The organism is Streptomyces sp. NPDC005728, assembly GCF_040630895.1.
In the GTDB taxonomy this organism is placed as follows: domain Bacteria; phylum Actinomycetota; class Actinomycetes; order Streptomycetales; family Streptomycetaceae; genus Streptomyces.
Genome location: NZ_JBEXYL010000007.1, coordinates 114,432 through 171,745, shown reverse-complemented (window position 1 = coordinate 171,745; position 57,314 = coordinate 114,432). Strand labels below are relative to the sequence as shown.

The 57,314-nt window shown below is 71.6% G+C and carries 50 protein-coding genes (1 of these 50 only partly in view); 32 read left to right on the top strand and 18 right to left on the bottom strand.

What is annotated here, in order from left to right; genetic code table 11:
* The 3 genes in view from ABZ471_RS08020 to ABZ471_RS08010 are tightly spaced (at most 44 nt apart) and all read left to right on the top strand, a layout consistent with a single transcriptional unit that may run on beyond the window.
* On the top strand, positions 1-1,185 hold the 3' portion of the coding sequence (locus ABZ471_RS08020; RefSeq protein ID WP_359063664.1) for an oligosaccharide flippase family protein. The gene continues 357 nt to the left of window position 1, outside the view; only the last 1,185 of its 1,542 coding nucleotides appear in the window; its start codon lies off the left edge, out of view; it ends in the stop codon at positions 1,183-1,185.
* A 44-nt stretch (positions 1,186-1,229) separates the two neighbouring features.
* Positions 1,230-2,783 (top strand): fibronectin type III domain-containing protein, encoded by a 1,554-nt coding sequence (locus ABZ471_RS08015; RefSeq protein ID WP_359063662.1) that lies wholly within the window; start codon positions 1,230-1,232, stop codon positions 2,781-2,783.
* Positions 2,784-2,786: 3 nt separating this feature from the next.
* The gene (locus tag ABZ471_RS08010) at positions 2,787-3,263 is read left to right on the top strand and encodes an adenylyltransferase/cytidyltransferase family protein (RefSeq protein ID WP_359063660.1); all 477 of its coding nucleotides are present in this window, start codon (positions 2,787-2,789) and stop codon (positions 3,261-3,263) included.
* Here the strand turns inward: ABZ471_RS08010 and ABZ471_RS08005 are convergent.
* On the bottom strand, positions 3,177-3,899 hold the full coding sequence (locus ABZ471_RS08005; RefSeq protein ID WP_359063658.1) for a CDP-alcohol phosphatidyltransferase family protein: 723 nt from the start codon (positions 3,897-3,899) through the stop codon (positions 3,177-3,179). The two genes, ABZ471_RS08010 and ABZ471_RS08005, sit on opposite strands and share 87 nt — an antisense overlap.
* A gap of 42 nt (positions 3,900-3,941) precedes the next feature.
* On the opposite strand from ABZ471_RS08005, the gene ABZ471_RS08000 reads away from it, so the two are divergent.
* The gene (locus tag ABZ471_RS08000; RefSeq protein ID WP_359063656.1) at positions 3,942-5,303 is read left to right on the top strand and encodes a glycosyl hydrolase family 28-related protein; all 1,362 of its coding nucleotides are present in this window, start codon (positions 3,942-3,944) and stop codon (positions 5,301-5,303) included.
* Between the two features lie 116 nt (positions 5,304-5,419).
* Here ABZ471_RS08000 and ABZ471_RS07995 read toward each other — a convergent pair whose 3' ends face one another.
* Positions 5,420-5,722 (bottom strand): hypothetical protein, encoded by a 303-nt coding sequence (locus ABZ471_RS07995; RefSeq protein WP_359063654.1) that lies wholly within the window; start codon positions 5,720-5,722, stop codon positions 5,420-5,422.
* Between the two features lie 625 nt (positions 5,723-6,347).
* Here ABZ471_RS07995 and ABZ471_RS07990 point away from each other — a divergent pair.
* On the top strand, positions 6,348-7,865 hold the full coding sequence (locus tag ABZ471_RS07990) for a fibronectin type III domain-containing protein (RefSeq protein ID WP_359063652.1): 1,518 nt from the start codon (positions 6,348-6,350) through the stop codon (positions 7,863-7,865).
* Between the two features lie 45 nt (positions 7,866-7,910).
* Here ABZ471_RS07990 and ABZ471_RS07985 read toward each other — a convergent pair whose 3' ends face one another.
* On the bottom strand, positions 7,911-9,092 hold the full coding sequence (locus ABZ471_RS07985; protein WP_359063650.1) for a glycosyltransferase: 1,182 nt from the start codon (positions 9,090-9,092) through the stop codon (positions 7,911-7,913).
* 349 nt (positions 9,093-9,441) lie between these two features.
* On the opposite strand from ABZ471_RS07985, the gene ABZ471_RS07980 reads away from it, so the two are divergent.
* Complete coding sequence (locus ABZ471_RS07980) at positions 9,442-9,735, top strand: hypothetical protein (protein ID WP_359063648.1); 294 nt, start codon at positions 9,442-9,444, stop codon at positions 9,733-9,735.
* A 153-nt stretch (positions 9,736-9,888) separates the two neighbouring features.
* Here ABZ471_RS07980 and ABZ471_RS07975 read toward each other — a convergent pair whose 3' ends face one another.
* The 12 genes from ABZ471_RS07975 to iolC form a co-directional block, all read right to left on the bottom strand.
* Positions 9,889-10,203 carry a hypothetical protein gene (locus ABZ471_RS07975; protein ID WP_359063646.1) on the bottom strand — a complete coding sequence of 105 codons (315 nt, stop codon included), beginning with the start codon at positions 10,201-10,203 and terminating at the stop codon, positions 9,889-9,891.
* A gap of 68 nt (positions 10,204-10,271) precedes the next feature.
* A complete protein-coding gene (locus ABZ471_RS07970; RefSeq protein WP_359063644.1) occupies positions 10,272-10,586 on the bottom strand; it encodes a hypothetical protein in 315 nt (104 codons plus the stop codon).
* 64 nt (positions 10,587-10,650) lie between these two features.
* A complete protein-coding gene (locus ABZ471_RS07965; RefSeq protein ID WP_359063642.1) occupies positions 10,651-10,968 on the bottom strand; it encodes a hypothetical protein in 318 nt (105 codons plus the stop codon).
* Positions 10,969-11,292: 324 nt separating this feature from the next.
* The gene (locus tag ABZ471_RS07960) at positions 11,293-11,703 is read right to left on the bottom strand and encodes a hypothetical protein (RefSeq protein ID WP_359063640.1); all 411 of its coding nucleotides are present in this window, start codon (positions 11,701-11,703) and stop codon (positions 11,293-11,295) included.
* A gap of 219 nt (positions 11,704-11,922) precedes the next feature.
* On the bottom strand, positions 11,923-12,786 hold the full coding sequence (locus ABZ471_RS07955; RefSeq protein ID WP_359063638.1) for an ABC transporter permease: 864 nt from the start codon (positions 12,784-12,786) through the stop codon (positions 11,923-11,925).
* The gene (locus tag ABZ471_RS07950) at positions 12,783-15,434 is read right to left on the bottom strand and encodes a CocE/NonD family hydrolase (RefSeq protein ID WP_359063636.1); all 2,652 of its coding nucleotides are present in this window, start codon (positions 15,432-15,434) and stop codon (positions 12,783-12,785) included. The genes ABZ471_RS07955 and ABZ471_RS07950 overlap by 4 nt, the downstream gene beginning before the upstream one ends.
* A 171-nt stretch (positions 15,435-15,605) precedes the next feature.
* Positions 15,606-17,006 (bottom strand): APC family permease, encoded by a 1,401-nt coding sequence (locus ABZ471_RS07945; RefSeq protein ID WP_359063634.1) that lies wholly within the window; start codon positions 17,004-17,006, stop codon positions 15,606-15,608.
* Between the two features lie 390 nt (positions 17,007-17,396).
* Positions 17,397-18,899: a CoA-acylating methylmalonate-semialdehyde dehydrogenase gene (mmsA, locus tag ABZ471_RS07940; RefSeq protein WP_359063632.1), complete on the bottom strand. Its 1,503-nt coding sequence runs from the start codon at positions 18,897-18,899 to the stop codon at positions 17,397-17,399.
* A gap of 15 nt (positions 18,900-18,914) precedes the next feature.
* The gene (gene iolD / locus ABZ471_RS07935) at positions 18,915-20,801 is read right to left on the bottom strand and encodes a 3D-(3,5/4)-trihydroxycyclohexane-1,2-dione acylhydrolase (decyclizing) (RefSeq protein WP_359063630.1); all 1,887 of its coding nucleotides are present in this window, start codon (positions 20,799-20,801) and stop codon (positions 18,915-18,917) included.
* Entirely contained in the window at positions 20,798-21,622 is an 825-nt protein-coding gene (gene iolB / locus ABZ471_RS07930) for a 5-deoxy-glucuronate isomerase (protein ID WP_359063628.1), read from the bottom strand. The genes iolD and iolB overlap by 4 nt, the downstream gene beginning before the upstream one ends.
* A 7-nt stretch (positions 21,623-21,629) precedes the next feature.
* Positions 21,630-22,577 carry a deoxyribose-phosphate aldolase gene (locus tag ABZ471_RS07925; protein ID WP_359063626.1) on the bottom strand — a complete coding sequence of 316 codons (948 nt, stop codon included), beginning with the start codon at positions 22,575-22,577 and terminating at the stop codon, positions 21,630-21,632.
* Positions 22,574-23,524, bottom strand: a complete 951-nt coding sequence (gene iolC / locus ABZ471_RS07920; protein WP_359063624.1) for a 5-dehydro-2-deoxygluconokinase — start codon at positions 23,522-23,524, stop codon at positions 22,574-22,576. Before iolC ends, ABZ471_RS07925 begins: the two co-directional genes overlap by 4 nt.
* A gap of 266 nt (positions 23,525-23,790) precedes the next feature.
* Between iolC and ABZ471_RS07915 the strand changes: the two genes are divergently transcribed.
* The 18 genes from ABZ471_RS07915 to ABZ471_RS07830 all read left to right on the top strand — a co-directional run bounded on the left by ABZ471_RS07915 (position 23,791) and on the right by ABZ471_RS07830 (position 44,714).
* Positions 23,791-24,753: an ABC transporter ATP-binding protein gene (locus ABZ471_RS07915; RefSeq protein ID WP_359063622.1), complete on the top strand. Its 963-nt coding sequence runs from the start codon at positions 23,791-23,793 to the stop codon at positions 24,751-24,753.
* On the top strand, positions 24,750-25,550 hold the full coding sequence (locus ABZ471_RS07910) for an ABC transporter permease (RefSeq protein ID WP_359063620.1): 801 nt from the start codon (positions 24,750-24,752) through the stop codon (positions 25,548-25,550). Before ABZ471_RS07915 ends, ABZ471_RS07910 begins: the two co-directional genes overlap by 4 nt.
* Positions 25,551-25,702: 152 nt before the next feature.
* Positions 25,703-26,656 (top strand): ACP S-malonyltransferase, encoded by a 954-nt coding sequence (locus tag ABZ471_RS07905; protein ID WP_359063618.1) that lies wholly within the window; start codon positions 25,703-25,705, stop codon positions 26,654-26,656.
* Positions 26,643-28,196, top strand: coding sequence for a class I adenylate-forming enzyme family protein (locus ABZ471_RS07900; protein WP_359063616.1), 1,554 nt, complete (start codon positions 26,643-26,645; stop codon positions 28,194-28,196). Before ABZ471_RS07905 ends, ABZ471_RS07900 begins: the two co-directional genes overlap by 14 nt.
* Entirely contained in the window at positions 28,177-28,455 is a 279-nt protein-coding gene (locus ABZ471_RS07895; protein ID WP_359063614.1) for an acyl carrier protein, read from the top strand. The genes ABZ471_RS07900 and ABZ471_RS07895 overlap by 20 nt, the downstream gene beginning before the upstream one ends.
* A 5-nt stretch (positions 28,456-28,460) precedes the next feature.
* Positions 28,461-29,657, top strand: a complete 1,197-nt coding sequence (locus ABZ471_RS07890) for a PLP-dependent aminotransferase family protein (protein WP_359063612.1) — start codon at positions 28,461-28,463, stop codon at positions 29,655-29,657.
* Positions 29,654-32,014, top strand: a complete 2,361-nt coding sequence (locus tag ABZ471_RS07885; RefSeq protein ID WP_359063610.1) for a lantibiotic dehydratase — start codon at positions 29,654-29,656, stop codon at positions 32,012-32,014. Before ABZ471_RS07890 ends, ABZ471_RS07885 begins: the two co-directional genes overlap by 4 nt.
* Positions 32,011-33,093, top strand: a complete 1,083-nt coding sequence (sbnA, locus tag ABZ471_RS07880) for a 2,3-diaminopropionate biosynthesis protein SbnA (RefSeq protein WP_359063608.1) — start codon at positions 32,011-32,013, stop codon at positions 33,091-33,093. Before ABZ471_RS07885 ends, sbnA begins: the two co-directional genes overlap by 4 nt.
* A complete protein-coding gene (sbnB, locus tag ABZ471_RS07875) occupies positions 33,090-34,118 on the top strand; it encodes a 2,3-diaminopropionate biosynthesis protein SbnB (RefSeq protein ID WP_359063606.1) in 1,029 nt (342 codons plus the stop codon). Before sbnA ends, sbnB begins: the two co-directional genes overlap by 4 nt.
* A complete protein-coding gene (fabG, locus tag ABZ471_RS07870; RefSeq protein ID WP_359063604.1) occupies positions 34,115-34,876 on the top strand; it encodes a 3-oxoacyl-ACP reductase FabG in 762 nt (253 codons plus the stop codon). Before sbnB ends, fabG begins: the two co-directional genes overlap by 4 nt.
* A 62-nt stretch (positions 34,877-34,938) precedes the next feature.
* Entirely contained in the window at positions 34,939-35,229 is a 291-nt protein-coding gene (locus tag ABZ471_RS07865) for a phosphopantetheine-binding protein (RefSeq protein WP_355899725.1), read from the top strand.
* A 2-nt stretch (positions 35,230-35,231) separates the two neighbouring features.
* Positions 35,232-35,753, top strand: a complete 522-nt coding sequence (fabZ, locus tag ABZ471_RS07860) for a 3-hydroxyacyl-ACP dehydratase FabZ (RefSeq protein WP_359063601.1) — start codon at positions 35,232-35,234, stop codon at positions 35,751-35,753.
* A gap of 45 nt (positions 35,754-35,798) precedes the next feature.
* Positions 35,799-37,814: a GNAT family N-acetyltransferase gene (locus tag ABZ471_RS07855; protein ID WP_359063599.1), complete on the top strand. Its 2,016-nt coding sequence runs from the start codon at positions 35,799-35,801 to the stop codon at positions 37,812-37,814.
* Between the two features lie 59 nt (positions 37,815-37,873).
* Positions 37,874-38,908, top strand: coding sequence for an aminomethyl transferase family protein (locus ABZ471_RS07850; RefSeq protein WP_359063597.1), 1,035 nt, complete (start codon positions 37,874-37,876; stop codon positions 38,906-38,908).
* A complete protein-coding gene (locus tag ABZ471_RS07845; protein ID WP_359063595.1) occupies positions 38,908-41,223 on the top strand; it encodes a beta-ketoacyl-[acyl-carrier-protein] synthase family protein in 2,316 nt (771 codons plus the stop codon). Before ABZ471_RS07850 ends, ABZ471_RS07845 begins: the two co-directional genes overlap by 1 nt.
* Before the next feature lie 11 nt (positions 41,224-41,234).
* Positions 41,235-41,951: a hypothetical protein gene (locus ABZ471_RS07840; RefSeq protein WP_359063593.1), complete on the top strand. Its 717-nt coding sequence runs from the start codon at positions 41,235-41,237 to the stop codon at positions 41,949-41,951.
* Positions 41,948-43,105, top strand: a complete 1,158-nt coding sequence (locus ABZ471_RS07835; RefSeq protein WP_359063591.1) for a hypothetical protein — start codon at positions 41,948-41,950, stop codon at positions 43,103-43,105. The genes ABZ471_RS07840 and ABZ471_RS07835 overlap by 4 nt, the downstream gene beginning before the upstream one ends.
* 40 nt (positions 43,106-43,145) lie before the next feature.
* Positions 43,146-44,714, top strand: a complete 1,569-nt coding sequence (locus tag ABZ471_RS07830) for a DHA2 family efflux MFS transporter permease subunit (protein WP_359063589.1) — start codon at positions 43,146-43,148, stop codon at positions 44,712-44,714.
* A gap of 33 nt (positions 44,715-44,747) precedes the next feature.
* Here the strand turns inward: ABZ471_RS07830 and ABZ471_RS07825 are convergent, their stop codons facing one another.
* Positions 44,748-45,743, bottom strand: a complete 996-nt coding sequence (locus tag ABZ471_RS07825; protein ID WP_359063587.1) for a LuxR C-terminal-related transcriptional regulator — start codon at positions 45,741-45,743, stop codon at positions 44,748-44,750.
* A gap of 390 nt (positions 45,744-46,133) precedes the next feature.
* Here ABZ471_RS07825 and ABZ471_RS07820 point away from each other — a divergent pair, with 390 nt between their 5' ends.
* The 4 genes from ABZ471_RS07820 to ABZ471_RS07805 all read left to right on the top strand — a co-directional run bounded on the left by ABZ471_RS07820 (position 46,134) and on the right by ABZ471_RS07805 (position 49,140).
* Positions 46,134-46,433 (top strand): hypothetical protein, encoded by a 300-nt coding sequence (locus ABZ471_RS07820; protein WP_359063585.1) that lies wholly within the window; start codon positions 46,134-46,136, stop codon positions 46,431-46,433.
* A gap of 181 nt (positions 46,434-46,614) precedes the next feature.
* Entirely contained in the window at positions 46,615-46,788 is a 174-nt protein-coding gene (locus tag ABZ471_RS07815; RefSeq protein WP_359063583.1) for a hypothetical protein, read from the top strand.
* Between the two features lie 51 nt (positions 46,789-46,839).
* On the top strand, positions 46,840-48,654 hold the full coding sequence (locus ABZ471_RS07810) for a BTAD domain-containing putative transcriptional regulator (protein WP_359063581.1): 1,815 nt from the start codon (positions 46,840-46,842) through the stop codon (positions 48,652-48,654).
* A 285-nt stretch (positions 48,655-48,939) separates the two neighbouring features.
* Positions 48,940-49,140, top strand: a complete 201-nt coding sequence (locus tag ABZ471_RS07805) for a MerR family transcriptional regulator (RefSeq protein ID WP_359063579.1) — start codon at positions 48,940-48,942, stop codon at positions 49,138-49,140.
* Between the two features lie 55 nt (positions 49,141-49,195).
* Here ABZ471_RS07805 and ABZ471_RS07800 read toward each other — a convergent pair whose 3' ends face one another.
* Together ABZ471_RS07800 and ABZ471_RS07795 are read right to left on the bottom strand one after the other, a co-directional pair.
* Positions 49,196-50,239, bottom strand: a complete 1,044-nt coding sequence (locus ABZ471_RS07800; RefSeq protein ID WP_359063577.1) for a zinc-dependent alcohol dehydrogenase family protein — start codon at positions 50,237-50,239, stop codon at positions 49,196-49,198.
* A gap of 31 nt (positions 50,240-50,270) precedes the next feature.
* Entirely contained in the window at positions 50,271-52,505 is a 2,235-nt protein-coding gene (locus ABZ471_RS07795) for an MMPL family transporter (RefSeq protein WP_359063575.1), read from the bottom strand.
* Between the two features lie 160 nt (positions 52,506-52,665).
* Here ABZ471_RS07795 and ABZ471_RS07790 point away from each other — a divergent pair, with 160 nt between their 5' ends.
* From ABZ471_RS07790 to ABZ471_RS07775, 4 genes are all read left to right on the top strand, one after another.
* On the top strand, positions 52,666-53,349 hold the full coding sequence (locus ABZ471_RS07790) for a TetR family transcriptional regulator (RefSeq protein WP_359063573.1): 684 nt from the start codon (positions 52,666-52,668) through the stop codon (positions 53,347-53,349).
* Positions 53,350-53,434: 85 nt separating this feature from the next.
* Entirely contained in the window at positions 53,435-54,373 is a 939-nt protein-coding gene (locus ABZ471_RS07785) for a PrsW family intramembrane metalloprotease (protein WP_359063571.1), read from the top strand.
* A 93-nt stretch (positions 54,374-54,466) separates the two neighbouring features.
* On the top strand, positions 54,467-54,706 hold the full coding sequence (locus ABZ471_RS07780; protein ID WP_359063569.1) for a heavy-metal-associated domain-containing protein: 240 nt from the start codon (positions 54,467-54,469) through the stop codon (positions 54,704-54,706).
* 123 nt (positions 54,707-54,829) lie between these two features.
* Positions 54,830-57,079, top strand: coding sequence for a heavy metal translocating P-type ATPase (locus tag ABZ471_RS07775; protein WP_359063567.1), 2,250 nt, complete (start codon positions 54,830-54,832; stop codon positions 57,077-57,079).
* Positions 57,080-57,314 lie beyond the last annotated feature (235 nt).

The window sequence follows — 57,314 nt, the reverse complement described above, 5'->3', positions numbered from 1 at the left end:
CTGCTGCTGTGCCCCTCGGTGGCCACAACACTCCTGCCCGACCTGTCCCCCGCCGACGCGGTCGCCCTGATCCGGCTCTTCGCCCTGTGCCTGCCGGCCGCCACCGTCAGCCTGGTCCTGCTCGCCGCCACCCAGGGATACAGCACCGTGGTGCCGTTGGTCTTCGTGGAGCAGATCGGCAAGCCCGTGCTCCGCGTGCTGATCGCCGTGCCCATGGCGTTCTGGGCTTCCGGGATGCTGTCGCTGGCTGCGGCCTGGCTGCTGCCTGCGCCGGCCGGCCTCGCCGCCGCATGGCTGGGCCTGCGCCGCTGCCGCGCCCGACACGCCGCGGCGCCCCCTGCGGGCCGAGCGTCCATTTCCTGGCGGGCCTTCTGGGTCTTCTCCGCACCCCGCGCGATCTCCGCCGTCTTCGACATCAGCGCGGTCTGGGTCGGGGTCATCCTGCTGTCGGCGCTGGCCACCGACGCCGAGGCAGGCATCTACACGGCCATCGGCCGCATCGTCACCGCGGGCACACTCATCCAGCTCGCCGTCCGCCTGGCCGTCTCCCCCCAGCTCAGCCGTCTCCTCGCGGTCAACGAGGTCGCCGAAGCCCACCACTTGCATCGCATCTCGACCTGCTGGATCGTCCTCTTCTCCTGGCCGGTGTTCGTACTCATCGCCGGCTTCCCTCGCACTGTCCTTGCCGTCTTCGGACCGGATTTCACCCAGGGGGCGCCCTCCCTGGTCGTGCTGTGTGCCGCCGCCGTCGTCAATGTCGCGGTCGGCAACGCGCAGACCGTGCTTCTCATGGCCGGCAAGAGCTCCTGGCACCTGGCCTGCACCGCCCTGGCGTTCGCGGTGCAGCTCACCGTGGGCGTGCTCGCCGTGCCCCGGTGGGGCATCTTGGGCGCGGCCGTTTCCTGGGGTGCGGCCGTCATCGTGGAAAACCTCTCGGCCGCCCTGCTGGTCCGGCTCCGCCTCGGCTTCACGACCGTGGCCGCCGGTTACACACGTGCTCTCGGTATCGCGGTGGCTGTTTCGGTGGTGCCGGCAGGAGTGCGCATCCTGTTGGGTGACACTCCGTCAGGACTCGTCCTCAGCCTGACTGTAGGAATGTCTGCATTTGGTACTTTTTTGTGGCGATACCGTACGCCTCTGGGAGTAAGCGAGCTGGGCCAGGTGCTGCGCCGTCGCACTGTATGAGGCATTGCCTCAACCTGCCCGCCCCCTCTCCTTCGAGGTGTCCCTTGCGCCACAGCAAGCTCCGTAAGAAGGCGGTCACGGGTCCGGCTGCCGCAGCCCTCATGTGCGCAGGCGCCCTGCTCTGCTCTCCCGCCGCCGCAGGCACGCGGCACGATCCGGCCACGCTCACCGCCGATCCGCTGGCCGCCTGGCAGACGGACGGCATCGTCTGGACCCTGGCCTACGCCCGCGGTGTCGTCTACGCCGCGGGCTCCTTCAACGCGGTCCGCCCGCCCGGCGCCGCCGCCGGCACCAAGCAGGTTGCGCGACACAACTTCGCCGCCTTCGACGCCGCAACCGGCGCACTGCTGCCCTGTGCCCCGTCCTTCCGCGACGGTACCGGCCCGTACAGCGCCGGCACGGTACGGGCCCTGAGGACCTCACCCGACGGACAGGTGCTGTACGTGGGCGGCTCCTTCGGCCACGCCGGGTCCAAGGGGGTGGCCAACGCCGTGGCCCTCAACACCGCCGACTGCACCCTGCGCAAGGACTTCCGGCCCACGGTGAACGCAACCGTCCGGGCCATCGAGACCACCGGCCAAGGGGTGTATCTGGGCGGCGACTTCGACCAGGTCTACGGCCAGAGCAGGCGCCACGTCGCCGCCTTCACCCCCGCAGGCTCCCTCCTGCCCTTCAAGGCGGACGTGGACCTTCCCGTCCGCGCCCTGTCGGCCGTGCCCTCGCAACGCGAGGTCCTGGCCGGAGGGAACTTCGATTGGGTCAACGGCCAGCAGGTGCACGCCCTGGCCGCGCTGAACCTCACCACCGGAGCGACGGTCCGCACCTACCCGGGCTGGCTGCCGCCCGGTTCGACGGTCAAGTCGATCGCGCAGGACGGCTCCCGCTTCTACATCGGTGCGGAAGGGGCGTGGGGCGCCTTCGACGGACGCATCGCGGGTCGGCTCCGCGACGGCTCCTTGGTGTGGAAGGACACCTGCCAAGGCGCCACCCAGGCCGTGCTGCCCCACAACGGCGTGCTCTACAGCGCCTCCCACGCGCACGACTGCTCCCAGACACCCGGCGGGTTCCCCGAACGGGGCATCCGGCACACCCTCCTCGCCCAGTCGCTCACCGACAGCAGGATCCTGCACTGGTTCCCCGACACCGATGGTGGACTCGGGGAGAAAGTGGGCCCCCGCACCCTGACCATGGCCGGGGGCATCCTGTGGGTCGGAGGTGAGTTCACCAAGGTCAACGGCCGGCCCCAGCAGGGACTCACCCGCTTCGGCGCCGCAGCCCCCAAGAGCGTGCCCCCGCCTCCCGCTCTCACGCTCCTGGCGGCACGCCCGGGAAGAGTCACCATCGGGTGGCAGGCCGCCTGGGACCGCAACACCGCCGTCCTGACGTACCGGCTCTACCGGGACGGCAAGCTCGTCTCCCGGCAGACCACCTCCTCCACGTCCTGGGACCTTCCGGCCATGCGCTACACCGACTCCGTGCCCGCCGGTTCCCGCCACCGGTACACGCTCGAGGTGAAGAACGGCACCCGCACCTCGCCCAGATCTGCCTCGCTGTCCGTGACGGTGCCCGCGCGCAGTGGCCGGACGAGCGGAGCGTGAGCCGTGGAACCGACACGCATCGGGTATGCGCCCGGCGTCTGGGACCTGTTCCACATCGGGCACCTCAGCATCCTGAATGAGGCGCGCCGGCACTGCGACCGGCTCGTGGCAGGGGTGGCGTCCGACGAGCTGACCAGCCGCCTCAAGGGCAGGACGCCGGTGATCCCGCTGACCGAGCGCCTGGAGATCGTGCGCAGTGTGCGACACGTCGACGACGTGGTCGTGGAGACGCACGGGGACAAACTGCAGATCTGGAAGCAGGTCGGCTTCCATGTCGTGTTCAAGGGGGACGACTGGAAGGGCACCCCTAAATGGGAGATTCTCGAACGCCGATTCGCGAAGGTCGGTGTCGAAGTCGTCTACTTCCCCTACACCGTCCACACGTCCAGCACGCTACTGCGCAGGGCGCTGGAGCTCATGCAGCTCACGGAACCACTTCGCCAAGAAGGCCACCATGAACAGGACATGAGCCACCAGTAGCCCGCAGTACAGGACAAGGAAGCGGTCCGGACTGCCCAGAAATAGAAAGCAGACGCAGGTCGTGCCGTAGTCGACCGGCAGAAGCAGGACGGACCCCCACGCCGAGGCAGGACCACCGCCCCTTCCCGCAGTCACCCGCCCCTTGAGCTGCTGCGTGAGAATGCCGGCGAAAAAGATCACCACGGCTGCGAGCTGGAACACCATCGGGGCCAGCAGAAAGAGCGGACTGGGAAGGACGAAGAATCGGTAGAACGCCACCAGCACCACCAGGTGCAGCAGGACGACCCTGACGCAGTCCAGCACATGGTCCAGCCATTCCCCCGACAGACTCGCGGAGCGCTGGCTGCGCGCGAGCTGACCGTCTGCGGCGTCCAGCGCGAAACCCACGGCGAGGGCCACGCCGACACACACCGACATCACGGGCCCGGGCCGCAGCAGGGCCACCGCCGCCAAAGCCGGGAAAGTGAACAGGGCGCCGAGTAGCGTCAGCTGATTGGGGGTCGCACCGATCCGGGCGGCCAGTGCTGCCATCACCCGCCCGGCCGGGCGATTGACGAACCGACTGTAAGCCGACACCCCCTTCGCCGGTTTCTGTGCCGCCGACAGTTGCCTCAGCACTTCCGCGAACTCGGCCATAACCCTCCTTGGTGACACCACACGCGAGAAAGGAAGGAAACCATGCCAGAACAGGGTGGCGAGATCGCCCCCAACCGTCGGCAGGTTCTGCGTGGCGGAACATCACTGCTGGTCGCGGCAGCCCTGCCCGCCGACAGGGCGTCCGCCAAAAGTGCGTCCCCCAGGAGCGCGGCCGTCGGGCCGATGTCCTCCGTCAACGTCACCGACCTCGGCGCCGTGGGCGACGGACACACCGACGACACACAGGCATTCGAAACCGCGTACGCGCTCGTCGCCGCCCACGTCCGCGACGGGGTGGGCCGGTTGGTGGTCGAGATTCCCGCCGGAGACTTTCTCATCACGCGTCCACACGCCCTGCTGAACGGCGTCGCTTCGCCACGACCGGCGAACGGTCTGCGCTTTGTCGGAGCGGGAAAGAACATGACCACTCTCGTCTTCCGCCCGGGCACCGGCCCGGGCTCCTATCTGTGCCGCAATGAGGACATCTGGTCGAACCTCTCCTTCGAACGGATGCAGTTCCGCTCCGCCACGCCGGGCGCATCCTTCTTCAGTTCATACTCCACCGGACAGGTCCAGGACTACCGGTTCTCGGAATGCCAGTGGCTCGGGGAATGGGAGTTCGGGCTGGCCCTCGACGGGACGAACTGCAACTCGGAAATGCTCTGGGAAGCCTGCACAGTTGCCGGAAGCTACCGGAAGGCGTTCCTGTACTCCGGGCTCACAGGGGGCAAACAAACCAGTCCCAACGACCAGGACCAGTTCCTGAACTACTGGTTCAACGACATGAAGGTCGAATACGAGTGGGGCAACTTCCTGGAGTTCCCCTACGGCGGATCGATCACCTGCAGCGGCGGCTCCTACATCATCACCGGCAAACGTCCCGAGAGCACCGCGGAGTACGGCACCACCAGCACCTTCTTCCGTTTCCCGGTCAGCTTCCACCACGACTCGGTGCAGCGCTTCCACGCCCAGGACCTCAGATTCGAGGTCCGCAACCCGGATGTCAGGGTCATCGACTGCGTGTGGAGCAGCGGAACGGTCCACTTCGCCGACTGCGACGACACCGCGAACGCCTTCAAGGACTTCTCCGCCGAAGTCCGCCCGCACCGGTACACCGTGGGCCCACGAGGGCCCATGATCCGCTACGACTCCTGTCAGCTCGTAGGCCGTCACCAGTACCGGACGACCTACCGGCAGGAGAGCCTGCCGGCTGTCGTCCGGTACGACATGTGCCTGCTCCGGAGCCAGCCACAGACCGAGTTCGCGGTCACCGACGACAAAGGCCCGCCCCGCTTCGTGCACTTCACGGACTGCATCGACACCAACCCCACCGGCGACACGTCCCCGCCGACGACGCCCACCACCCCGGCCGTGTCCCCCATCCAGATCCCTCCCACGGCCTGAGCCTCAACGGTCACACCACCGCGTTCAGCCTGTGGGGGCCCGGGATGTCCCGGGCCCCCACATCTTGTGTGCGGCGTGGTCGTGCGGCTTCGTCGGGCGATGCCGGGGCCGCTGCGTCAGACGTACTTGGTGGGCTTGACGCAGAAGTCGATGCGGGTGATGTCCGAGTAGTTCCCGCTCGAGTCGGCCGGGTCGTGGAGTCCCGCGTCGGCCGCCTTGCCGTCGGGGAAGCCCGTCGAGCTGTCGTACTTGTAGACCAGGGCGCCGGTGCTGCCCGTGGCCGTGACCTGGACAACGGTGCGGTGAGCGGACGCGGGGACGTCGAAGGCGAACGTCTTTCCCTGGCTGCTGTTGCTGACGGTGAGCTGGAGGTTTCCGTCACCGGGGATCGCGACCGGGCCGGTCATCGGATTGGTCACGCTGAACGCCGTCGCGCCCGCCGGGCACATCGGAGGGGGCGGGGGCGGGGTCGACTGGCACGGCTTGCACCCGGACGTGGGGGGCTTGGACGGGCACGACGACGTGCACCCTGATGAGCCGTTCGACGGGCACGACTTGCACGCCAGCGTCACGCGGGGAACCGCGTGGGCCGACACGGGGCCGGCGGCGATGCCGAACGCCACGGTCGCGGTCAGCCCGGCGCCGACGAGCCCCGCTCCCCAACCCCACCGTCGTGACTGCGTCTTTGTTCGGGCAGCTACTCGCATTACGAGCACTCCTCCTCAATGCTTGGGTACCGGACCTCGGGTACCTGATCTCGCCCTGGCGAACTCTCACGCCATTTCCATTGGCAGTTCGAGCTTGACCAAGTGTCCGCCGCCGGGCGTCTCCACACTGGCACGAGTGGACTGCCGTTATGGATTACGACTCCTTTTCCTAGGCCATTCGAGATTCAGCAAGGGCCTGAAGGACGGAGCGCGGACGCGCACGGTGCCAATCGGATGGATCTCGCGGCAAGCCCGCTTGTCGAATCTGGGGACGCAGGGCCTGGTGTCTACTTTCGGAAAGCTTCTCGCCACCCGTCTCTCTCGACCCGGGATGATCATGCGTCTAAGGAAAAGCACTTCCAGGACCGCCACCACGGCCTCCGCCGCGGTTCTGCTTGCCGCCGCTTCACTCACCACCGCTTTCGGTGCGCAGCCGCGCGAGGAAAAGACCCTGACCGCCGCACCGTTGGCGACATGGCAGACGGACGGAATCGTCTGGTCCGTCGAGTACGCGCGCGGCGTCGTGTACGTCGGCGGCACCTTCGACAGCGTCCGCCCGCCCGGCGCGAAGCCCGGTGAGAGGGAGGTCGCCCGGAAGAACTTCGCGGCGTTCGACGCCGTGACCGGCAAACTGCTGCCTTGTGCGCACTCCTTCACCGGCGGCGTCGGCACGGTACGGGCCCTGAAAGCCTCGCCCGATGGCAAAGTGCTGTACGTCGGCGGGTCGTTCGGCAAGGTCGACCACACCGGCGTGACCAGTGCGGTCGCGATCGACACGGCCGGCTGCACGCTGCGGAAGGACTTCCGCCCCGCGATGGGTGCGATCGTGCGGACCATCGAGACCACCGGCAAGACGGTGTACCTGGGCGGGGAATTCGTCGTCGCCGACGGCCGGACCAGGAACCGCATCGCGGCGTTCACCCGGAGCGGCTCGCTGCTGCCGTTCAGTGCGGACATCGACGAGCCGGTCCGCGCCGTCCTGGCAGCGCCCGACCGCGGACAGCTGCTCGTCGGCGGCGCCTTCCACAACGTCAACGGCCGTCCGGAGCAGGCGCTCGTCTCCCTGAATCCCACGACCGGTGCGACCGTGAAGTCCTTTCCCGACTGGCTTCCGGAGCGATCCGCGGTGTCGTCACTGGCACGCAACGGCGACCGCTTCTATCTGGGAGCCGAGGGCACGGGGACGGGGATCTTCGACGGCCGCATCGCCGGCCGGCTGTCCGACGGCGCGATGGTCTGGAAGGACACCTGCCTGGGTGCCACCCAGGATGTCCTCGTGCACAAGGGCGTTCTGTACAGCGCTTCGCACGCCCACTTCTGCGGGCTGACACCGGGGGGCTTCCCCGACGGACCCCGTCGGCACTTCCTCGCACAGGCGGTCGGTGACAAGCGCATCCTGCACTGGTTCCCCGACACCGATGACGGCATCGGTGAGGGGGCCGGCCCTCGAACGCTCACGATGGCGGGCGAAATCCTCTGGGCAGGAGGAGAGTTCACCATGGTCAACGGCAAACCCCAGCAGGGCTTGACACGCTTCGGGGCCGGCCCCCGCAACACGGCTCCGCAGGAGGCGCCCCGGCTCACGAGCGTCAGCCCTCCCACCGGAAAGGTCACGCTCACCTGGCGCGCCGCATGGGACAGGGACGACGCGGAGCTGACCTATCGGATCTACCGCGACGGTCTGCTCGTGGCCACGCGGAAACAGCGGTCGACCGAATGGGACCGCCCGGAGATGACGTACACGGATCCGGTCCACCCCGGCTCTCGCCACCGCTACACGATCGCCGTCACCGACGGAAAGAACACAACGCCCCGATCGGCGCCGCTCGACGTGACCGCGTCCGCCGCCAAGTGACCGTCCGGGACACGGGGATGTGACGACGCCGAAGGGGCAGCACCCTCACGTGGTGATGGACTCCCTGCTCTGGCTGGGCACGAACGGCGTGGTGGCCACGCCGAGCAGTTCGCGGTACACCTCGGTCACCGCGTCCCTGGTCCGCCGTACGTCGTGGGCGGCGAGCACGTGGGCTCGGCCCTGGGCGCCCAGCGCCGCGCGCAGCGGCGCGCGGCGCAGCAGGGCCGTCAGCGCCCGTGCCAGCGTGTCCGGGTCCTCCGGCGGCACCAGGCAGTGCGGCAGGTGTCCGGGCGGCAGGCTCTCACGCGCTCCGTCCACGTCCGTGACGAGGACCGGCCGGGCGCACGCCATGGCCTCCATGGGCCCGGGCGCCATGCCCTCCCAGCGGGACGGCAGGACGACGACATCGGCGGCCCGGTACCAGGGGGCGGCGTCGGCTGCCGGGCCGGCGAACTCCACCGACGCGGGTGCGGCGGCGCGCAGTCGGTCCGCGTCCGGTCCGTCGCCGACCAGCACCAGCCGGGCGGCGGGCAGCTGCCGCACGACGGCGGGCCAGGCCCGCAGGAGCACGTCCTGGCCCTGCTGGCGGCACAGCCGTCCCACGCACACGACGAGTGGACCCGCTGCGGACCGGGCGACGCTCCCCTCCGGCCGGAACCTGCGCGTGTCGACGCCGCCCGGGACCACGTGCCACCGGGCGGTGATGCCACGCTGCTCCCCGGCCCGCCGTTCCGCCTCGCTCACGCAGAGGACACGCGCTGCCCACCGCGCCCCGAACTGCTCCCACCGCAGAGCCGCGTGGGCCATGACGCCGTCCATGGTCTCGAACGACCACGCATGCGGCTGGAAGACGGTGGGGAGCCGGCCGCGCACCGCGAGCCGCGCTGCGAGCCCCGCCTTCGCGCTGTGCGCATGCACCAGGTCGGGCCGCACCTCGCGCAGGAGCCGCGCCAACCGGGCCACCTCCCCGGGGAGTCGGGGTCCCGGTGAGCCGGTCGCGTCCCAGGGAAGCACCCTGCAGCCCTCCGCACGCAGTGCGTTCGTCAGCGTGCCGCCTCGCGGGCAGGCCACGGTGACGCGCAGGCCCGCGGCGAGCTGTGCCGCCGCCAGGTCCGTCACGAACCGTGCGACACCCCCCTCGACCGGCTGAATCACATGGAGGATGTGCGGCTCGCGTGCAGCGGACGACTTCGCACGGTGCGGGACGGGACCGAGGGGAATGCGCATGACCGAGGCTTCCCTTCCGATGAAACGCGTCGGATTCGAAAGGAACACTAGCTGCTTTTTCGGCGAATCCGTCAACCGTGTCGGAATGACAATCCTCCCAAGGGGTCTATTTCCCACATGAATTCACCCGCTTGGAGCCGCGGCACACCGATGAGAGCCAACACGGATAATCAGATGAGAATGCCTTCGGGTTCATTCAGGATGTATGAGTTCCGGGAACTTGTCGTCAGCGGAGTTTCCCGCGACGCCCCTCTCTCGTTAGCCCAGGGGAAGCGAGACCCCAGGCACTCGCGACGCCTTGAGGGGGGAGTTCCCTCCGGTGATCCGAGCTGCGGATGAAAGGAACACGATGAAGAGTCTGAAGGCTGCCGCCCTCGTTGTCGGCACCCTGGCCATCGCCGGTGCTGCAGCGCCGGCTGTTGCGGCGGACATGCCGGCGCAGGGCCTCTTCGACAACGGGAAGACGGTCACCCGCACTCTCCCCAATGCAGCTGAGCTTCCGACGGGCGGCCTGGCCAGCGACGTCAAGTACACGGCGGACGGCGTGAAGAAGTCGGGTGTCGTCAAGACCCCCGTTCTCGGCGGCGCCCTGCCGAACCCTCTCAACGGCAAGCCGCCTGCGGCGCTTCCGGTCCTCAAGTAAAGAAGCAACCGACAGGCTGTTCAGGTCGGCTCCGGTGTTCTCGGAGCCGACCTTCTGCATGTGCTGAATATGTATGAAAAACGGAAGAATCATGGGGGCGGACATGCCGATGGCGGCCCGCCGAGGATCGGCGGGCCGCCAGGCTGAAGATACTCAGAGCAGCAGACCCGAGGCCTCGGTGAGGGTCGACTGGTCGACCGCCGCCGTGTTGCACGCGGCGTAGCGCGAGTGCGGCGGGACCACGCCGCCGAGGACGGCACCGTTGGACCACGGCGCGATGCAGCGGCCATCGATCAGGGCGCCGTTGACGACAGCGATCCCCTGCTGAGGAGCGTTCACGACGACCGGGGACTCCGAGAAACCGCCGCCGCCGGTGACGGTGGTGTTGTTGTCGGCCGAAGCGGTACCGCCGGCGGCCAGAACGACGCCCGCAGCCAGGACACTGAGGGCCGAGACCTTCTTACGCATGAGATGCGCCTTTCGGTTGGTTGACAGATCGGAAGGAGACGCGCCGAGGTAATCGGAGCGCGGATGGTTCAGCCGAGGAGGCCGGCCGACTCGGTTCCCGTCGACTGGTTGACCGACGCCGTGTTGCACGCGGCGTAGCGCGAGTGCGGCGCATAGACACCGCCGAGGACGGCACCGTTGGACCACGGGGCGACGCAGCGGAGGTCGACGAGCGTGCCATTGGAGACGACGACACCCTGCTGAGGGGCGTTCACGACGACCGGGGACGACGAAAAGCCGTTGCCGCCGGTGACGGTCGTGCAGTTGTCGGCCGCGGCGGTTCCGCCTGCCGCCAGGACGACGCCCGCGGCCAGAGCGGAGATGGCCGTAACCTTGTTACGCATGGGATGTCCTTTCCGGACTGCGTTTCGGGGGGGTTCACCTGCTCGGAATTGCCCGGAGCAGGGGTCAGAGGAGCATGCCAGCCGACTCGATTCCCGTCGGCTGGTCGACCGGCCCCGTGTTGCACGCCGCGTAGCGCGAGTGCGGCGGGACGACACCGCCGAGGACGGCACCGTTGGACCACGGCGCGATGCAGCGACCGTCGACGAGCGTGCCGTTGACGACGACTACACCCTGCTGCGGGGCATTCACGACGACCGGGGACGACGAAAAGCCGTCACCGCCAGTGGCGTTGGTTGTGTTCGAGTGAGCGGAGGCAACGCCAGCGCTGCCGCAGACAGCGCCAAGGGCGAGTGCTGTGATGACCGCGAACTTCCTGGTCAACTCGGTTCCTTCCTGGATTCACGGTAAGCCGCGCTTACATAGCAAGAAACCGAAATATGCGGCCAAAAGTCACGCGGACACCGTCCATACAGGGCGGATTCCACCGGATGGCGGAACGACGTCGTGCATCGTTTTCGCTCGGGCCTCACAGGGCCGGGGCGAACGCAGACATGCGTCCGGCCCACTGGCAAGGAGGGGTCCAGTGGGCCGGAAGGCTGAAGGCGTATCCCCCGCACGCATCGGGCGCCGGGTGGGTGCGGATTCGCTGGTCAACAAGAACCGGATCAGAGTGTCAGAATTCCGGTCCCATCTCTGTCCTGTGAACTAATTGAGCAGGCTGCCGAGTCCTGCACTGGTCGGCCCATTCAGCGGGTGGAGCTGAACGGCACCGGTTCCGACCGGATTCTTCACCGGAATTGCGGGCTTCTTGGCGTTGCTGCGGCCCATACCGTCCAGGTATACACCGGAGATTTTCGCCGCCTTGTTCGTTCCGGAGACTTTCGCCGCCTGGTTCTCGTCGAACGCACTGCCCCTGGTGATGCTGCCCTGGCGGGCCACCCGCATCACCGTGTCGGCCGCGGGCACGAGCGCCGGAGTCACCTCGGGCTGGGACATGAGGCCGAGCGGACCGGTTTCGTGGGCAGGCGTCTTGGCGCCCGACGCCGCGACGGCGGAGCCACCCACGAGACTCGCACCGATGGCCAGCGCCGCAGTTGTAAAAACTGCCTTCTTCATGATTCACCTCACTTGACGTTACCTCTGATCCGACAGATCCAGAACATAGCAGTCCGCAGTCCGCCCAAAGCGATGCACTACTCCATACGCATGAATGCCGCGGGAGTGAAGGAGCGCATTACTCGGTTTTCCCCGGAGAGATTCACATCTGGTCGGCGAATCGATTGATCGTATGGTGCGTCAAGTGCGAGAAGGCTGTATTCCCGACTGAAATAAAAACTACGACACCACGTCCTTGCGGGCGAACCCCCGGAAGGCCAGAGCGATGAACACGAGTGCGTAGGTGAGGGAGATCGCCGTCCCCTGGATCATGCCGGACCACTCCAGGTGCGGCTGGACGGCGTCGGCCCAGGCGAACTGCCAGTGCGCGGGCAGAAAGTCACGCCAATGGCCGAGGGCGGTGACGGCGTCCAGGACGTTGCCGACGATGGTCAGGCCGACCGCGCCGCCGACCGCGCCGAGCGGGGCGTCCGTCCTGGTCGACAGCCAGAACGCCAGACCCGCGGTGACCAGCTGTGACACGAAGACGTACGCCACGACCACCACGAGCCGCTGGGCCGCCGTGCCGGAGTCCAGTGCGCCGCCGGTGGGGATCTGCAGCGGGCCCCAGCCGTAGGCGGCCGTGCCGACCGCGAGGGCCACGACCGGCAGCAGCACCATCGCGGCGAGGCTCAGCCCGAGCCCCACGGCGAGCTTCGACCACAGCAGCCGGGCCCGGGGCACGGGCGCGGCGAGCAGATAGCGCAGGGAGGACCAGCTCGCCTCCGAGGCGATCGTGTCCCCGCAGAACAGGGCGACCGGGATCACCAGCAGAAAGCCTGCGGAGACGAACAGGTTCACCGCGGCGAAGTTGGCGCCGGACGCGGTGGCCGTGTCCATCAGGGTGACCTGGCCGTTGCGGCCTGCCGGGTCGCCGCCGATCGCGAAGGCGATCAGCAGCACGAACGGCAGGGCGGCCAGGATCCCGCCCATGACGAGCGTGCGGCGCCGCTTGAGCTGGCGGACCAGCTCCACGCGCAGCGGCAGCGTGCGGCCCGCGCGGTAGCCGGAGGCGACCTCGACGGGCCCGGTGAGCGCGCTCATGCGGAACCTCCGATCAGGGTGAGGAAGGCGTCTTCCAGGCGCCGGTGGGGGCCCACCGAGGCCACGGGCACCTCCAGGCGCACCAGCTCCACGACCAGCTGCTCGGCCGTGCCGCCGGGTTCGAGGCGGATCAGCAGTCCGTCCTCGGTGTGTACCGCGGAGGCGACGCCGGGCAGCGCGGCCACCTTCTCCACGAGCGGCTCCTCCACGCCCGTGCCGGTGCCGACCAGCAGGGTGTCGCCGGAGCCCACTATGTCTTGCACCGGCCCGGCCTGGATCAGCCGGCCGCGGTCCATCACCACCAGGTGGGTGCAGGACTGCTCGACCTCGGCGAGGAGATGGCTGGAGACGATCACCGTACGGCCGCCGGCCGCGTAGCGGATCATCACCTCGCGCATCTCGCGGATCTGGGGCGGGTCGAGACCGTTGGTCGGCTCGTCCAGGATGAGGAGGTCGGGCAGGCCGAGCATGGCCTGGGCGATGGCCAGGCGCTGGCGCATGCCCTGGGAGTAGGTGCGGACCGCACGGGCGAGGGCGTCGCCGAGGCCGGCGATCTCCAGGGCCTCGTCCAGATGCGCGTCCTCGGGCGGGCGGCCGGTGGCCCGCCAGTACAGCTCCAGGTTCTCCCGGCCGGACAGGTGCGGCAGGAAGCCCGCGCCCTCCACGAAGGCGCCGACCCGCGAGAGCACCGGGGCGCCGGGCCGGATGGCGTGGCCGAAGACGCGGATCTCGCCGCCGTCGGGTGTGATCAGGCCCATCAGCATGCGCAGGGTGGTGGTCTTGCCCGCGCCGTTGGGCCCGAGCAGGCCGAGCACCTGGCCCTTCTCCACGCGGAAGGACAGCTCGCGCACGGCGTACCGGTCGGCGGACTTGGCGTACCGCTTGCTCAGGTCCGTTATCTGGAGCGGGACCTCGGTGAGCGCCGGGTCGGGCGCGGGTGCGGTCGTACGGCGGCGGCCGGCCAGCAGCAGGGCGAGTGCGCCCGCGGCGCCGGCCAGGGGCAGCCACCACACCCAGGCGGGCAGGGGGGCCGCCGCCGTGGTGACGGCGGGGGCCGTCGGCACGCTCAGGTCTCCTTCGAGGGCGACGGTGTACGTGGCCGGGGCGACCGGTGAGGCGTAGCCGAGGTCGGTGGAGGCGAGGACCAGGCGGAGCCGGTGGCCCTTCTGGACCTCGTGGTCGATCGCCGGGAGGGTGATCGTGACGTCCTTGCCGGTCCTGGCGCCGGTCACCCGGAGGGGTGCGACCAGCTGGGAGGGCAGCACCTGGCGGCTGCCGTCGGGGCCGACGTCGTAGACCTTGCCGAACAGGACGGCGTCCCCGCTGGTGGACGTGACATGCGCCGTCACGGTCGGCGAGCCGGTGATCCTGAGGTCGGCGGCGACCGGTGCCGAGTCGAATTTCGCGTACTGGCCGGGGAAGTCGAGGGAGACGCCGACGCCGAGCGCGGACAGCTGGGCGAGGCCGCCGCTGCCGCCGAGGCCGGGCAGGGCGGAGACGCCGGGCGGGCTGGCGCCGGCCGGGTTCGCGAAGCGCTGCCCGCCGCCGGTCAGGGCGACGGCCCGCCGGTGGTCGTGCAGGCCGGGGTAGGCGCCGGCGCCGGCGCCGCGCAGGAGGGCGGCGCCGTCGGTGGCGTCGACGCCTCCCGTGCGGGTGATCCGGAAGGCCGGGCCGGTGTCGGCGGACTTGTCGCCCTTGAGGTAACGGCCGAACCAGGAGGTCACCCGCCCCTGCACCCGGCCGTTCTCCAGGTCGCCGCCGTCGTGCCCGCCCGCGATCCAGTCGACGTCCACCGGGGCGCCGTTCGCCCGGATCGCCTGTGCGGCCGCATCGGACTGGGCGAGGGTGAACAGGGAGTCGGTCTGGCCCTGCACGAGCAGCGTGGGCACCTTGATGCGGGCGGCGACCGCGGACGGCGAGCGTTCCTCCAGCAGGGTGCGGGCGGCCGCGTCCGGGGTGCCGGACTCGGCGACCCGGTCGTACATCCGGCACAGGACGGGCTCGAACCTGGCGCAGCCGCCGTCGGTGTTGAAGAAGATGCCGGCCCACAGCTTCTTGAACACGCCGTTCGGGAACAGGGCGTCGGCCAGGTTCCAGTACGTGATGGCCGGGGCGATGGCGTCGACGCGGTGGTCGTATCCGGCGGCGAGCAGGGAGACTGCGCCGCCGTAGGAGCCGCCGGCCATGCCCACGCGCGGGTCGCCCGCCCTGTCCAGGCGGACCTGGGGCTGCTTCGCCAGCCAGTCGATGAGCCGGGAGACGTCGGCGACCTCGTGCTGCGGGTCGTTCAGCCCGATCTTTCCGGTCGAGTGCCCGAAGCCGCGTGCCGACCAGGTCAGCACCGCGTATCCGTCGCGGGCGAGGTCCTCGGCCTCCTGCCGCACGTCGTCCTTGCTGCCGCCGAAGCCGTGCCCCAGCAGGACGGCGGGGCGGCGGCCGGCCGCAGCGTCGGTGAAGTACGAGGTGTCGATGCGCGTCCCGTCGGCCATGGTCATGACCCGGTCGGTCCGATGCACCGGCGGTGTGCCGTCGGAGGCGACGGCCGACCAGGTGCCGGCGCCGGCGAGCACCACGACAGCGGCCGCGGCGGCCATCAGCCGCCGCGGCCCCTTCAGCAGCCCGCTGAGCGCGGGCCTTCGAAGATCCATGCTTCAACGGTACGGGCCGCCTCCGACATCGGCTGCGGCCGCCGGGCTGAACCCCGGCCCCTCCTTGGGGAGTACGGGGTCGGCCCGGCGTACTTCAGGCGCGGTACGAGGACGTCCTCGCCGCCCGGCGGTGTGCGGGCGGCGAGGACGCGGGGACGTCCGAGCGGGTGGTTACGCCTGTGCGTCTTCCGGGATCGACACCAGCCAGCGGGTCTCGCGCCGCGGGCGGAGGTAGAAGACCCAGTAGAGGGTGGCGACCGCGGTGATGCCGCCGGTCCACAGCAGGTAGCTCGCCTCCTGCTGGGTGAGGATGTACGCGAGGACCGCGATCAGCAGGACCGGCATCGTGGGCCACAGCGGCATCCGCCAGGCCGGCGTGTGCTTGTGGGAGCCGCGGCGGGCCAGCAGGGCGGCGACCGCGACCAGCAGGTACATGCCGGTCACCGAGACGCCGGTGACGCCGTAGAGGGTGTCCAGGTTGACGAAGCAGAGCAGCGCGCCGGGGACGCCGACCGCGAGCGTGGCGACCCACGGGGAGCCGAAGCGGCCGAGCTTGGAGAAGACGTTGTTGACCGGCTCGGGCCAGGCCTTGTCGCGGGCGGAGGCGAACAGGACACGGGAGTTCTGGATCACCATGACGATGCCCGCGTTGATGATCGCGAGGGCCACGCACAGGCTCACGAAGGTGCCGACGGCGGAGTTGGACCAGGCGGTGACCATGGAGCTGATGTCGCCGCCGGTCAGCTCCGTGAGGTCGCCGGCGCCCATGGTGATGGCGGCGACCGGGACCAGGATGACCACGGTGGAGATCGCGAGGGTGGCGAGCACCGTGCGGGCGACGTTGCGGCGCGGGTTCTCCAGCTCCTCGGAGAGGTAGACGGCGGTCGAGAAGCCCTGCGTGACGAAGAGGGCGATGGCGAGCCCGGAGACGACCAGCATGGCGGTCACGGTGTCCGTGTGGCCGTTCTCGCCGGCCACCTGCATGGACACCATGCTGCCCACCCCGCGGTGGCTGTGCGAGAAGCCCAGGACGGCGACGACACCGGCCGCGACGACCTCGAGGACCAGGAAGATGCCGGTGATCCAGGCGTTGGCGCGCAGGTCGAGCAGGCCGGCGAGGGTGGCGAGCAGCATCACGCCGGCGCCGGTCATCGACGGGTCGAGGTGCACGATCGGCGCGAGGTAGTCGGCCGTGCCCATCGCGATCACCGGCGGGACGATCATCACGACCAGCAGGGACAGGACGAAGACGAGCCAGCCCGCGAGCCGCCCGGCCATCGTCGAGACCATGGCGTACTCGCCGCCCGCGCTGGGGATGAGGGTGCCCAGCTCGGAGTAGCAGAACGCCACGGCGATACAGAGGAGGGAGCCGATGGCGATCGTCAGGGCGGTGGCGGTGCCGAGGGAACCGAAGAGGTCGGGGACGACCACGAAGAGCGTGGAGGCGGGCGTGACGCAGGAGAGCGTCAGCAGGGTGCCGCCGACGACACCGATGGAACGCCTCAAACCCGGTGAGCCCGGTGCGGCTGCCGTCGCGGTCTCAACCACGGACTTCTGGAGCGTGTCGGTCATGCGGCGGGTTCCGATCGACTCGTGCGACTGAGGGTGGGGTCGGGAGCGCTATCGCCTCCGGCGGCTCGTCGTACGTTCGTCTCGTCCGCTCCCGGCGCTGCATAGAGAACCCCGACGAAAACCGCTGCGTCAATGGCCGTTTACCTTCGGAATCCGCACCTCTGGCAATCCGTATGCGGCATCACTTTCACAGGCCGTGACGCTCTATAGATGCATCCATCAAGCCTCAGCGGAATGTGACCTTGCTTTCGAAGGTCATCTACCAGCAACCCCTTCGCCATCCGTTTCATCCCGCCAGAACGAGAATCGCAGCCGAGGCGTCAAAAAAATGTCAGGCCGTCCGGAATCCGGACGGCCTGACAGGGCCCGGAGGTGTCCTCCGGGTGACGCTCAGTGGTTGCGCGGGAAGCCGAGGTCGACGCCCGCCGGGGCCTCGGACGGGTCGGGCCAGCGGGTCGTGACGACCTTGCCGCGGGTGTAGAAGTGCGTACCGTCGTTGCCGTAGATGTGGTGGTCGCCGAAGAGCGAGTCCTTCCAGCCGCCGAAGGAGTGGTAGCCCACCGGCACCGGGATCGGGACGTTCACGCCGACCATGCCGGCCTCGATCTCCAGCTGGAAGCGGCGGGCCGCGCCGCCGTCCCGGGTGAAGATCGCGGTGCCGTTGCCGAAGGGGGACGCGTTGATCAGCGCGACACCCTCCTCGTAGGTGTCCACGCGCAGGACGCACAGCACCGGGCCGAAGATCTCGTCCTGGTAGGCCTTCGCGCCGGTCGGCACCTTGTCGAGCAGGGAGATGCCGATCCAGTGGCCGTCCTCGTAGCCCTCGACGGTGTAGCCGGTGCCGTCGAGCACGACCTCGGCGCCCTCGGCGGCCGCGCCCTCGACGTAGGAGGCCACCTTGTCGCGGTGGACCTTGGTGATGAGCGGGCCCATCTCGGAGGCCGGGTCGTTGCCGGGACCGATCTTGATCTTCTCGGCCCGCTCGCGGATCTTGTCGACCAGCTCGTCGCCGATCGCACCGACCGCGACGACCGCGGAGATGGCCATGCAGCGCTCGCCCGCGGAGCCGTAGGCCGCGCTCACGGCCGCGTCCGCCGCCGCGTCCAGGTCGGCGTCCGGCAGGACCAGCATGTGGTTCTTGGCGCCGCCCAGGGCCTGGACGCGCTTGTGGTTCGCGGCGGCCGTGGTGTGGATGTAGCGGGCGATCGGGGTCGAGCCGACGAAGGAGACGGCCTTGACGTCCGGGTGCTCCAGGAGGCGGTCGACGGCCACCTTGTCGCCGTGGACGACGTTGAAGACGCCGTCGGGCAGACCGGCCTCGGACAGCAGCTCGGCGATCTTGACCGACGCCGACGGGTCCTTCTCGGACGGCTTCAGCACGAAGGTGTTGCCGGTCGCGATGGCGATCGGGAACATCCACATCGGGACCATCGCCGGGAAGTTGAACGGCGTGATGCCCGCGACGACACCCAGCGGCTGGCGGATCGACGAGACGTCGACGCGGCTCGCGACCTGCATGGACAGCTCGCCCTTGAGCTGGACGTTGATGCCGCAGGCCAGGTCGACGATCTCCAGACCGCGCGCGACCTCACCGAGGGCGTCGGAGTGGACCTTGCCGTGCTCGGCGGTGATCAGCTCGGCGATGGCGTCCCGGTTGGCGTCCAGCAGCGCCCGGAACTTGAAGAGGATGGACGTGCGCTGGGCCAGCGAGGACTGGCCCCAGGTCGCGAAGGCGTCCTTGGCCGCCGCGACCGCCGCGTCGACCTCCTCCACGGAGGCGAAGGCGACCTTGGTGGTGACCGCGCCGGTCGCCGGGTCCGTGACCGGCCCGTACGTACCCGACGCGCCTTCGACGGTCTTGCCGCCGATCCAGTGGTTGACGATCTTCGTCATGCCCAGAAACTCCTTTTACAGATGGCGGCGTCGGGTCGAGACGTGCCGTTCGTACAGCTCACGTGCCTTGACCGCGGACGATCGGGTCGCGGTCTCGGCCACAGGAACATCCCACCAGGCCTGCGCCGGAGGCGCGCCCGACACAGTGTCGGACGTTTCGGTCTCCACGTAGACACATGTGGCGGTGTCGGCGGCCCGCGCCTCGGCGAGCGCCGCGCGCAGGTCCCGTACGGTCTTCGCGCGGATCACGCGCATGCCGAGGCTGGCCGCGTTGGCGGCGAGGTCGACGGGCAGCGGAGCACCGGTGAAGGTGCCGTCGTCCGAGGTGAAACGGTAGGCGGTGCCGAACCGCTCGCCGCCCACGGACTCCGACAGACCGCCGATCGAGGCGTACCCGTGGTTCTGCACGAGCAGCATCTTGATCGCGATGCCCTCCTGTACGGCGGTCACGATCTCCGTCGGCATCATCAGGTACGTGCCGTCGCCGACCAGCGCCCACACGTTCCGCTCGGGCGCGGCGAGCTTCACGCCGATCGCGGCCGGGATCTCGTAGCCCATGCAGGAGTAGCCGTACTCCAGGTGGTACTGGTCGTACGACCGCGCCCGCCAGAGCTTGTGCAGGTCGCCGGGGAGCGAGCCGGCCGCGTTGATGATGATGTCGGACTCGTCCACCAGGGCGTCGAGGGCGCCGACGACCTGGGGCTGGGTAGGCCTGACGTCCGGTTCTTCCGCCTCGAAGCAGGCGTCGACGCGCTGCTCCCAGCGCTCCTTGTCCTCGGTGTACTCGGTGACGTAGGAGTCGGCGGCCCGGTGCTCGTGCATCACCAGCGCCTCGGTCAGCTCGCCCAGACCGCTGCGGGCGTCCGCGACCAGCGGCAGCCCGGCCAGCTTGTGGCCGTCGAAGGGCGCGATGTTGAGGTTCAGGAAACGGACATCCGGATGCGCGAAAAGCGTGCCGGAGGCGGTCGTGAAGTCGGTGTACCGCGTGCCCACGCCGATCACCAGATCCGCGGTGCGGGCCAGTTCGTTCGCGGTCGCGGTGCCGGTGTGGCCGACGCCGCCGACGTCCTGCGGGTGGTCGTGGCGCAGGGAGCCCTTGCCCGCCTGGGTGGAAGCGACCGGTATGCGGGTGGCCTCCGCGAACTCGGCGAGGGCCTCCTCGGCGCGGCTGTGGTGGACCCCGCCGCCCGCGATGACCAGGGGCCGCTGCGCCGCCCGGACCGCACGGGCGGCCTCGGCGAGTTCGGTGGGGTCCGCGCCCGGGCGGCGTACGGTCCACACGCGCTCGGCGAAGAACTCCTCGGGCCAGTCGTACGCCTCGGCCTGCACGTCCTGCGGCAGCGCGAGGGTGACCGCCCCGGTCTCCACGGGGTCGGCGAGGACCCGCATGGCCTGCAGGGCGCTGGGGATCAGGGCCTCCGGCCGGGTGATCCGGTCGAAGTACCTCGACACCGGGCGCAGGGTGTCGTTGACCGACACGTCGCCCGCGTAGGGCACCTCCAGCTGCTGCAGGACCGGGTCGGCGGGGCGGGTGGCGAAGACGTCGCCGGGCAGCAGCAGGACCGGGAGGTGGTTGATGGTGGCCAGGGCGGCGCCGGTGACCAGGTTGGTCGCGCCCGGGCCGATGGAGGTCGTCACCGCGTGCGCGGACAGGCGGTTCGACTGGCGGGCGTAGCCGACCGCCGCGTGCACCATGGACTGCTCGTTGCGCCCCTGGTGGTACGGCATCACGTCCTGGTACTCGATCAGCGCCTGGCCGAGGCCGGCCACGTTGCCGTGCCCGAAGATGCCCCAGGTGGCGCCGATCAGCCGCTGCCGCCGGCCGTCGCGTTCCGTGTACTGGGCGGCGAGGAAGCGTACGAGTGCCTGAGCGACCGTGAGCCTCGTCGTCGAGGTGGTCATCGGTACCCCCCTGTGCTTTCTACGTGGTCCGGGTGGAAGCAGATCCGCCACTCCCGCGTCGCGCCTGGGCCGGCCATGACGTTCAGGTAGTACATGGCGTGGCCCGGCTGGGCGATCGACGGGCCGTGCCAGCCGTCGGGGACGAGGACGGCGTCGCCGGAGCGGATCTCGGCGAGGACGTCGGATCCGCCCTCGCGCGAGGGGAATACGCGCTGATAGCCGAAACCGTTCGGGCCGTCGATCTCGAAGTAGTAGATCTCCTCCAGCTCGGACTCCTCGCCCGGCCGGTGCTCGTCGTGCTTGTGCGGCGGGTACGAGGACCAGTTGCCGCCGGGGGTGATCACCTCTACGGCGATCAGCTTGTCGCAGTCGAAGGAGTCGGCGGAGGCGAAGTTGCGCACCCGGCGGGCACAGGTGCCGCTGCCGCGTTCCTCGACGGGGACCTCCGGCGCGGGGCCGTAGCGGGCGGGGAGTCGTCGCTCGCACTTCGCTCCTGCCAGGGCGAAGCGGCCTCCCGCGCCGGAGGCGATCAGGACCTGGGCGTCCCGGGGCACGTACGCGAAGTCGGAGACGTCCGCGAACACGCTTTCCCGGCCCAGGAGTTGAAAGTCGTTCTCCTCAATTTGTACGGTACATCCGCCTTGCAGCGGAAGCACGATCCATTCGCTGTCCCCCGTGGTGAACGTGTGCGTACCACCCGGCGACAACTCCACGATGCGCAGGCTGCTGTGGGCCCAGCCGGCCCGCTTCGGGTCGATGTCGACGGCGTACTGGGCGTTCGCGGTGGCACCCCGGGGCAGGTGCAGGTCGGTGCTGGTCATGCGGCCCTCACAGCAGTCCTACGGCGGTGTCGACGGCGGCGGCCACATCGCCGTCCGCCGGGTACAGCAGCGAGCGGCCGACCACCAGGCCGCGCACGGTGGGGAGTTGGAGCGCGTCGCGCCACTTCTCGTACGCGGCCACCTGCTCCTCGGGCGAGTCGCCGATGTCGCCGCCGAGCAGCACGGCCGGCAGGGTCGAGCTCTCCATGACCCGGGCCATGTCGTCGGGGTTCTCGGTGACCGGCACTTTCAGCCAGGTGTAGGCCGAGGAGCCGCCGAGGCCCGAGGCGATGGCGATGGACCTGGTGACCGCCTCGGCGCTCAGGTCGTTGCGCAGCCGGCCGTCGGGGCCGCGCCGGCTGATGAACGGTTCCACGAAGACCGGGAGCCGGTGCGCGGCCATCGCGTCGATGGCGCGGGCGGTGGACTCCAGGGTGGTCAGGGAGCCCGGGTCGTCGTAGTCGATGCGCAGCAGCAGCTTGCCGGCGTCGAAACCGAGGCGGTGGATGTCCTCGGGACGGTGGCCGGTGAAGCGGTCGTCCAGCTCGAAGGTGGCGCCCTGCAGTCCGCCGCGGTTCATGGAGCCCATGACGACCTTGTGGTCGAGGGCGCCCAGCAGGAGCAGGTCGTCCAGGATGTCGGCGGTGGCGAGCACACCGTCGACGCCGGGCCGGGACAGCGCCAGGCACAGGCGTTCCAGCAGGTCGGCGCGGTTGGCCATGGCGAGCTTGCGGTCGCCGACGCCGAGCGCGCCGCGGGCCGGGTGGTCGGCCGCGACGATCATCAGCCGGCCGTCCTCGTTCAGCAGCGGGCGGCGGGCCCGTCGGGCCGCGGCCTCGGCGATGGCCTCGGGATGGTGGGTGCGGGTGCGGACCAGCGCGGAGACGTCCACGCGCGGCTGCCGGGCGCCGTCCCCGCCGTCGCGATGGGTGCCTGCCACCCTGCCCGCCCTCACAGCACCGCTCCGGCCTCGAGTGCGGCGGCGACCTCGTCGGGGGTCGGCATCGCGGAGGAGCATTCCAGGCGGGAGGCGACGATGGCGCCGGCCGCGTTGGCGTGGCGCATGATCGTCTCCAGGTCCCAGCCCGCCAGCAGGCCGTGGCAGAGGGAGCCGCCGAAGGCGTCACCGGCGCCGAGTCCGTTGAGGACCGTCACCGGGAGCGGCGGGACCTCGGCGGACTCGCCCTCGCTGTTCACGGCGAGCACGCCCTTGGGTCCCTGTTTGACCACGGCGAGCCGGACCCCGGCGTCCAGCAGCGCGCGGGCCGCCGCGTGGGGTTCGCGCACCCCGGTGGCGACCTCCACCTCGTCCAGATTGCCGACGGCCACGGTGGTGTGGCGCAGGGCCTCGGCGTAGAAGGGGCGGGCCGCGTCGGGGTCCGTCCAGAACATCGGGCGCCAGTCCAGGTCGAAGACCGTGGTGCCGGACTTCGCGCGGTGGGCGAGGGCCGCGAGGGTCGCCGTGCGGCTGGGCTCCTCGCTCAGGCCGGTGCCGGTGACCCAGAAGACACGGGCCTCGCGGATGGCGTCCAGGTCCAGGTCGTGGGCGTCGATCTCCAGGTCGGGGGCCTTGGGCTGCCGGTAGAAGTACAGCGGGAAGTCGTCCGGCGGGAAGACCTCGCAGAAGGTGACCGGTGTGGGTAGCCCGGCCACCGGGGTGACCCAGCGGTCGTCGACACCGAAGCCGCGCAGGGCCTCGTGCAGGTAGGAGCCGAACGGGTCGTCTCCGGTGCGGGTGACCACGGCGGTCCGCCGGCCGAGCCGGGCCGCGGCCACCGCCACGTTCGTCGCCGACCCGCCGAGGAACTTGCCGAAGGACGACACCTGGGCGAGCGGGACACCGGTCTGCAGCGGGTAGAGGTCCACTCCGATCCGCCCCATGGTGATCAGGTCGTACGCCATCGGCTTCCCTTCGTCACGGCTCTCCCCGGATTTCTAGTGCCCCGCACGAGCCCTGTCAATGTTTTGTCCGGACATTCGGACGATACCTTGAGACCGCTTTCCCTGACCCGCCGTGCCCGAGTCGGTTTTCGGCCGGACGCGGACGGCGCCCGCGGCCCCGATAGCCGACGGATAGCGGCCCCGTAGCGGCTTCGGTTCGCACCGATAGAGGGGCGGGGGAGATTGGTTCTCGCCAAGACCACCCCCACAAAACGGTGAGGACTCTGATGACGATCGAAACCCAACTCCGGCCGGCCGCGAGGGAGGTGACGTCCCCGGATGCCGCCGTGCTCAGCACGGTCGTCAAGCGCTTCACCACTGCCAAGGGTGAGGAGTTCACCGCCGTGAACGGGCTGGACCTGCGGATCCGGCGCGGCGAGATCGTGGCGTTCCTCGGGCCGAACGGCGCCGGCAAGACGACCACCATCGACATGCTGCTCGGACTGACCCGGCCCGACTCCGGACACGTGGAACTCTTCGGCCAGGCCCCGCAGCAGGCGGTGCGCGCCGGCCGGGTCGCCGCGGTCCTGCAGTCCGGGGGGCTCCTGCCCGACCTGACCGTCGAGGCCACCGTGCGCATGCTCGGCTCGCTGCACCCCGCCGCCGACCCCGAGCAGGTCATCGCCCGGGCCGGACTGACCGGGCTGCGCGACCGGCGGGTCGCCGAGTGCTCCGGCGGTGAGCAGCAGCGGCTGCGGTTCGCCGTCGCGCTGCTGTCCGACCCCGACTTCCTGGTGCTGGACGAGCCGACCGCCGGCATGGACGTCGTCGCCCGCCGGGAGTTCTGGGCCACCGTCCGCGAGGACGCCGAGCGCGGCATGACGGTCATGTTCGCCACGCACTACATGGAGGAGGCCGACCAGTTCGCCGACCGTGTCGTGCTGATCGACCAGGGCCGGGTCGTCGCCGACGGCTCCGCCTCCTCGATCCGCGCCGCCACCAGCGGACGTACCGTCTCGGCCCTGATCAGCCCGCATGACGCGCAGGCGGTGGCGGCCTCCCACGCCGTCCGCTCCTGCGTGGCCCGCGGCGAGCGGCACTACTTCGACACCACCGACTCCGACGCCCTGCTGCGGCAGCTGGTCAACCAGACGTCGGCCACCGAGATCGAGGTCGCCCCGCGCAGTCTCGAAGAAGCCTTCATGGCCATCACGCACCAGGGCCGCACCGCCCAGGAGGGCCTCCGATGACCACCCTGACCGCGGCGGCCGCACCCGCCCGCCCCCGCACCTCGGCCTTCAGCGGCGTCAACCCCACCTTCGTCCGCTACGAGCTGCGGCGCCGGTTCAACCGCCAGACCACCATCTTCACCCTCCTGCTCCCGGCCGTCCTCTATCTCGCCCTGTACCGCACCGCCCCGTCCCACGGAACGCTGCCGCACGGCAACTTCGCCGCCTGGATGATGATCGGGCTCGCGGTGTACGGCGCCGCCATGGCCGCCACCAGCTCCGCCGCCACCATCTCCGTCGAACGGTCCGCCGGCTGGATGCGCACGATCGCGCTGAGCCCGCTGGCCCCGCCCGGATACCTGCTCGTCAAGGTGGTGTGCTCGGTCGTGATGGCCGCCGTGCCCGTGGCCATCGTCGGGGTCCTCGGCGCCGTCACCGGGGCGCACGCCGACTCCGGCGTGTGGGTGACCTCCCTGCTCGTCGCCTGGATCGGCGCCGCGGTGTTCGCCGCGCTCGGCATCTTCCTGGGGCTCGCCCTGAAGCCCGAGGTCGTGATGCACATGCCGGGCCTGACGATGACCGCGCTGGCCTTCCTCGGCAACCTGTTCATCCCGCTCAGCGGGACCATGCTGGAGATCTCGCGGTACACGCCGATGTACGGCGTCTCGACGCTGGCCCGCTACTCCCTCACCGAGGGCTACACCTTCAGCGGCGAGCACTCCAGCCTGAGCGGCGCCGTGATCAACATCGTCGCCTGGTTCGCCGCCTTCTCCTTCATGGCGATCCGCCGCTTCGCCAGGAGCACGGGCCGCAACTAGGGCCCGTCCGGCGGACCGTGCCGGAATCGCGGGGCCGGTCGCCACCGGCCCTGCACAGCGCACCCGCCCGGCCGAACCGGCCGTATCGCACCCGCCCGGCCGGCCCGGACTCGCGCCAGCCGCTCGCACCACACAAAAGGGGGATAGAACATATGTTCGCAATCATCGCGCCGGGCCAGGGATCCCAGACCCCCGGCATGCTGGCCGGCTGGCTGCGCGACCCGGTGCACGCCGAGCGCGTACGGGCCTGGTCCGAGGCCGCCGACGTGGACCTGGTCCACCTGGGCACCCGGGCCTCGGCCGCGGAGATCGCCCGCACCGAGAACACCCAGCCCCTGCTGGTCGCCCAAGGGCTGCTGGCGCACGAGGAACTGGCCCCGGCGACGGCCGGGCAGAGCGCGGTCGTGGCCGGCCACTCCGTCGGCGAGCTGACCGCGGCCGGATACGCCGGGGTCCTCGCGCCCGCCGACGCCGTACGGCTCGCCGCGGTCCGCGGCCGGGCCATGGCCGCCGCCTGCGCCGAGGCGCCCACCTCGATGGCGGCCGTGGTCGGCGGCGAGAAGGCGGAGGTGCTCGCCCGCATCGCCGGACTCGACCTGACCGCCGCCACGTTCAACGGACCCGGCCAGATCGTCGCCGCCGGACTCGCCGAGGACCTGACGCAGCTGGCCGCCGCTCCGCCGCCCGGGGCGACCGTCAAACCGCTCCAGGTCGCCGGAGCCTTCCACACCACGTACATGGAGTCGGCGCGGCGGACGTTCGCCGCCGCGGCCTCCGCCGTGCCCTTCCGGCAGCCCCGCGCGCTCCTGCTCTCCAACGCCGACGGCGAGGTCCTCACCACGCCCGAGGCGATCCGCGACCGCCTCGTCGAGCAGGTGGTGCGGCCGGTGCGCTGGGACCTGTGCCTGCTGAGCCTGGCCCGGCTGGCACCCGCCCTGACGGTGTCCCTGCCGCCCGCCAAGACCCTCGCGAGCATCCTGCGACGCCAGCACCCCGAACTCACCGTCCTCCCGGTCACCTCCGCCCGGGACGTCGCCAAGGTCCACGCCCGGCTCGCCCCGGCCGTCCCGGACCGGAAGGGGGAGACCGTCCATGCTGGTGTCTGACCTCTTCGAACGCAGCCGTGCCGACCGCGGCGACCACCCGGCCGTCATCGACACCGAGGGCCCGGTCAGCTACGCCGAACTCGGCGCGGCCGTGGACCGGGCGGCCGGCTGGCTGCGCGGCCAGGGCGTCGGCGCCGGAGAGCGGGTCGTCCACGCCGGCGGCAACGACCGCTCCTTCCTCGCCCTCTTCTACGCCACCCTGCGCATCGGCGCCGTCTTCGTCCCCGTCCACCCGGACCTGACGGACCTGCAGCTCGCGCACATCATCGACGACTGCTCCGCCGCCCTGGCGATCTGCTCGCCGGGAGCGGGCGAGCGGGCCCGGCACACCGCCGAGCCGGCCCGGGCCTGGCAGGAGATCCAGCAGACCCCCGCCGACGACTTCGCGGCCGACGTCCCCGACGACGCCGTGGCGATGCTGATCTACACCTCCGGCACCACCGGCCGCCCCAAGGGCGTGGTCTGCCCGCACCGGCAGATGCTCGCCGCCGTCGGCGCCGTCAACGCCCGCCTCGGCTACCGCGCCGACGACGTGGTGCTGTGCCGGCTGCCCCTCTCCTTCGACTACGGCCTCTACCAGGCACTGTTCTGCGCGCTGACCGGCGGCACGCTCGTCCTCGCCGAACGCGCCGGCGACCGCGGCCTGTTGAAGGTCATCGAGCAGTACGGCGTGACCGTGGTCCCGCTCGTGCCCTCGCTCGCCCAGATCCTCACCCTGCTGCAGCGCAGACTGCGCCGCCCCACCCGGGTCCGCCTGTTCACCAACACCGGCGCCCGCCCGGGCCGGGCCGTCATGGCGGAGCTGCTGGAGGCCTTCCCCGGGTCGGTCTTCGCCTCGATGTACGGCATGACCGAGTGCAAGCGCATCTCCGTCCTGGACCCGGCCGAGTACGCCGCCCACCCCGACTCGGTCGGCCCGCCCATCCCCGGTGACCACGTCCGGATCACCGACGCCGGGGGACGCGCCCTCGATCCCGGCCAGGTCGGCGAGATCGTCGTCCGGGGTGCCACCGTGATGGCCGGCTACTGGGGCGTCCCGCTGGAGCGGCAGCAGCGCTACGTCCGGCGCGCCGACGGCACGCTCGAACTGCGCACCGGTGACCAGGGCTACCTGGACGAGGACGGCCGGCTCTACTTCGTCGGCCGCAACGACGACATGATCAAGCGGCGCGGCATCCGGCTCGGCCTGACCGAGATCGAGGACGCTGCCGAGCGGATCCCCGGGGTGACCGCGGCGGTCGTGCTGCGGCCCGAACCCGAGGACGGCCCGCTGCACCTCGTGGTGCAGAGCACGCTCACCGCCGACGAGATCCGCGCCGGGCTGACGCTGCGGCTGGACCGGGCCCGGCGGCCCGACCTGATCACCCTCATCGACACGGTGCCCCTGACCGCGAACGGCAAGCCCGACCGCGCGGCCGCGGCCCGCCTGGTCGAAGCCCCGGCCTGCGCCCAGGACACCACCCCACCGACTCCCGCACCGACGACCCCGACGCCATCGACGACCCCGACGAGGACCAGCCATGAACCAGTCGCAGTCTGACCAGCCGACCCAGTCGCAGTTCGACCAGCTCGTCGAGCGCATCTGCGCCGTCGCGGTCACCGACCCGGAGACCCCGCTCGTGGACCTCGGCGTGGACTCGCTCCACACCATCGCCCTGGTGATGGCGGTCGAGGAGCAGTACGGGATCGAGATCGACCCCGAGGTCATCGGGGACCCCGCGCTCACCTCCTCCGCCGGGCTGTGGCGTTCCGTGCACGACCAGCTGGCCGCCGCTCTGCCGGCCAGAGCCGGGAGCTGACCGCCATGTGGACCGACATGCGACCCGCGGTGGAGATGCCGCGGCTCTTCGAACGGGGCGGTGACGTCGTCTCGTTCGCGGGCGGCCTGCCCGACCTGGACGTCCTCCCGCTCGACACGATCTCCGCGCAGCTGTCCCGGCTCGTCAAGCTCGGCGGCAGACTCGCCCTCCAGTACACGACCCCGCACGTCGCCCAGGCCCTCGTACCGGCGATCACCGACCTGATGGCCCGTGAGGACAGCACCGCCACGGCCGAACAGCTGATCCCCACCAGCGGTTCCCAGATGGGCCTGATGGCCCTGGGCCTCGGGATCGGCGTCCCCGGCGATACCGTCCTGTGCCAGACCCCCGCCTACCCCGGCGCCGCCGCGGCCTTCCGCACCGCCGGCCTGACCCTCCACCCCGCACCGGAGGACGCCGACGGTCTCGACCCGGCCGGGCTGCGGGAGACGGTCCTGCGGCTGCGCGGCGCCGGCCGCACGGTACGGCTGCTGTACTGCAACCCCACCTTCCAGAACCCGACCGGCGCCACCCTGTCCGTCACCCGCCGACACGAACTGCTCGTCGCGGCCCGCGAGCTGGACCTGCTGGTCATCGAGGACAACCCCTACGGCCTGCTCTCCTTCGACGGCACGACCACCACCGCCCTGCACGCGCTCGACCCGGAGCGCGTGGTCTACCTCGGCACCTTCTCCAAGGTGTTCGCCCCCGGTCTGCGCTGCGGCTGGATCGCCGCGCCCGCGGAACTGGCGCCGGCCCTGCGCCGTACCACGGAGGTCATGGCGCTGTCGCCGTCCGCGCTCGCCCAGGCCGCGATCGCGGCCTTCCACACGCGGGCCGGCTGGACCGACCTGATCGACGCCTACCGCACGAGCTACCGGGAGCGGTGCGGCCTCATGGCCGACGCGCTGGAGGCCGAACTCGGCACCGACGGGCCCTGGCAGTGGCAGCGCCCGGACGGCGGCTTCTACATCTGGCTGCGCCACCGCGACGGCGTGGACACCGCCGGCTTCGCCGGGGCCGCGGCCGAGCACGGGGTCTCCTTCGTGCCCGGCAGCCACTTCGGCATCGACGGCGAGCACGCCGACGGACTGCGGCTGTGCTTCAGCAATGTGCCGCGCAAGCGGATCGCCGAGGGTGTCGCCCGCCTGGCCCGGGCCCTGTCGGCCCCGGCCCGCGCCCTGGAAGGAGCGGCGCTGTGACCACGGCGATCACCGCCCCCACGGCCGGTCCCCCGGCCGGCGGGCAGGGCGGCGACCGGCCCTTCGACTGGTCGGCGTTCGCCCCGGCGTACCGGCTGGGCGACAGCGAGTGGCAGGTGTGGGGCGTGGGGATGCTGCGCAGCGCCGGCTTCCCGGTCTCCGGCCTGGACCTGCTCGGCGGGCCGCGCGCGGCCCGGACGGCGGCGCTCGCCGACAGCGGTGCCGCCGACGCCGACGCGTTCGCCGCGGCCTACCGGGCCGACAGCGCCGTGGAGGCCGAGCGGCTGGGCCGCCTCGCCCTCGACGACCGGGTGCGCCGGGCGATCGCCTGGCAGAACCGGACGGTCTACCAGATCCTCGACTCGCTCGCGGCCGGCAAGGGCAAGGAGTCCAAGCGCAGGCAACGCGAACGCACCCTGGCCATGTACTGGCTGCGGTACTGCGCCAAGGCCGACACGATCGGCTTCTTCGGCCCGGCCTCCTGGATCTCCGTGGCACGGACCCAGGGCGCCCTGGAGGTCGCGCACGGGCCCGCGCTCACGTCCGGGAGCCGGACCTTCTTCGAACGCTGGACCATCGCCGCCCTGGCCGACTGGATGGCCGCACAGCCCGGCGCCCGCTGGTGGTTCCCGCCGGTGCTCCGGCCCGACGTGCACCTCGACGGCGACCGGCTGGTCATGCAGGGCGGCCGTACGGTGCGGCTGCGCGAGGACGACGTCCAGGTGCTGCGTCTGGCCGACGGCGACCGGGGCGGCGAGGCCATCGCGGACGCCACCGGCTGGGATCCTGCCACCGCCCGGCAGCGGGTGGAGAAGATCCTGACCCGGCTGCTGAAGCAGCGGGTGCTCACCTGGGACGCCAACATCCCCGTGGACGTGCGCGCCGAGGAGATCCTGCGGCGCCGCGTGGCCGGCATCGGCGACCCGGAGCTGTTCGTCCGCTGCGACGCGGTCCTGACGGAACTGGACCGGCTGCGGGAGGACATCGACCGCGCGGGCAGCGCCGAGGAACTGGTCGGGGCGCTCGACCGGCTCGACGACTTCTTCGTCCGTACGACCGGACAGGCGGCCTCCCGCGAGGAGGGCAAGGCGTACGCCGGCCGCACCCTCTGCTACCAGGACTCGCTGCGCGACTGCCGGACGGAGCTGGGGCGGGACTTCTTCGACGCCGTCGCCCGTCCGCTGGCCCTGGTCGCCGACGCGGCCGACTGGTTCGGCAACCGGCTCGCCGAGCTGGTGGAGGCGGAGGTCGCCGGCTTCGTCCGCAAGGCCGCCGCCCGCCGCACGGAGGTGACCCTCGCCGACGTGTGGACGCAGGTGCTCGGCCTGTTCTGGGGGGACAACGCGACACCCGTGCACACCGCGACCCTCGAACTGGCCGCGAAGTGGCGCGAGGTGCTCGCCCTGGACCCGGCGGCCCCGGGCTCCGCCCCGGTGCGACTGAGGGTCGCGGACATCGAGGAGCGGGCCCGCGCGGTGTTCGCCACCGGGCCGGTGCGCTCGCCCCACCTCGCCGTGCACAGCCCCGATCTGCAGGTGGCGGCCCGGTCCGCGGACGCCGTCGACGCCGGCGAGTACACCGTCGTCCTCGGCGAACTGCACGCCTGCCTGGCCACGCTGGACCTGCCCTTCCTCGACTGGAGCACCGACGCCGGCTCGCTGCGGGACAAGGTCAACGCGGCCCTCGACGCCCCGCGTCTGGTGCCGCTGCTGCCGGTCGAGTGGAAGCGCAACAGCGGTCGTATGGTCCCCGCGCCGATCGGCGCCGGAGACCGGCTGATCGGCTTCACCCGGGCCCCGTTCGACGACCGGACCCGCGTCGATCCGGCGGCGTCGATCGCGCTCGCCGAGACGGACGGCACGGTCACCGCGACCACTCCGGACGGGCGCGGGTGGAGCATCGCCGAACTGCTCGCGGTGCCGGTCTCCATCATCGCCGCGGACGCCTTCAAGATCGGCCTCGACCGGGTGCACGCCCCACGCGTGATCCTCGACGACCTGGTCCTGTTCCGGGAGACCTGGCGGCTGCCCGTCGCCGGCGTCGCGCTGCCGGACAAGGCCGACCGGGAACGCGACTACCTCGCCGTGCGCCGCTGGGCGGCCGCGCACGCCCTGCCCGACCTGCTCTTCGTCAAGTTCCCCGAGGAGACCAAGCCGTCCCTCGTGGACCTCACCAGTCCGACCCTCGTGCTCTCCTTCGCCAACCTCGTCCGCACCGCGCGCCGTCTCGCCCCCGATGCCCTCGTGACCCTCAGCGAGCCGCTGCCCGCCCCGGACGACTCCTGGCTGGCGGACGCGGACGGCGAGCGCTACGTCAGCGAACTGCGGCTCCAGATCAGCAGAAAGGTCGCGGAATGACCGTCCTCGCATCCGACGGGGCGGCGCTGGCGCTCGGCGCCACCCGCTCCCGGGATCCCGACATCGTCGCCACGATCGGCGGCACCCCGCTGGTCGCCCTCGACCGGCTGTTCCCGCCGGGCCGGTTCCAGGTGTACGCCAAGTGCGAGCGTTTCAACCCGGGCGGCAGCATCAAGGACCGTGCCGCCAAGTCGATGATCGAGCACGCCATCAAGGCCGGCAAGCTCGTCCCCGGGGTGTCCACGGTCGTGGAGTCCTCCTCGGGCAACCTCGGCATCGCCCTCGCCCAGCTCTGCAACTTCTACCGGCTCGACCTCGTCTGTGTGGTCGACCCGCGCACCACCCGGCAGAACGCCGCCATCATGCGGGCGTACGGCGCGAAGGTCGAGGTCGTCGACCGCGACCCGGCCACCGGCGAGTACCTGCCGTCCCGGATCGACCGGGTCCGCACCCTCCTGGAGACCGTGCCGGACGCCTACTGGCCCAACCAGTACGCCAACGAGTACAACGCCCGGGCGCACCACCACACCATGCGCGAGATCTGCGAGGCGCTGCCCGGCGGTCCCGACTACCTGTTCCTCGCGGCCGGCACCACCGGCACGCTGCGCGGCTGCGCCGAGTACATCCGGGACAACGGCCTGGCCACCCGGGTCGTCGCGGTGGACGCGGTCGGCAGCGTCATCTTCGGACCGCCGGAGCCGTGGGAACGCGGGCACCGGCGCACGATCCCCGGGCACGGCGCGGCGGTCGTCCCGCCGCTGCTGCGGCCGGGGCTCGCCGACCGGGTCGTCAAGGTCACCGACCTGGACTGCGTGCGCGGTTGCCGGCAGCTGCTCGCCCACGAGTCCATCCTCGCCGGCGGCTCGTCCGGCGCCGTGATCTCCGCACTGCAGGGGTCCGCCGGCCGGCTGGAGGCGGGCGTCACCTGTGTGGCCGTGCTCCCGGACGGCGGCGACCGCTACCTCGACACCATCTACTCCGACGCCTGGGTCGAGACCACCTTCCAGGACATCCCGCTCCCCCGACACACCGACCAGACCACCGACCAGTCCTTCGACCAGGAAAGGAGCGAGCCGTGAAGGTCCTCGGACGGGACGACGTCAAAGCCGCTCTGACGGGTCTCGAACCCGCTGTCCTCGACGCGGTGCGCACCGCCTACGTGCTGCACGGCCAAGGCCACTCGCAGGTGCCGTTCTCCAGCTTCCTGCGCCCGCCGCAGCCCGCCGGCTCCCGCATCATCTCCCTGCCCGCCTACCTGGGCGGCCCGCAGCCGGTGATGGGCCTCAAGTGGATCTCGTCCTTCCCGGCGAACGTCGAGCAGGGCCTGCAGCGGGCCTCCTCGGTGCAGATCCTCAACGACCTGGCCACCGGCTACCCCAAGGCCCTGCTGGAGGGCAGCCAGATCTCCGCCTCGCGCACCGCCGCGAGCGCCGCCCTGGCCGCCGGTGCCCTGCACGGCGACCGCCGGGTGCGCAGCGCGGGCCTCGTCGGCTGCGGCACGATCAACCAGCGCGTGCTCGCCTTCCTGACGCATACCCACCCCGACCTGGACACCGTGGTGCTCCAGGACGTCGTGCCGGGCCGCGCCGAGGTCTTCGCCGCCGAACTGGAGTCCGAGTACCCGGGGATCACCTTCCGCACCGGTACCGTCGGCGACGCGCTCGCCGCCGAGACCGTGAGCATCGCGACCACCGACTCGACGTACTGGCTCGACCTGGCGGAGTACCCCGAGCGGCCGGCCGGCCAGGTGATCCTGCACCTGTCGCTGCGCGACCTGAGCACGAACTCGGTCCTCGGCGCCTACAACGTCGTCGACGACATCGAGCACTGCGTCCGCGAGCAGACCTCCCTGCACAAGGCCGAACAGGAGGTGGGCCACCGGGAGTTCGTGCACGCCGAGATCGCCTCCGTGCTGGGCTGCACCGAGCCCCCGGCCGCCCAGGACCCGATCGTCTTCTCGCCCTTCGGCCTGGGCATTCTCGACCTCGCGGTCGCGCAGGCGGTCGTCAAGGCCGCCACCGAGGCCGGCCTCGGCACCGAGGCCGAGGGCTTCGACCCGGGCAGCCACCGGGTGACCGCGGCGATGCTGGGGAGCGCGGCATGAGCACACCGGGAACCCTGTTCGCCGAGGGCACCAAGGCCCTGGTGACCGGCGCCTCGCGCGGGATCGGCGCGGCGGTCGCGATCGCCCTGGCCGAGCACGGCTGCGACGTCGCCCTCAACTTCCGCTCCAACGCCGCCAAGGCCGAGGAGGTCGCCGAGCAGGTCCGCGCCCTGGGCCGGCAGGCACTGCTGCTCCAGGCGGACATCTCCGACGAGACCCAGGTCGCCGCCATGTTCAAGGAGCTGAAGACGGCGTGGCGCTCCCTGGACGTCGCCGTCCTCAACTCGGGCGTGACCGCCGACGGCCACCTGGCCGCCATGAGCGGCGCCAAGTGGCAGGAGGTCATCGGCACCAACCTCACCGGCACCTTCTTCACCGCCCGCGAGGCGACCAAGCAGATGTACGCCCGTGGCGGCGCGATCGTCTTCATCGCCTCCACCAGCGGCATCGCGGGCCGGGCGGGCCAGGCCAACTACGCGGCCAGCAAGGGCGGCGTGATCTCCCTGGCGAAGACGCTGTCGTACGAGGTGGCCCCGCGCGGCATCCGCGTCAACGTGGTGGCGCCCGGCTTCATCGACACCGACATGGTCAAGAAGGTGCCGCCCGCCCAGATGAAGGAGGCCCTCCAGGCCATCCCCCTGGGCCGCATGGGCACCCCGGCCGAGGTGGCCCGGGCCACCGCCTTCATGGCCAGCCCCGCCGCCTCCTACATCACCGGCAAGGTGCTCACGGTCGACGGCGGAATGATCCCCAACTAGCCCTCCACCAGCACATTCTGACTGTTCGTCATCTTCATCATCTCCCATCGGAAGGAACACCCATGTCCGTCGCCACCTTCGAGGACATCCGCAGCCAGGCCGAGGCCCGCCTGGAGAAGAACATGAAGGTCAAGTCGATGATCATCGACAGACTCGGTCTGGACGTGGAGCCGGCCGTCGTCTCCGACAACCAGCCGCTGTTCGGCCGCGGTCTGGAGATGGACTCGCTGGACACCCTGGAGATCGTCGTCATGGTCAACAACGAGTACGACGTGCTGATCAGCGACGACGACTTCGAGGCCTTCGGCTCCATCAACGCCCTCGTCGACTTCATCGAAGCCCGCGAGGTCTGAGCATGACGGTCACCGCAGAGGCGCCCGCCAAGAAGTCCGCGGCCGCCGCCAAGAAGACCTACAGCTACTCCTCGGACGACATCAAGCGCATGCTGCCGCACCGCTGGCCGATGCTGATGATCGACCGCGCCCACGACGTCGTGCCGGGCGTGTCCGGCCGCGGGGTCAAGAGCGTCTCGGTGAACGAGCCTTTCTTCGCCGGGCACTACCCGGACCACTCGATCATGCCGGGCGTGATGATCGTCGAGGCGATGGCCCAGCTGGTGGCCGTCGTGTACGTCGCCGAGATCGTCGAGGCTCCCGAGCCGCCGGCCGAGGGCGACCCCTCCGAGAGCGTCGGCTACCTCGGCTCCATCAGCTCGATGAAGTTCTCCCGCCTGGTCGTCCCCGGCGACCAGCTGTCCCTGGAGGCCAAGCTCGGCCAGCGCCTGGGCGGCCTCAGGCAGGTGTCGGTGCGGGCCACCGTCGGCTCCGAACTCGCGGCGGCCGGCTCCCTCATCGTCACCACCGGACGCAAGTCCTGACCTCCGTCCCCGTACCAAGCCGACCCGAACAGAAGGAGGTGTGGAGTGTCCCTCACGATCCGCCCGTACCAGGAGGGCGACGCGCAGGACATCGCAGCGCTCTACAACCGCCACCGCGACAGCCCCAACCCGGTGGCCGGAGGCATCACCGGCGAGGAGCTGGAGCGCGAACTGGCCGAGCGTGACACCGGCACGTTCATCGTGGCGGTCGACGGCGGGCGTGTGGTGGGCACCTTCGGCCTGTTCCACAACACCGGCCGACGCTCCGCCCGCGCCGGTGAGCTGATCGCCGACATGTTCTTCGTGGCACCCGCCTACCGCAACGGCGTGATCACCGGACGGCTGTTCACGGAGGCGGTCGAGTGGATGGTGCAGTCCGGCTGCCTCGTGCTCCGGCTGACCGTCAACCCGGCCAACACCGTGGCCTTCCGGCTCTACCGGCGCGTCGGCTGTGTCTCGGTGGGGCGGACCGTCCCCGGCGAGGACGGCAACGTCGAACTGCACAACTACATCCCGCTGATCCTGCGCAGTGTGTTCGCGGACCTCGGTGCCGAGGTCCGGGCCGCGCTGGGCGGACTGAACAGCTTCGCCTCCGTGACCGAGGCCCGCGACGACGAACTGCGCTCCGACGTCCGCCTGGTGGACGGCGTCCGCACGGTCGACTACTGCCTGGCCGTGGGGGAGTTCCGGCTCACCGCGAGCGTCGACGTCGACCGCGGCGTCGTCCGCGAGGCGGAGGTCACCGGACCGGACGGCGCGAGGCGTGCGCTGCGGCTGGCGGAACCGCCGTACCGCATCCGCACCCCGCGCGGGGCGCAGCCGTACCGGTTCGCCTCCGGGCCGCTGGCCGTCGAGGTGGACGGCGACGACGGGACCGTGCGCGTGCTGGCCGAGGGCCACCACGGGCCGGTGTTCGTCTCCACCTGGCCCAGCTGCCGGGCGGACCGCCCGGCCGGCTGGCGGGAGGGGGAACCGCGCGACCTCGACCTCGTCCCCGTCGAGCACGGGGTACGGGTCATGGAGCGGTGCGGCGACGACGAGGTGGTCGGCACGGTCACCCTCACCGAGGGTGTGCTGAGCCAGGACTTCACCTTCACCCGGCGGCCCGGACGCGTCTTCCAGACCGTCGCGCTGCGCCAGGGCGGCTTCGCCCCGGACGGCGGTGCGGCCCACCCGCTCGGGCTGGGTCTCGGCGTCCGGGACGCCTCCGAGGTGGTCGCGGCCGCCCAGGTCGCCCCCGTCGGCGGCGATCTCACCTGGACCGGCGCGGCCTGGAGCGTGCGGGTGCCGGTGCGGGAGCCGGTCCGGCTGATCCACAGCGGTCTGCTGGAGCGCGGTCTGGAAGCCGGTCCGGACGGGGTGGCCCGGCTGCGCACCGAGTTCCTGCCGCAGGACGTGCCCGCCACGCCCGCCGCCCCGGCCGCGGCAGCGGTGGCCGGACCCCGCCGGCTCCAGCTCGACGCCTCTGCCGCCGGTGTCGTCGCCTGGCGGGAGGGCGCCACCAAGGTGCTGCGCAGCTCCTTCCCGCGTACCCGGGCCTTCGGCAACAACCCCCGCTGGAGCGCCGGGATGTGGGTCACCGCCGAGCACAGCCGGTTCAGCCGCGCGAGCGGGCTGGGCTGGGGCGTCAGGTCCGCCGCCGGCTGGGAGGAGAAGCACCCGCTCGCCCTCTACGGCCCGCAGGACGGGCTCGGCTTCGAACTCACCGCGCCCGACGACACCGCCCGGCCGGTCCGTGTCGACGTCCAGGCGCCGGACACCGACGCGGAGGCCGTTCTCTGGATCACCCCGCACACCCCGCGCGAGACCACCGTGGTCATCGACTCCGCGGGCACCCGCTGGGAGCTGGACTCCCGCGACTTCCGTCAGGTGTGGGCCGCGGCGGCCGCGGTCCGGCTGTCCGACGGCACCTGGCTGCACTGCCGGCCCGACCGGCCCGGCTCGGCCGAGGCGGAGATCGTCCTGCGCACGACGTCGTCCGGCCTGCTCATCGGCTGCGCGTCCCCGGCCCGACGGCCGCACGCCTGGCTCCTGTCCGTGGGCACCGAACCCGCCCTGTGACAGACGAACTTCCCGAGAACCACGCACACCGAGATCCGTACCGAAGGGAACCATCCATCATGACCACCGCCCCGCTCCGCACCGAGACGGACGACTACACCACCGTCCGCACCACCGTCGGCGCCTACCGCATCTCCGCCCCGCTGGTGCGCGTCTCCGGCGACGAGCGGATCTCCCTGCTGGACCAGTTCCTGGCCAAGTCGGGCGAGTTCGTCGAGCCGGACACCGTCCGCGAGGCGCTCGCGCTGAACGCCGACGGCACCCCCTTCGCGATCCTGCTGCACTTCGAGATCGGCGACGACGCCTGGCTGCTGCCCCGCACCGCGGTCACGGCCGACGAGCTGCGCGGCTACCTGGAGCAGCTGGACGTCCCCGAGGACGTCACCGTCGAGGTCGAGCCGGAGGGCTGGGGTGCCAGCGCCTTCGAGGGCCCGACCGCCTGGTCCGTGGCCGCGAGGTTCGTCGACTTCGACATCTCCGGCCTGACCCTGCACGCCGTCACCGAGTCCGCGCTCGCCGACGAGCCGGCCGCCCTGGCCCACCTGGCGCGCGTCGGCACCACCGGTGAGTACGGCTACCTCCTGCTGTCGAACGCCCCCGAGGCCGCCCACCGGGCCGTCCTCTCGGCCGTCGCCGAGGAGGGTGGCGCGCCGGTCGGCACCGAGGGCCTGGTCCGGGTGCAGGCCGAGGCCGGCATGGCCGTGTACGCGGCCGGGTTCGCCGGGCTGACCGTGAACGAGGCCGACCTGTCCTGGATGGTCGACTGGAACCGCATCGGCGAGTTCCACGGCTCCGACGACCTGGTGCAGCCGAGCGCCGGAACGGCCAGGCTGACCGCCCTCGCCGCCCCGGCGGAGAGCCGGTTCGCCGCCGGCGCCGAGGTGACCGCCGCCGGTGCGGCCGTCGGCACCGTCCTGTGGCAGGCCCCCTCCGCCAACCCGGAGGAGGAGCTGGTCCTCGCACTGCTGGACGCGCCCTTCGGGGTCCCCGGCCTGGAGCTGGCCGGCGCGGACGAGCAGGGCGCCGAGCGGCCGCTGCGCACCGTGACCCTGCCCCGTGTCATCGCCCGCTCGCTCACCACGAGGATCTCCTGATGACCACGCCGACAATCGCCCTCACCGGCCTGGGGCTGATCACCGGGGCCGGGGACGACGTCGAGAAGGGCTGGTCGTCCATCACGGCCGGTACCTCCGGTATCCGCACCAACACCCTCTTCGACACCTCCGAGCTGCTGACCGAGTGGGCGGGCATGGTCACCGCCGAGCAGCCCGCCGACGTCGACCGCTGCTACGGCCTGGCCGCCACCGCCATCCGCGAGGCACTGCGCGGCAGCGGTCTGGACCTGGACACCGTCGACCGGGACCGGGTCGCGGTGGTGGTGGGTTCCAGCCTCGGCGCAATGCCGACGCTGGAGGGGGTCCACGCGGGCCTGGTGCACGAGGGGAAGCTGGACGCCGGACAGGCGGCCGCCTCCCAACTGCCCTGCGTGGGCGACTACATCGCGGCCGAATTCGATCTGCGCGGCCCGCGCGTGGTCCTCTCCAACGCCTGCGCCGCCAGCGCGGTGGCCCTGGGCTACGCGGCCGAACTGCTGTGGAAGGGGGACGTCGACTACGTCGTCTGCGGCGGCGTCGACCCGCTCGCCTCCCTGTCGGCGTTCGGGTTCAGCGCCCTGGGCGCTCTGGACCCGGAGCCCTGCTCGCCGATGTCGGCATCCACCGGGCTGACCCTCGGCGAGGGAGCCGGGTTCATGGTGCTGGAGCCGGCGGACCGGGCGGCCGCGCGCGGCGCCCGGGTGCTGGCCGAACTGGGCGGCTACGGCCTGTCCTGCGACGGCTACCACCAGACCGCCCCGGACCCCAGCGGCAAGGGTGCCTGCGCGGCCATGGCGCAGGCCCTGGACACCGCCGGCCTCGGCCCGGACGACGTCGACTACCTCAACCTGCACGGCACCGGCACACCCGCGAACGACGCCTCCGAACCCAAGGCGGTCAAGCTCCTGTTCGGCTCGTCGCTCCCACCGGCCAGCTCCACCAAGTCGATCATCGGCCACACCCTCGGCGCGGCCGGTGCGGTGGAGGCGGTGGTCAGCACCCTGGCGATCGACCGCGGGACGCTGCCCCCGACGATCAACACCCGGGGCGTGGAGCAGCCCTTCGGTCTGGACGTCGTCCCGGACGCGGGCCGCCCGGCCGCTCCCGAGGTGGTGCTGTCCAACTCCTTCGCCTTCGGCGGCAACAACGCCTCCGTCGTCCTCAACCGGCCCGACCGGCCCGGCTCGGGCCCCCGCCGCACCGAGTCCGTCCACGACGTCGTCGTCACGGGCGTCGCGGGCCTGGCGGGTGCGGCCGGCAACACGGCCGACCTCGTCGCAGCCCTCTCCGTCGAACAACCCTGCTTCACCGGCATGGAACACGTCGAGGGCGTCGGCGACGTCCCGGTCGGCCGGATCGACGTCAAGGCCGCATCCCGGGGCATCAATCCCAGTCGCGCCCGCCGGATGGACCCGCTGAGCCTGCTGGCCGCCGCGGCGGTCGCCGACCTGTACGGCCGGCACGGCAAGCCGTCGCGGGCCGAGGCCGAGGGCACCGGCATCGTGTTCGCCACCGGCTACGGGCCCGTCACCTCGGTGCTCCAGTTCCACAAGGGCGTACTCCAGCAGGGCATCAACGGCGCCAACCCCGCCCTGTTCGCCAACACGGTCGTCAACGCGGCCGCCGGACACGTGGCGATGCTGCACCGCTACCGCGGCTACACCGCCACCATCGCCAACGGCGGCACCAGCTCGGTGCTGGCGCTCCAGCTCGCCGCCCGGGTCATCGCCCGCGGCGCGTGCGACCGGATCATGGTCGTGATCGCCGACGAGTTCCCCGAACAGGCGCTGGCCACCCAGGCCGGTCTCCCCGGCTACGCCCGCACCGCGCGGGTGGTCCCCGGCGGCCGTACCGGAATGGTGCTCAGCGAGGGCGCCGCCGCGATCCTGCTGGAGAGCAGGGAGTCGGCCGCCGCGCGCGGCGCGAACGTCCTGGCCCGGGTGCGCGGCTACGGCGCCTCCGGCGAGTCGGTGGGCATCGGTCGCATCGGCCGCGACGGAGAGGCCTGGGCGCGGGCCCTGCGCGCGGCGATGGCCGAGGCACGGGTCACCCCCGACGAGATCGGCACCGTCGTCTCGGCCGCCTCCGGCTACAGCCTGGTCGACGTGGCCCAGACCCGGGCGCTGCGCCTGGCCGGCCTCGCCGACCGCCCGGCCGTCACACCGAAGTCCCTGCTGGGCGAGACGTACGGCAGCGCGGGCGCGCTCGGTCTGGTCGCCGCGCTCGGCGGCGGGGCACCGAGCGGCACGCTGCTGCTGTCCAGCTTCGCCTACGGCGGCTCGTACGCGGCGGCCGTGTTCGACGCGGGGCAGTAATGGGCGGTCTCATGGGTCTCCTGCTGGATCCGGCTCTGCTCGACGCCGGCCCGCATCGACCAGCCCGTCCGGCGTTCGAGGACGAGGCCACAGAGGCCGAAGGGCTCCCTGGGGGCGCAGCCCCCGGGGAGCCGCACCCCCACCGGCCGGCCGTGATCGACTGCCTCGTCACGCATCACCGCCACCTCCCCCGCGACCACATGGGCCACCGTCTGAGCCGGTCCGGCCGCTCTCTGATCATCGAGGCGGTCAGAACGGTGTACGGCGTCGACGTCACGGCGCGGGACCTCGCCCGCGACGCGCACAAACGCTGGAGCATCCCGGCGCACGGCCTGTCCGTCTCGGTCGCCCACTGCGACGAGTACAGCGCCGTCGCCCTGTCCACCGGCCCGCGCGTAGGAGTGGACCTCCAGGACGAGCGTGACCGGCCGCACGCCATGCGCTGGCTGGGCACCCTGCTCGGTCGGCCGGATCCCGCCACCATCCGGGACTTCGCCGAGTGCGAGGCGCTGATCAAGGCCTCGCACGTCACCAAGGAGACCTTCGCCGGAGTCCGGCTGCCGGCCTGGCAGCCGGGCTGGCGCACCACCAACGTCCCGACCTACACGGTGCGTTCGACCACGCTGAGCTCCTCGATGCATCTGGCCCTCGTGGCCGACGAGCCCGTGCCCGTGCGTTACCGGCGGCAGCCGCACCGCACCGACGCCCTGCCCCAGGAGGCGGCATGACAGCGCCGACGACGGCCGCCCGGCCGTACACCCGCCGCATCTCCCCGATCGAGCGCGGCTATCTGAACGCCGCCGCGACCGGCACCCCGCAGCTGATCCAGATGGTCGTGGAGGGCGAGGGCCGGATCGACCCCGAGGCCCTGCGCGAGGCCGTACGGGTCGCCACGCTCGCCAACCCGGGCCTCGCGGTACGGCGGCGGGCCGCGGTCTGGCGCGCCGACGGGCCCGTGCCGCCGGTGGTCGAACTGCCGGCGGACACCGGCTTCGACGCACCGTTCTTCCTCCGCGACCTGGACGTCGTCACCGGCCCGGTCTGCGAGGTCGGCCTCAGCAACGGAGCGGTGACTCGGCTGGTGGTGCGGGCCAGCCACATCGTCACCGACGGACGCGGCCTGCGGCAGTGGACCGCCGACGTCTTCCGGGCGCTGCGCGGCGAGGAGCCGCTGGGCGCCCCCTCCCTGGTCGACGACGCCCACTTCCGCACCGCCGCCGGGACCGTGCCCCCCGCCGAGCCGCCCGCCCGGCTCGCGGGCTTCCCCGCCGTCCTCGGCGACGGCCCTGCCGACGGCACCCCGCTGTGGGTACGGCGCCGGGTGCGGGCCTGCCCGTCGGCGGTCACCGCCCGCGTGGCCGCCGCCCTCTCCCGGCAGCCGGCCGGCGACACCGGCCGCCTGATCGTCCCGGTGGACCTGCGCCGCCACGACCGCTCGGTGCGCTCCACCGCCAACCTGACCTCGCAGCTGGTGCTGGACCTGCGGCGGGAGGAGAGCTGGAAGTCACTGCACGGCCGGATCGTGCGCGCGCTGCTGCAGAAGCGGGAAGTCGCCTCGCTCAGCAAGGACTTCCTGCGTCAGAACCCCTTCGCCAACTCCCTGCGCGAGGCGCAGGAGCTGGACGGCACCCGCTTCCCCTGTACGGCGATCATCACCGACCACGGCCGGATCGACACCGACGAGCTGCGCACCGACCGTTTCCGGCCCACCGCGTTCTCCACGCTGCCCATGCTCGTGCCCTACGCCGAGATGTTCCTGAGCGCCTGCCAGATCGACGACGACACCGAGCTGACCCTCTCGTGCCGCAACCGCCCCGGCGCCCGTGCGGCCGGCGAGGCGGTCCTCGACGGGATCGAGCAGGCGCTCACGTCGGCGGACTGACCCGGCTTCCCCTCTGTTGACTTCCTAAGGATGCGCCCACATGTCGCTGACCAATCCGACCAACGAGAAGGCGCCGAGCCCGCCGGAGAGCGCTGACTCCCCGGTCGCGGACCCGGATCGTCCGGAACAGGCCTCCGCACCGGCCCGGTCCGAGGAGGCCGGTTCGGCCGAGGAGGCCGGGGGCGGACCCTCCGCTCCCCCGGCGCCTTCCAGGCCGTCCGGCCCGACCGTCCTGACCATGGCCGCGGCCATCACCGGCGGGTTCCTCGCGCTGCTCGACACCACCATCGTCAACGTGTCCCTGGAGGACACCACCGCGCGGTTCGGCGGCATCAACCAGGTGCAGTGGGTGGTGACCACGTACCTGATCGCGCTGGCGGCCCTGATGCCGGCCACCGGCTGGCTGGCCACCCGGTTCGGCGTCAAGCGCGTCTTCGCCTGCGCCATCGTGCTGTTCGCGCTGGGCTCGGCGGCCTGCGCGTTCAGCCAGACCCTCCCGGAGCTGATCGCCGCCCGCGGGGTGTCCGGAGCCGCTGCCGGGGTGCTCACCCCCGTGTCGACGATCCTGCTCACCTCCGGCGTGCCCCGCGAACAGCTCGGCCGGGTCCAGGGCCTGAACGGCAGCGTCATGCTGATCAGCCCGCTGCTGGGGCCCACGATCGGCGGCCTCCTGGTCGAGGCGGGCGGCTGGTCCGCGGTGTACGCGGTCAACGTGCCGCTGTGCGCGGCCCTGCTGGCCGTCACCCTGCGCTGGGTCCGCAAGGACACCCCGGCCGGCAAGGAGGCCAAGCCGCTGGACGTGGTGGGCCTGCTGTCCTCGGCCGCCTGCACGGTGAGCACGGTGCTGGCCATCCACGCCTTCTCCGGCGGCGGGCTGCACGCCCGCCCGGCCCTGCTGGTGCCGCTGGTCCTCGCCGTGCTGAGCGGCACCGTGTTCGTACTGCGCCAGCTGCGCGCCCGCTTCCCGCTGCTGGACCTGCGCCTGTTCGCCCACCGCGTCTACCGCACGGCCGCGATCAACATCTTCTGCCTGGGCTTCGTGCTCTACTCGCCGATGATGCTCATCCCGCTGTACTTCGAGTCCGCGCGCGGTGAGAGCGCCGTGACGACCGGCCTGCTGATGTCCACGGGCGGCCTCGGCGTGGTCTCCGCCGCCTGGCTGTGCCGCATCCTGATGAAGCGGCTCGGCGGGGGCGGCACCGTGGTCGTCGGCATCTCGCTCACCATGCTGGCGACCGTGCCGCTGACCGGTCTGTCGGCCCACACGCCGTATCCGCTGCTGTGCGCCAGCCTCGCGGTCCGCGGCCTGGGCACGGGCCTGACCATCGTGCCGGCCATGACCCGGGCGTTCCAGTCGATCCGTCCGCAGTCCATCCCGGACGCCTCCTCGCAGCTCAACCTGATCCAGCGGATCGGCGGCGCCGTCGCCCTCGCCGTGGTGACGGTGATCCTGGACGCGGCGGCACGCGCGCGCCACGGCCTGGTCCCGGGCGCCTTCGCGCACTCCTTCGCCTGGCTCCTCGGCGTCTACGCCGTCACGCTGCTCCCCGCCCTGGCCCTGCTCGCGGCGGACCGCCGCGAGGCCCGTCAGAGCGCGGCCGGGGCCTGACCGGGGGGGACCGGTGCGCCTGGACGCCCGCGGTCACCGCGAGGAGGGGAGCCAGCCGTCCTGCACGGCGTGGACGCCGGCCTCGAAGCGGCTGCGGGCGTCCAGGCGTTCCATCAGCGTGGCGGCGATGCGCCGGGCCGTGCGGGGCGAGACGCCGAGGCGTTTGGCGATGGCCTCGTCGGTGTAGCCCTGGGCCAGCATCTTCAGCACCGCGCGCTCCTGCGGCGCCATGTCCTTCGCCCTGCACTTCGGGGTGCTGCCCAGCGGGAGCGCGGTGGCCCACACACCCTCGAACAGGGCGCACAGCGCCGCGACCGTCCCGGCGCCGCGCAGCACCACTCCGCCGGCCCGGGCGTCACTGGTGTCGATCGGCAGCACCGCCTGGCTCCGGTCGAAAATGATCATCCGGATCGGCAGGTCGGGGACGGTGCGGACCTGCCCGCCGTGCTGGTGCAGCCAGCTGACGTGCTCCAGCGTGGGCGCGTGGTTGCGCACGCTGTCCAGGTAGACGGTCCGCATCCGCACCCCGCGACCCAGCAGGTCGGCGTTGGGCCCCCGGCTGGCCGCCAGGTCCTCCGCCGAATGCGCGCCGCCCGGTGCGAAGGTGGTGACCTCGGTCCGTGCGGAACCGGCCAGTTCCGCGAGCCGCTCCCGGATCGCGTCCGGGCCCAGCAGCTGTTCGGAGCCATGGTCGAGGGCGCGCGGACGCAACGCCGAACACTCCGCTATCAGTTGGGCGGCCGCGGCGCGGGAGGCCTCCACGCGCATCTGCTGCGCGGTCAGTTCCGCCTGCTGGCGGGCCAGCAGCACCTCCATCGCCGTCTCCGGGCCTATCGCCCGGAACCCTATGCCCTCCCCGCCCGAAGGCTGGATCAGCGCCAGCGCGCTGAGGCGGTCCAGTCCTCTGCGTACCTCTTCCTCCGTCAGACCCAGTCGGGCCGCAAGCACCGCCACACCGTCCTGGGGATTGGTCAGCATCCCCCGGTAGATGGCTTCGGCTTCAGCATCGAGTCCCAGAACGTCCAACATGATGCAATCCCCCTGGCCAGCATCAAACTCACTGAGTTCGAAACTTAGTGCCCCTGAGCTTACTGACGTTGAACTCCTGATGCTCCCGGGATGACAGTGAGGCCGGTTCCGGCCAATCCGGCGAACGTTCAACCAACTGGGCCGCGGTGCGCGCGGCGCCTGCGCCGGGCCACCCGGAGGCGGCATATGCCTGCGTACGGCGGTGCGGGCGGGGGCGGCGGCCGGACACTCCATGCCCGGTTAACGCACTTGCCCCGACGGTCCGGCACCGGCACATCCTGGCCAATTTATGCTGTCCGACCCGGCCGCACGAGTGACTCTTTATGCCATGGCATAAACCGTCCAGCAGAAGCTGCTGCCGCGCGGAATTCCTGTACCGAAGATGAACACATGCATCTGATTCACGTGCGCCTTCAGGGCCCCGACGACACGGCGGACCGGCCGGATACGGCCGCGATCATCTCGGCGTGCGCGGAAAAAGCGGACGGACTTGAGCACGTCACCGTCCACCAGAGCCCTTCCGGGGAACTGACGCTGGGTCTCTTCATGCTCGCCGGCAGTCTCGCCGAGGCCGAGCACCATGCCCGTCGGCTCACCGCGAGGGCCGTGGCCGACCATCCCGACCTGCACGGATTCCACGTCCTGACCGCCGAGGGCGTCCTGGTGCCCGGCCCGTGGTGGGACTCCTGAGCCCCTCTGTCACCGCAGGTCACGGTGGACGGGTTAGGACACTGCATGTTCCGTCCAGCGGATCTCTGTTCCCTCCGGCCCGGGGTTCGAGCAGAGTAGAGGCATCGGCGGAAACGAGAGCAACCGCCGAACACCAGGGAAATCGACCCTGAAATCCCCTCATCATCGAAGGAGAAATTCCGTGCTGGCTACCCGTGTCTCCAGAATCGTCGCCTCCGCCCTTCTCGTCGCGGCCGGAATGACGTTGACGGTGAACTTCACGGACCACGTGCAGCACATTCCCGGAGTCGTCGAGGCCGGGCACGACACCACCACGGCCGTCGACACGACGGACGACGTCACGTGGGGAAAGTGAGACCCCGCGGATCCGGCGCCGAAGCGCCACGGACATCGGGGGGCAGAAGAAATGGAATTCCTCGTCCTGGGTTCTCTGGAGACGCGCGAGGCGGGTGAACCGATCCGCGTCCGGGGCATGCGCCAGCAGAAACTCCTGGCGTTGCTGCTCCTGAACGCCAACCGGGTGGTCCCCATGGAGGTGCTCGTGGACGAGCTGTGGGAGGACCCGCCGCCGTCGGCCCGCCCGCAGGTCCACAACGCGATCCGCGACCTGCGCCGCATCCTGTCCGCCGCCGAGGACACCAGCCTTGTCACCATGGACGTCGGCTACCGGCTCATGGTTCCCGACGACGCCGTCGACGCCCACTGCTTCGCCCAACGGGTCCGTGCCGCCAGGGCGGCCGAACGGGAGGGCCGGCTCGACGAGTCCGTCCGGCTACTGGAGTCGGCGGTGGACCTCTGGCGCGGCGACGCCTTCGCGGGCATCGCCTGCCCGGCGGTCGCCTCGGCCGCGGTGAAACTCAACGAGCAGCGACTGACCGCCCTCGAGGACCTCATGGCCCTGCGGCTGCGCAACGGCGAGACCAGCTCGCTGGTGGCCGAGTTGCACGCGCTCCTCGCCGAGTACCCCCTGCGGGACTCCCTGCGCGGCAGCCTGATGCTCGCCCTGTTCCGCAGCGGCCGGCAGGCCGACGCCCTCGCGGTCTACGACGACGGCCGGCGGTTCCTGGTGGAGGAACTCGGCCTGGAGCCGAGCCGGCATCTCAGGTCGCTGCACGCCGAGATCCTCGCCGGCTCTCCGACGGCGCACGGGCCCGGTGCGGCCGATCCCGCGGTACGCGGTACGGACACCCGGCGCGAGGAGCGCCCCGCACGCCGCTCCGCCGCGCCCGCCTCCGGCAGGCAACGGAACTACCTGCCCCACGACCTCACCGACTTCACCGGCCGCTCCGCCGAACTGGACTCCCTGCTGGACGCGGACGGACAGGAGCACGGCGGGTCCCCGCTGATGATCGCGGTCGACGGTATGGGCGGGGTGGGCAAGACCACCCTCGCCGTCCACTTCGCCCACCGCGTCACGGACCGCTACCCGGACGGGCAGTACTTCATCGGCCTGCACGGCTTCAGCGCACACCGGCCGCCGCTGCCCCCCGAGCAGGCCCTCGCCACCCTTCTCCAGGCGAGCGGAGTACCCCCCGCCGAGATCCCGGCCAGCCTGGAGGAGCGCAGCGCCCTGTGGCGGTCGCGGCTGGCGGGCGAGCGGTGCCTGGTGGTGCTGGACGACGCGGCGGACACCGCGCAGGTGACGCCCCTGCTGCCGGGCACCGGCGGCGCGCTGGTGCTGGTGACCAGCCGCCGCAAACTCGCCGCGCTGGACGGCGCGTTGCCGCTGTGGCTGGACGTGCTGCCGCACGCGGACGCCGCGGCGCTGTTCACCCGGATCGTCGGCGAACGGCGCGCCGCCCGTGAGCCCGCGCAGGTCGACCGGGCCGTCGAGCTGTGCGGCCATCTGCCGCTGGCCATCCGTATCGCCGCCGCCCGGCTGCGCGGCAGGCCCGCGTGCGCGATCGCGGACCTCGTCGACCGGCTCGCGAACACCGCCCAGCGGGCCCACTGCCTGCAGACCGCCGAACGCGACCTGATGTCCATGCTGCGCACGTCCTACCAGCATCTGAACCCGTCACAGCGGCAGTTCAGCCGGCTCATCAGCCGGCACCCGTCCGCGTCGTACGACGTCGACCACGCGGCCGCGGTCACCGGGCTGCCGGCCGGCGACGTGGAGCGCCACTTCGACGCGCTGATCGAGAACAACCTCATCCGGGAGGACAGTCCTGCCCGGTTCACCTTCCACCACCTGATCCGGGACTGCACGCTGGACGCATAGAAGTCCCCTGCCGTGGCTCCTGCCGGACAGGTCCGGCCCGTCAGGTCAACGCGCCTCGCCCGGACACCGGCGTATGTCTTTGCTCCGGCTGCGTCACAAACACTCCCTTCCTGTCACACATGTCGCACCTACGCGGGCTCCGGGTCACATCAGGTCAACAGCCGCTGTCCCGTGGTCACGCCGTGTCGTTCACCGGGCACACGCATGGTGATCGCCAGTGCAGCGCCCGGCTCCCCCGACGGCCGCCCCCCGGCCGCCGCCGCGGCGCGCGCAGGGAGGCAACTCATGACCGACCGAAGGCTCTGGTCCTACAAGGAGATCGCGGCGCACATCCGGGTGCAGCCCGACACCGTACGGTCCTACCGCAAGCACGGCCTGCTGCCCCCGCCCGACCATGTGGAGGGCGGCAAGCCCTACTGGTACGCCGACACCGTCCGCGCCTGGGTCGCCACCCGACCGGGCAACCGGGGCCGAAGAGTGGACTGACCCACCGGCCCGACCTGGGGGGGACGGCCTCGCGCCGGGAACGGCCCGCCTGCAGTCAGCTCCACGGTTCGATGACCGTGACCCCCGCTCCCGGTGCCGTACCCATGGCCGCGAGGGCCGCCGGGGCCGCGTCGAGCGTGATGGTCCGCGTCACCAGCAGGTCGGGGCGCAGCACCCCGGACCCGACCAGCTCCAGCATCCCGGGGTAGGCGTGTGCGGCCATGCCGTGGCTGCCGAGCAGTTCCAGCTCCAGGGCGATGGCGCGGGCCAGCGGGACGGGGGTGGTGCCGTCCGGTGAGGGCAGCAGGCCCACCTGGACGTGCCGGCCGCGGCGGCGCAGGGAGTCGACGGAGGCCGCGCAGGTGGCGGGCGAGCCGAGGGCGTCGAGGGAGAGATGGGCGCCGCCGCCGGTCAGCTCCCGGACGGCCGCCGCCGTACCGGGCACACCGGTCGCGTCCACGCACTCGGCCGCGCCGAACTTCCGCGCCAGGTCCAGCGCCTGGGGCGACACGTCGACGGCGACCACCCGCGCACCCGAGGCCGCCGCGATCATCACGGCCGACAGCCCCACCCCGCCGCAGCCGTGCACCGCGACCCACTCCCCCGCCGCCGCCCGGCCCTGCTGCACCACCGCGCGGAAGGCGGTGGCGAAGCGGCAGCCGAGGGCGGCGGCCGTGGTGTACGCCATCCCGTCCGGGAGCGCGACCAGGTTCACGTCGGCGTGGTCGAGGGCCACGTACTGGGCGAAGGAGCCCCAGTGGTGGAAGCCGGGCTGGGTCTGGCGCTCGCACACCTGCTGGTCGCCGGCCGCACAGGAGGGACAGCTGCCGCAGGCGCAGACGAACGGCACGGTGACCCGGTCACCGGGGCGCCAGCCGGTCACCCGGGAGCCCACCGCCTCGACGACTCCGGCGAGTTCGTGCCCCGGCACGTGCGGCAGTGCGATGTCCGGATCGTGCCCGATCCAGCCGTGCCAGTCACTGCGGCACAGCCCGGTCGCCTCGACCCGGACCACGGCCCCGTGCTCGGCGGGCTCCGGGTCGGGCACCTCCCGCACCTCGGCCGGCTCCCCGTACTGCTCGAACACCACGGCTCTCATGGGCCCCAGCCTTCCACGGAAGCCGCCGGGCTCACACCCCCGCCGCCTCCGCCTCCTTCTCCTTCTCCTTCTCCTTCGCCGGTACGACCGACTCGCCCTCGCTCAGCCCGAACCGCTGGTGGAAGCGCCGCAGCGGCGCCGGAGCCCACCACGTCGCGCGTCCCGTGAGCCGCATGATCGCCGGGACCAGCAGGCTGCGCACGACCATCGCGTCCATCAGCACCGCGAGCGCGATCCCGAGGCCCAGCATCTTGGTGTTGGTCACCCGGGAGGTGCCGATGGCCACCATCACCACCGCGAGGATGACCGCCGCCGCGGTGATCAGCCCGCCGGTGCGCTGGAGCCCGTGGCGGACGGCCTCGCGGTGGTCGCCGGTGCGGTCGTACTCCTCCTTGATGCGGGAGAGCAGGAACACGCCGTAGTCCATGGAGAGGCCGAAGGCCACGCAGAACATCAGGACGGGCAGGGTGGTCTCGATCGAGCCGGGGCTGGTGAAGCCGAGCGCGCCGGACAGATGGCCGTCCTGGAACACCCAGACCACCGCGCCGAACATCGCCGTCAGGCTGAGCGCGTTGAGCACCACGGCCTGCAGGGGTATCAGCACGCTGCCGGTGAGCAGGAAGACCAGCAGAAGGGTGACGACCGCGATGAACGCCCCCGCCCAGGGCAGGCGTTCGCCGATCGCGTGCTTGGAGTCGACCAGGACGGCGGCCGTGCCGGTCACCTTGGTGTCGAAGGGGGCCTTCAGCGAGCGCAGGTCACCGACCAGGCGCTGGGCGCCGGTGCCGACGGCCTCGCCCTTCGGCTGCACCGTGAAGTACGCCGTGTCGCCCTTCACCAGCGGACCGTCGACGCGGACCACCTCGGACAGGGCGGCCACCTGCAGCTTGTAGGCGGCGTACTGGTTCTCGGTGGCCCTGCCCTCGGCGAGGACCTCCAGGCCGCCGCCGGGGGTGCCCGGGAAGCCGTCCCTGAGGTGCTGCTGCACCACGTGCGACTCGGCGCCCGAGGGCAGCTGGCGGTCGTCGGCGGTGCCGAACTTCACGCCCAGGAAGGGCAGTCCGAGGAGCACCAGCAGGGCGGTGGTGCCGAGCGCGAAGAGCGGGGCGCGGCGCATCACCAGCGTGGCAGCCCTGCCCCAGGCCGTGCCCTCGGCGCCGGAGGGCTTCGGGTCGCGGCGGAAGAGGCGGCGCAGGTCGAGGGAGTTGACCCGGTGGCCGAGGAGGATCAGGGCCGCCGGAAGCAGGATCAGGGCGGCCGCGGCGGCGAGCAGGACCACGGCGATGCCGGCGTAGGCGAAGGACCGCAGGAAGTACTGCGGGAAGACCATCATGGCGGCCAGGGAGACCGCGACGGTGAGGGCGGAGAACAGGACCGTGCGGCCGGCCGTGCGCAGTGTCGTGCCGACGGCCGTCAACGGGTCGGCGCCGGTGGACAGTTCCTCGCGGTAGCGGCGGACGATGAAGAGCGCGTAGTCGATGGCCAGGCCCAGTCCGAGGGCCGTGGTGAGGTTCAGCGCGAAGACGGAGACGTCGGTGAAGCTCGTCAGGCCGCGCAGCACCGCGTTCGTGCCGAGGATGGCGACGATGCCGACGCCCAGCGGCAGCATGGCCGCGATCGCGCTGCCGAAGACCATCACCAGCAGGACCAGTGTGATCGGCAGGGCGATCATCTCGGCGCGGGTGAGGTCCTCCTTGATGATCGTCTGCATCTCGTGCCGGACCGCGACGATGCCGCCGACCTTCACCCGGACCGGGCCGTGCGTGCCCCGGTAGTGGGGCGCTATGCGGTCCAGGGTCTTGCCCATCGCGTTCTCGTCGCCGGTGATGCGGGCGGCGATCAGCGCCTCGTGGCCGTCCTCGGCGCGCAGGGCCGGCGCTCTCGAGGAATCGGCCTGCCAGTAGGAGCCGACACCGGTCACACCCCGCTCCGTGGCCAGCCGCCGGGCCAGGTCGCGGGCCTCGGCGGCGACCGCCGGGTCGTCGACGGAGGCGCGGCCGGAGTCCACCAGGAGCAGCAGATTGGGCTGGGAGCCGGGGAACTCGCGCTCCAGCGCCTTGGTCGCGTACGTCGACTCGGCGGCCGGATCCTCCCAGCCGCCGCTGCCCAGACGGTCCGCGACCCCGCTGCCGGCCAGCACGGCGAGCGCCGTGAGCACCAGGGCCACCAGCAGCGACAGGCGCGGGCGGGCGGTGACCAATCGCGTCCAGCCGCCGGGCCGCGGCGGTCCGCCCCCCGTGCGTGCCGCCTCGTTGACTTCGGTCATCGTGCGGTGTCCCCTTCACCGTGACCCATGTCTGTACAGGCAGGCAGCATGGATCGGTCATTGCCATAAACTGGCAAACACGAGAGATCGCTCGCGTTTCCCTAGAATGCGAGCGACCGCTCGCGTTTGTCAATCGCCTTCGAAGGGCTGGGGATAAAGCGTGTCCGACACCTCGGAGAAGGAGCGGCCGGAGAGGGAGCGACCGGAGAAGGAGCAGCCGGAGAAGGAGCAGCCGCGCCGCCGCCAGGCGCGCGGCGAACGCCGTATCGCACAGCTCCTCGCGGCCGCCGCCCAGGTCTTCTGCACCACCGGCTACACCGCGGCCAGCACCAACGCCATCGCCCGCGAAGCAGGCGTCTCGCCGGGCACGCTCTACCAGTTCTTCCCGAACAAGGAAGCGATCGCGATCGAGCTGGGCGACCGGCTCATGCACGAGATGCGGGAGACCTACGGCGAGGCACTGGCCCCCGTGGACCCCGCCACTCCGCTGGAGGAGGCCATCGGCGCGGCCGTGGACCGGTTCATGGCCTTCAACACCGAGCACCCGGTCTTCTTCGCACTGATGCACGGCCCGGACATCCCGGGCGGGATCGCCGAGGCGCACGACCAGCTGCACACCACCCTGATCGACCGGATCGAGGACCTGCTCGCCTCCCTCCTGCCCGAGACCTCCCCGGCCGACGTCACGCGCACGGCCCACGTCTGTCTCGGCATCTACAAGGCCGGCCTGGAGCTGGTCCTCGCCCACGAGGGCGCCGAGCGGACCGCCTACGTCCGGGAGGTCAAGGACGTCCTGGTCCGCTACCTCGAACCCCTGGTGGGCGACCGGCTCGGCCGCACGTGACCCCACGGCGGTCCCCGGACTGCAGCACGGGGTGCATCTGCCTAGAGTGCGGATAGATCGCCCAGCAGGAGCCCTAGGGGACCACGTGACCCACTCTCCGCCGCCCGGCATGCCACGCGCCCGCATTCCCGGCCCCCAGCAGCCTCCGCCGCCGTACCCGCGCATCGGCGCCGGCCTGTGGAAGCGCTGCCTGGGCGGCGGGCTCGCCCTGTGGGGGCTGACCGCACTGGTGGCGTACGCGACGCAGAGCACCACGCCGCTGCCGACCCTCATCCTGCTCGGCGGCTTCCTGGTCCCCGTCGTCTTCGTGCTGTGGGCCTACGAGCGGCACGGCCGGGACCTGGGCGTCAGCGCGATCCTCGGCTGCTTCCTGGCCGGCGGCACGCTCGGCGTGCTCGGCGCCTCGGTGACGCGGTCCCATCTCCTGCACCCCTCACTCGGACTGTTCACCGGCGCCGGCCTGATCGAGGAGGCGGCCAAGCTGGGCGCGCTGGTGTTCACGCTGCGCCGGCAGCCGGGCATCCGCGGGATGCGGGCCGGGCTGGTGCTCGGCGCGGCCGTCGGCTTCGGCTTCGCCGCCCTGGAGAGCTGCGGCTACGCCTTCCACGCGGCCGCCTCCGCCGACGGCATCGGCTTCAGGACGCTCCTGGAGACGGAGTTCCTGCGCGGGGTGCTCGCGCCTTTCGGCCAGGGTCTGTGGACGGCGATCGCGGGCGGCGTGCTGCTCGCCCGCCGCCGCCCGAACGGGCACTTCCGGCTCGCCACGCCGGTCGTCGGCACCTGTCTGGCCGTCTCGGTGCTGCACGCTCTGTGGGACGCCACGCACGGCATCGCGATCTGGCTGGCCACCCGGCTCTCGGGCACCGGCCTGGCCCCGGAGCTGTTCGCACAGGGGCACCTCCCGCAGCCCGGCGCCGCACAGGAGCACCTGTTCACGCTCTTCTCGGACGGCGGCCTGGTGCTCGTCGCCGTGGCCGGCGTTGCCTGGGTCCGGTCGCTGGCACACCGGGACCCCTCTTGGTGAAATACCCCCTAGGGGTATAGCCTGGCGACTATGGGGTTCCATCGTTGGCCCCATCGGCCCCACACGCCGACACGCCTCGACGAGGAGTACGACATGACCGCCCAGACCGACACCGCGGGCTCCGTCACCACCGTGTACAAGGTGACCGGCATGAGCTGTGGCCACTGCGAGGGATCCGTCTCCGGTGAGATCTCCCAGATTCCCGGCGTCAGCTCGGTCAAGGCCGTCGCGTCGACCGGCGAGGTGACCGTCGTCTCCCAGGCTCCGCTGGACGACGAGGCCGTCCGCGACGCCGTCGACGAGGCCGGCTTCGAGCTGGCCGGCAAGGCCTGAGAGCAGGACCAGAGCGACCGGGCCCGCCCCAGGGCGCGGGCCCCGCATCCGTTCCCCGAGCGGGCCGTGCCGACCAGCTGATACTGGATCCGCACGGTCCGGTCCGATGTCTGGAGTCCGGACATGACCAGCACCACCGCAGAGACCGCGGGCGCGATAGGCAGCCCCGCCGAGGTCGAACTACTCATCGGCGGGATGACCTGCGCCTCCTGCGCAGCCCGGGTGGAGAAGAAGCTCAACCGCATGGACGGGGTGAGCGCCACCGTGAACTACGCGACGGAGAAGGCGAAGGTGAGCTTCGCCGAGGGCGTCCAGGTCGCCGACCTGATCGCGACCGTCGTGAGGACCGGCTACACGGCCGAGGAGCCCCCGCCGCCGGAGCCCGAACCCGCGGCCGGGACCGAGGACACGTACGAGCAGGACCCCGAACTCGCCGCCCTCCGGCACCGCCTGCTCGTCTCCGCGCTGCTCGCCGCCCCCGTCGTCCTGCTCGCCATGATCCCCGCGCTGCAGTTCGACAACTGGCAGTGGCTCTCGCTCACGCTCGCCGCGCCGGTGGTCGCCTGGGGCGGCCTGCCCTTCCACCGGGCCGCCTGGACCAACGCCCGGCACGGCGCCGCCACCATGGACACGCTGGTCTCGGTCGGCACGCTGGCCGCGTTCGGCTGGTCGCTGTGGGCGCTGTTCTTCGGCGACGCGGGCATGCCGGGCATGCACGACGAGTTCCGGTTCACCGTCTCGCGCATGGACGGCGCCTCCACCGTCTACCTCGAAGTCGCTGCCGGAGTCGTCGCGCTGATCCTGCTCGGCCGCTATCTGGAGGCCCGCTCCAAGCGCCGCGCGGGCGCGGCACTGCGCGCACTGATGGAGCTGGGCGCGAAGGAGGTCTCCGTACTGCGGGACGGACGCGAGGTGCGGGTGCCGGTGGCCGCGCTGGCCGTGGGCGACCGGTTCGTCGTGCGGCCCGGTGAGAAGGTCGCCACCGACGGCACGGTGGTCGAGGGCGTCTCCGCGGTGGACGCGGCCATGCTGACCGGCGAGTCGGTGCCGGTGGACGTCGGACCCGGCGACCAGGTCACCGGCGCCACGGTCAACGCGGGCGGCCGACTGGTGGTCGAGGCGGCCCGGGTCGGCGCGGACACCCAGCTGGCCCGGATGGCGAAGCTGGTGGAGGACGCGCAGAACGGCAAGGCCGAGGTACAGCGGCTCGCCGACCGTGTCTCCGCCGTGTTCGTCCCCGTGGTCATGCTCATCGCGCTCGGCACCTTCGGCGTATGGCTGGGCGTCACCGGGGACAGCGTCGCCGCGTTCACGGCCGCCGTCGCCGTGCTGATCATCGCGTGCCCCTGCGCGCTCGGCCTCGCCACGCCCACCGCGCTGATGGTCGGCACCGGCCGGGGCGCCCAGCTCGGCATCCTCATCAAGGGTCCCGAGGTGCTGGAGTCCACACGCCGCGTCGACACCGTCGTCCTGGACAAGACCGGCACCGTCACCACCGGCCGGATGACACTCCACGAGGTGTACGCCGCCGACGGCGAGGACGAACGGGAGGTGCTGCGGCTCGCCGGCGCCCTGGAGCACGCCTCCGAGCACCCCGTCGCCCGGGCGATCGCCGCCGGCGCCGAGAAGCTCACCGGCCGGCTCCCCGGGATCGAGCACTTCGAGAACGTCCCCGGGCGGGGCGTACGCGGGCGCGTGGAAGGCCGCGAGGTGGCCGCGGGGCGGCTGTACGACGTGCTCCCGCAGGAGTTGGCCCGGGCCGCCCGCCAGGCCGAGCAGGAGGGACGTACGGCCGTCACGGTCGGCTGGGACGGCCGGGCCCGCGGGATCCTCGCCGTCGCCGACGCGGTCAAGGCGTCCAGCGCCGAGGCGATACGCGAACTGCGCGCGCTCGGGCTCACACCGGTGCTGCTCACCGGTGACAACCGGACGGTCGCCGAGGCGGTCGCGCGGACCGTCGGCATCGACGAGGTGATCGCCGAGGTGCTTCCCGAGGAGAAGGTGGACGTCGTACGACGGCTGCAGGGCGAGGGGCGCGCCGTGGCGATGGTCGGCGACGGCGTCAACGACGCCGCCGCACTCGCCACCGCCGACCTGGGGCTCGCCCTGGGCACCGGCACGGACGCGGCGATCGAGGCCGGCGATCTGACGCTGGTGCGCGGTGACCTCCGGGTGGCCGCGGACGCGATCCGGCTCTCCCGGCGCACCCTCGCCACCATCAAGGGCAACCTGGTGTGGGCCTTCGGCTACAACGTGGCCGCGCTGCCGCTGGCCGCCGCGGGCCTGCTGAACCCCATGATCGCGGGCGCCGCGATGGCCTTCTCCTCGGTGTTCGTGGTGACCAACAGTCTGCGCCTGCGTAGTTTCCGCTGAAGTGCCCAGGGGTTACCGCGGGTTAGCCCCAGCAGAAGTAAGAGTCCCTCTAGAGTCGGGCGCGAGCCTCACATAAGCTCTTCACAAGGCTCGCGCATCATCCTTACGCTTGGGCCTCGATCGCCGTATCGGGGCTCTTGCGCACCTAAGGGACATATGCAAGAGACGCAGATCACAGTGATGCGAACGTAACCATCGAAGGGGTTCGAAGGTCTAAGTTGGCGATGTCAGTCCA

Bases quoted from the DNA above. Each gene is read 5' to 3' on its own strand.
- ABZ471_RS08005 (WP_359063658.1), bottom strand. From the start codon at position 3,899: ATGGCCGAGTTCGCGGAAGTGCTGAGGCAACTGTCGGCGGCACAGAAA.
- ABZ471_RS08000 (WP_359063656.1), top strand. From the start codon at position 3,942: ATGCCAGAACAGGGTGGCGAGATCGCCCCCAACCGTCGGCAGGTTCTG.
- ABZ471_RS07990 (WP_359063652.1), top strand. From the start codon at position 6,348: ATGCGTCTAAGGAAAAGCACTTCCAGGACCGCCACCACGGCCTCCGCC.
- ABZ471_RS07985 (WP_359063650.1), bottom strand. From the start codon at position 9,092: ATGCGCATTCCCCTCGGTCCCGTCCCGCACCGTGCGAAGTCGTCCGCT.
- ABZ471_RS07980 (WP_359063648.1), top strand. From the start codon at position 9,442: ATGAAGAGTCTGAAGGCTGCCGCCCTCGTTGTCGGCACCCTGGCCATC.
- ABZ471_RS07975 (WP_359063646.1), bottom strand. From the start codon at position 10,203: ATGCGTAAGAAGGTCTCGGCCCTCAGTGTCCTGGCTGCGGGCGTCGTT.
- ABZ471_RS07970 (WP_359063644.1), bottom strand. From the start codon at position 10,586: ATGCGTAACAAGGTTACGGCCATCTCCGCTCTGGCCGCGGGCGTCGTC.
- ABZ471_RS07960 (WP_359063640.1), bottom strand. From the start codon at position 11,703: ATGAAGAAGGCAGTTTTTACAACTGCGGCGCTGGCCATCGGTGCGAGT.
- ABZ471_RS07955 (WP_359063638.1), bottom strand. From the start codon at position 12,786: ATGAGCGCGCTCACCGGGCCCGTCGAGGTCGCCTCCGGCTACCGCGCG.
- ABZ471_RS07950 (WP_359063636.1), bottom strand. From the start codon at position 15,434: ATGGATCTTCGAAGGCCCGCGCTCAGCGGGCTGCTGAAGGGGCCGCGG.
- ABZ471_RS07945 (WP_359063634.1), bottom strand. From the start codon at position 17,006: ATGACCGACACGCTCCAGAAGTCCGTGGTTGAGACCGCGACGGCAGCC.
- mmsA (WP_359063632.1), bottom strand. From the start codon at position 18,899: ATGACGAAGATCGTCAACCACTGGATCGGCGGCAAGACCGTCGAAGGC.
- iolD (WP_359063630.1), bottom strand. From the start codon at position 20,801: ATGACCACCTCGACGACGAGGCTCACGGTCGCTCAGGCACTCGTACGC.
- iolB (WP_359063628.1), bottom strand. From the start codon at position 21,622: ATGACCAGCACCGACCTGCACCTGCCCCGGGGTGCCACCGCGAACGCC.
- iolC (WP_359063624.1), bottom strand. From the start codon at position 23,524: ATGGCGTACGACCTGATCACCATGGGGCGGATCGGAGTGGACCTCTAC.
- ABZ471_RS07915 (WP_359063622.1), top strand. From the start codon at position 23,791: ATGACGATCGAAACCCAACTCCGGCCGGCCGCGAGGGAGGTGACGTCC.
- ABZ471_RS07910 (WP_359063620.1), top strand. From the start codon at position 24,750: ATGACCACCCTGACCGCGGCGGCCGCACCCGCCCGCCCCCGCACCTCG.
- ABZ471_RS07905 (WP_359063618.1), top strand. From the start codon at position 25,703: ATGTTCGCAATCATCGCGCCGGGCCAGGGATCCCAGACCCCCGGCATG.
- ABZ471_RS07900 (WP_359063616.1), top strand. From the start codon at position 26,643: ATGCTGGTGTCTGACCTCTTCGAACGCAGCCGTGCCGACCGCGGCGAC.
- ABZ471_RS07895 (WP_359063614.1), top strand. From the start codon at position 28,177: ATGAACCAGTCGCAGTCTGACCAGCCGACCCAGTCGCAGTTCGACCAG.
- ABZ471_RS07890 (WP_359063612.1), top strand. From the start codon at position 28,461: ATGTGGACCGACATGCGACCCGCGGTGGAGATGCCGCGGCTCTTCGAA.
- sbnA (WP_359063608.1), top strand. From the start codon at position 32,011: ATGACCGTCCTCGCATCCGACGGGGCGGCGCTGGCGCTCGGCGCCACC.
- fabG (WP_359063604.1), top strand. From the start codon at position 34,115: ATGAGCACACCGGGAACCCTGTTCGCCGAGGGCACCAAGGCCCTGGTG.
- ABZ471_RS07865 (WP_355899725.1), top strand. From the start codon at position 34,939: ATGTCCGTCGCCACCTTCGAGGACATCCGCAGCCAGGCCGAGGCCCGC.
- fabZ (WP_359063601.1), top strand. From the start codon at position 35,232: ATGACGGTCACCGCAGAGGCGCCCGCCAAGAAGTCCGCGGCCGCCGCC.
- ABZ471_RS07850 (WP_359063597.1), top strand. From the start codon at position 37,874: ATGACCACCGCCCCGCTCCGCACCGAGACGGACGACTACACCACCGTC.
- ABZ471_RS07845 (WP_359063595.1), top strand. From the start codon at position 38,908: ATGACCACGCCGACAATCGCCCTCACCGGCCTGGGGCTGATCACCGGG.
- ABZ471_RS07840 (WP_359063593.1), top strand. From the start codon at position 41,235: ATGGGTCTCCTGCTGGATCCGGCTCTGCTCGACGCCGGCCCGCATCGA.
- ABZ471_RS07835 (WP_359063591.1), top strand. From the start codon at position 41,948: ATGACAGCGCCGACGACGGCCGCCCGGCCGTACACCCGCCGCATCTCC.
- ABZ471_RS07830 (WP_359063589.1), top strand. From the start codon at position 43,146: ATGTCGCTGACCAATCCGACCAACGAGAAGGCGCCGAGCCCGCCGGAG.
- ABZ471_RS07825 (WP_359063587.1), bottom strand. From the start codon at position 45,743: ATGTTGGACGTTCTGGGACTCGATGCTGAAGCCGAAGCCATCTACCGG.
- ABZ471_RS07820 (WP_359063585.1), top strand. From the start codon at position 46,134: ATGCATCTGATTCACGTGCGCCTTCAGGGCCCCGACGACACGGCGGAC.
- ABZ471_RS07810 (WP_359063581.1), top strand. From the start codon at position 46,840: ATGGAATTCCTCGTCCTGGGTTCTCTGGAGACGCGCGAGGCGGGTGAA.
- ABZ471_RS07805 (WP_359063579.1), top strand. From the start codon at position 48,940: ATGACCGACCGAAGGCTCTGGTCCTACAAGGAGATCGCGGCGCACATC.
- ABZ471_RS07800 (WP_359063577.1), bottom strand. From the start codon at position 50,239: ATGAGAGCCGTGGTGTTCGAGCAGTACGGGGAGCCGGCCGAGGTGCGG.
- ABZ471_RS07795 (WP_359063575.1), bottom strand. From the start codon at position 52,505: ATGACCGAAGTCAACGAGGCGGCACGCACGGGGGGCGGACCGCCGCGG.
- ABZ471_RS07780 (WP_359063569.1), top strand. From the start codon at position 54,467: ATGACCGCCCAGACCGACACCGCGGGCTCCGTCACCACCGTGTACAAG.
- ABZ471_RS07775 (WP_359063567.1), top strand. From the start codon at position 54,830: ATGACCAGCACCACCGCAGAGACCGCGGGCGCGATAGGCAGCCCCGCC.